The 57524-nt window shown below is 70.6% G+C and carries 48 protein-coding genes and 1 tRNA gene (2 of these 49 cut by a window edge); 26 read left to right on the top strand and 23 right to left on the bottom strand.

Features of this window, described 5'->3' with window-relative positions; genetic code table 11:
- Positions 1-1498, bottom strand: partial view of a methionine synthase gene (metH, locus tag AB0I69_RS16545; protein ID WP_363096347.1) — the start only. It extends 2018 nt beyond the left edge of the window; the window shows 1498 of its 3516 coding nt (coding positions 1-1498); its start codon is at positions 1496-1498; its stop codon lies off the left edge, out of view.
- Between the two features lie 307 nt (positions 1499-1805).
- Between metH and AB0I69_RS16540 the strand changes: the two genes are divergently transcribed.
- From AB0I69_RS16540 to AB0I69_RS16525, 4 genes are all read left to right on the top strand, one after another.
- Positions 1806-2579: an IclR family transcriptional regulator gene (locus AB0I69_RS16540; RefSeq protein WP_019066101.1), complete on the top strand. Its 774-nt coding sequence runs from the start codon at positions 1806-1808 to the stop codon at positions 2577-2579.
- 378 nt (positions 2580-2957) lie between these two features.
- Positions 2958-3737, top strand: a complete 780-nt coding sequence (locus AB0I69_RS16535) for an MIP/aquaporin family protein (protein ID WP_363096346.1) — start codon at positions 2958-2960, stop codon at positions 3735-3737.
- A gap of 83 nt (positions 3738-3820) precedes the next feature.
- The gene (gene glpK / locus AB0I69_RS16530) at positions 3821-5359 is read left to right on the top strand and encodes a glycerol kinase GlpK (RefSeq protein ID WP_363096345.1); all 1539 of its coding nucleotides are present in this window, start codon (positions 3821-3823) and stop codon (positions 5357-5359) included.
- Positions 5360-5368: 9 nt separating this feature from the next.
- Positions 5369-6985, top strand: coding sequence for a glycerol-3-phosphate dehydrogenase/oxidase (locus AB0I69_RS16525; RefSeq protein ID WP_363096344.1), 1617 nt, complete (start codon positions 5369-5371; stop codon positions 6983-6985).
- Positions 6986-7099: 114 nt separating this feature from the next.
- Here the strand turns inward: AB0I69_RS16525 and mtnK are convergent, their stop codons facing one another.
- From mtnK to AB0I69_RS16505, 4 genes are read right to left on the bottom strand one after another with little or no spacing between them, the layout of a single operon-like run.
- The gene (gene mtnK / locus AB0I69_RS16520; RefSeq protein WP_363096343.1) at positions 7100-8269 is read right to left on the bottom strand and encodes an S-methyl-5-thioribose kinase; all 1170 of its coding nucleotides are present in this window, start codon (positions 8267-8269) and stop codon (positions 7100-7102) included.
- 22 nt (positions 8270-8291) lie between these two features.
- Complete coding sequence (locus tag AB0I69_RS16515) at positions 8292-9338, bottom strand: ABC transporter permease (protein ID WP_363096342.1); 1047 nt, start codon at positions 9336-9338, stop codon at positions 8292-8294.
- Between the two features lie 25 nt (positions 9339-9363).
- Positions 9364-10893 carry a sugar ABC transporter ATP-binding protein gene (locus AB0I69_RS16510; RefSeq protein ID WP_363096341.1) on the bottom strand — a complete coding sequence of 510 codons (1530 nt, stop codon included), beginning with the start codon at positions 10891-10893 and terminating at the stop codon, positions 9364-9366.
- The gene (locus AB0I69_RS16505) at positions 10880-11977 is read right to left on the bottom strand and encodes a substrate-binding domain-containing protein (RefSeq protein WP_363096340.1); all 1098 of its coding nucleotides are present in this window, start codon (positions 11975-11977) and stop codon (positions 10880-10882) included. The genes AB0I69_RS16510 and AB0I69_RS16505 overlap by 14 nt, the downstream gene beginning before the upstream one ends.
- 534 nt (positions 11978-12511) lie before the next feature.
- On the opposite strand from AB0I69_RS16505, the gene AB0I69_RS16500 reads away from it, so the two are divergent.
- Genes AB0I69_RS16500 through mtnB form a run of 3 tightly spaced genes read left to right on the top strand, consistent with a single transcriptional unit; the run spans position 12512 to position 14438 of the window.
- Positions 12512-13111: a cupin gene (locus tag AB0I69_RS16500; protein ID WP_363096339.1), complete on the top strand. Its 600-nt coding sequence runs from the start codon at positions 12512-12514 to the stop codon at positions 13109-13111.
- On the top strand, positions 13108-13833 hold the full coding sequence (gene mtnC, locus AB0I69_RS16495) for an acireductone synthase (RefSeq protein ID WP_363096338.1): 726 nt from the start codon (positions 13108-13110) through the stop codon (positions 13831-13833). The genes AB0I69_RS16500 and mtnC overlap by 4 nt, the downstream gene beginning before the upstream one ends.
- Entirely contained in the window at positions 13830-14438 is a 609-nt protein-coding gene (gene mtnB, locus AB0I69_RS16490) for a methylthioribulose 1-phosphate dehydratase (protein ID WP_363096337.1), read from the top strand. Before mtnC ends, mtnB begins: the two co-directional genes overlap by 4 nt.
- Before the next feature lie 43 nt (positions 14439-14481).
- On the opposite strand, the gene mtnA is transcribed toward mtnB, so the two are convergent.
- Positions 14482-15522, bottom strand: a complete 1041-nt coding sequence (mtnA, locus tag AB0I69_RS16485; protein WP_363096336.1) for an S-methyl-5-thioribose-1-phosphate isomerase — start codon at positions 15520-15522, stop codon at positions 14482-14484.
- A gap of 308 nt (positions 15523-15830) precedes the next feature.
- On the opposite strand from mtnA, the gene AB0I69_RS16480 reads away from it, so the two are divergent.
- The 10 genes from AB0I69_RS16480 to AB0I69_RS16435 all read left to right on the top strand — a co-directional run bounded on the left by AB0I69_RS16480 (position 15831) and on the right by AB0I69_RS16435 (position 26953).
- Positions 15831-16883 carry a BMP family ABC transporter substrate-binding protein gene (locus tag AB0I69_RS16480; protein ID WP_363096335.1) on the top strand — a complete coding sequence of 351 codons (1053 nt, stop codon included), beginning with the start codon at positions 15831-15833 and terminating at the stop codon, positions 16881-16883.
- Complete coding sequence (locus AB0I69_RS16475) at positions 16864-18393, top strand: ABC transporter ATP-binding protein (protein ID WP_363096334.1); 1530 nt, start codon at positions 16864-16866, stop codon at positions 18391-18393. Before AB0I69_RS16480 ends, AB0I69_RS16475 begins: the two co-directional genes overlap by 20 nt.
- 1 nt (position 18394) lies before the next feature.
- Positions 18395-19462 (top strand): ABC transporter permease, encoded by a 1068-nt coding sequence (locus tag AB0I69_RS16470; protein WP_363096332.1) that lies wholly within the window; start codon positions 18395-18397, stop codon positions 19460-19462.
- Positions 19462-20334 carry an ABC transporter permease gene (locus AB0I69_RS16465; RefSeq protein ID WP_363096331.1) on the top strand — a complete coding sequence of 291 codons (873 nt, stop codon included), beginning with the start codon at positions 19462-19464 and terminating at the stop codon, positions 20332-20334. Before AB0I69_RS16470 ends, AB0I69_RS16465 begins: the two co-directional genes overlap by 1 nt.
- Positions 20331-21083, top strand: a complete 753-nt coding sequence (locus AB0I69_RS16460) for a purine-nucleoside phosphorylase (RefSeq protein WP_363096330.1) — start codon at positions 20331-20333, stop codon at positions 21081-21083. Before AB0I69_RS16465 ends, AB0I69_RS16460 begins: the two co-directional genes overlap by 4 nt.
- Complete coding sequence (locus AB0I69_RS16455) at positions 21080-22375, top strand: amidohydrolase (protein WP_363096329.1); 1296 nt, start codon at positions 21080-21082, stop codon at positions 22373-22375. Before AB0I69_RS16460 ends, AB0I69_RS16455 begins: the two co-directional genes overlap by 4 nt.
- Before the next feature lie 85 nt (positions 22376-22460).
- Positions 22461-23132 (top strand): FadR/GntR family transcriptional regulator, encoded by a 672-nt coding sequence (locus tag AB0I69_RS16450; protein WP_363096328.1) that lies wholly within the window; start codon positions 22461-22463, stop codon positions 23130-23132.
- Positions 23133-23330: 198 nt separating this feature from the next.
- A complete protein-coding gene (locus tag AB0I69_RS16445) occupies positions 23331-24359 on the top strand; it encodes a PAC2 family protein (RefSeq protein ID WP_363096327.1) in 1029 nt (342 codons plus the stop codon).
- 226 nt (positions 24360-24585) lie between these two features.
- A complete protein-coding gene (locus tag AB0I69_RS16440) occupies positions 24586-26307 on the top strand; it encodes a S8 family peptidase (RefSeq protein ID WP_363096326.1) in 1722 nt (573 codons plus the stop codon).
- A gap of 61 nt (positions 26308-26368) precedes the next feature.
- On the top strand, positions 26369-26953 hold the full coding sequence (locus AB0I69_RS16435; protein ID WP_363096325.1) for a hypothetical protein: 585 nt from the start codon (positions 26369-26371) through the stop codon (positions 26951-26953).
- Between the two features lie 96 nt (positions 26954-27049).
- Here AB0I69_RS16435 and mshC read toward each other — a convergent pair whose 3' ends face one another.
- The 4 genes from mshC to AB0I69_RS16415 all read right to left on the bottom strand — a co-directional run bounded on the left by mshC (position 27050) and on the right by AB0I69_RS16415 (position 30509).
- Positions 27050-28279, bottom strand: coding sequence for a cysteine--1-D-myo-inosityl 2-amino-2-deoxy-alpha-D-glucopyranoside ligase (gene mshC, locus AB0I69_RS16430; protein WP_363096324.1), 1230 nt, complete (start codon positions 28277-28279; stop codon positions 27050-27052).
- Between the two features lie 95 nt (positions 28280-28374).
- Positions 28375-29193: an SCO1664 family protein gene (locus AB0I69_RS16425; protein ID WP_363096323.1), complete on the bottom strand. Its 819-nt coding sequence runs from the start codon at positions 29191-29193 to the stop codon at positions 28375-28377.
- On the bottom strand, positions 29157-29747 hold the full coding sequence (locus AB0I69_RS16420; RefSeq protein ID WP_363096322.1) for a DUF3090 domain-containing protein: 591 nt from the start codon (positions 29745-29747) through the stop codon (positions 29157-29159). The genes AB0I69_RS16425 and AB0I69_RS16420 overlap by 37 nt, the downstream gene beginning before the upstream one ends.
- Positions 29748-29822: 75 nt before the next feature.
- Positions 29823-30509 carry a histidine phosphatase family protein gene (locus AB0I69_RS16415; protein WP_363096321.1) on the bottom strand — a complete coding sequence of 229 codons (687 nt, stop codon included), beginning with the start codon at positions 30507-30509 and terminating at the stop codon, positions 29823-29825.
- Between the two features lie 62 nt (positions 30510-30571).
- Between AB0I69_RS16415 and corA the strand changes: the two genes are divergently transcribed.
- The gene (gene corA / locus AB0I69_RS16410) at positions 30572-31570 is read left to right on the top strand and encodes a magnesium/cobalt transporter CorA (protein ID WP_363096320.1); all 999 of its coding nucleotides are present in this window, start codon (positions 30572-30574) and stop codon (positions 31568-31570) included.
- Positions 31571-31573: 3 nt separating this feature from the next.
- Here the strand turns inward: corA and AB0I69_RS16405 are convergent, their stop codons facing one another.
- Both AB0I69_RS16405 and AB0I69_RS16400 read right to left on the bottom strand, forming a co-directional pair.
- The gene (locus AB0I69_RS16405; protein WP_363096319.1) at positions 31574-32362 is read right to left on the bottom strand and encodes a ferritin-like domain-containing protein; all 789 of its coding nucleotides are present in this window, start codon (positions 32360-32362) and stop codon (positions 31574-31576) included.
- A 236-nt stretch (positions 32363-32598) separates the two neighbouring features.
- Complete coding sequence (locus AB0I69_RS16400) at positions 32599-33654, bottom strand: LLM class F420-dependent oxidoreductase (RefSeq protein WP_363096318.1); 1056 nt, start codon at positions 33652-33654, stop codon at positions 32599-32601.
- A 186-nt stretch (positions 33655-33840) separates the two neighbouring features.
- Between AB0I69_RS16400 and AB0I69_RS16395 the strand changes: the two genes are divergently transcribed.
- Complete coding sequence (locus tag AB0I69_RS16395; RefSeq protein ID WP_363096317.1) at positions 33841-34824, top strand: aldo/keto reductase; 984 nt, start codon at positions 33841-33843, stop codon at positions 34822-34824.
- On the top strand, positions 34821-37040 hold the full coding sequence (locus AB0I69_RS16390) for an ATP-dependent RecD-like DNA helicase (protein WP_363096316.1): 2220 nt from the start codon (positions 34821-34823) through the stop codon (positions 37038-37040). Before AB0I69_RS16395 ends, AB0I69_RS16390 begins: the two co-directional genes overlap by 4 nt.
- Before the next feature lie 127 nt (positions 37041-37167).
- Here the strand turns inward: AB0I69_RS16390 and AB0I69_RS16385 are convergent, their stop codons facing one another.
- Positions 37168-37902 (bottom strand): hypothetical protein, encoded by a 735-nt coding sequence (locus tag AB0I69_RS16385; RefSeq protein ID WP_363096315.1) that lies wholly within the window; start codon positions 37900-37902, stop codon positions 37168-37170.
- 47 nt (positions 37903-37949) lie between these two features.
- On the opposite strand from AB0I69_RS16385, the gene AB0I69_RS16380 reads away from it, so the two are divergent.
- Positions 37950-38138: a DUF5703 family protein gene (locus tag AB0I69_RS16380; protein ID WP_005485166.1), complete on the top strand. Its 189-nt coding sequence runs from the start codon at positions 37950-37952 to the stop codon at positions 38136-38138.
- 75 nt (positions 38139-38213) lie between these two features.
- Here the strand turns inward: AB0I69_RS16380 and AB0I69_RS16375 are convergent, their stop codons facing one another.
- The 3 genes from AB0I69_RS16375 to AB0I69_RS16365 all read right to left on the bottom strand — a co-directional run bounded on the left by AB0I69_RS16375 (position 38214) and on the right by AB0I69_RS16365 (position 41003).
- Positions 38214-39131: a chaplin gene (locus tag AB0I69_RS16375; protein ID WP_363096314.1), complete on the bottom strand. Its 918-nt coding sequence runs from the start codon at positions 39129-39131 to the stop codon at positions 38214-38216.
- Between the two features lie 142 nt (positions 39132-39273).
- Positions 39274-39507 carry a chaplin ChpH gene (gene chpH, locus AB0I69_RS16370; RefSeq protein ID WP_019066065.1) on the bottom strand — a complete coding sequence of 78 codons (234 nt, stop codon included), beginning with the start codon at positions 39505-39507 and terminating at the stop codon, positions 39274-39276.
- A gap of 170 nt (positions 39508-39677) precedes the next feature.
- On the bottom strand, positions 39678-41003 hold the full coding sequence (locus AB0I69_RS16365) for a M20/M25/M40 family metallo-hydrolase (protein ID WP_363096313.1): 1326 nt from the start codon (positions 41001-41003) through the stop codon (positions 39678-39680).
- A gap of 200 nt (positions 41004-41203) precedes the next feature.
- Here AB0I69_RS16365 and AB0I69_RS16360 point away from each other — a divergent pair.
- The 3 genes from AB0I69_RS16360 (at position 41204) to AB0I69_RS16350 (ending at position 46856) form a co-directional block, all read left to right on the top strand.
- Positions 41204-41288, top strand: a tRNA-Leu gene (locus AB0I69_RS16360).
- A gap of 277 nt (positions 41289-41565) precedes the next feature.
- Positions 41566-45432, top strand: coding sequence for a Pls/PosA family non-ribosomal peptide synthetase (locus tag AB0I69_RS16355; RefSeq protein WP_363096312.1), 3867 nt, complete (start codon positions 41566-41568; stop codon positions 45430-45432).
- 80 nt (positions 45433-45512) lie between these two features.
- Positions 45513-46856, top strand: a complete 1344-nt coding sequence (locus AB0I69_RS16350; RefSeq protein ID WP_363096311.1) for a M1 family metallopeptidase — start codon at positions 45513-45515, stop codon at positions 46854-46856.
- Between the two features lie 37 nt (positions 46857-46893).
- On the opposite strand, the gene AB0I69_RS16345 is transcribed toward AB0I69_RS16350, so the two are convergent.
- Genes AB0I69_RS16345 through AB0I69_RS16315 form a run of 7 tightly spaced genes read right to left on the bottom strand, consistent with a single transcriptional unit; the run spans position 46894 to position 56337 of the window.
- Positions 46894-48288 carry a M20/M25/M40 family metallo-hydrolase gene (locus AB0I69_RS16345; RefSeq protein ID WP_363096310.1) on the bottom strand — a complete coding sequence of 465 codons (1395 nt, stop codon included), beginning with the start codon at positions 48286-48288 and terminating at the stop codon, positions 46894-46896.
- Complete coding sequence (locus AB0I69_RS16340; RefSeq protein WP_363096309.1) at positions 48285-49484, bottom strand: hypothetical protein; 1200 nt, start codon at positions 49482-49484, stop codon at positions 48285-48287. The genes AB0I69_RS16345 and AB0I69_RS16340 overlap by 4 nt, the downstream gene beginning before the upstream one ends.
- A gap of 15 nt (positions 49485-49499) precedes the next feature.
- Positions 49500-52463: a carboxypeptidase-like regulatory domain-containing protein gene (locus tag AB0I69_RS16335; RefSeq protein ID WP_363096308.1), complete on the bottom strand. Its 2964-nt coding sequence runs from the start codon at positions 52461-52463 to the stop codon at positions 49500-49502.
- Positions 52464-52485: 22 nt separating this feature from the next.
- Positions 52486-52962 carry a hypothetical protein gene (locus tag AB0I69_RS16330; protein WP_363096307.1) on the bottom strand — a complete coding sequence of 159 codons (477 nt, stop codon included), beginning with the start codon at positions 52960-52962 and terminating at the stop codon, positions 52486-52488.
- A 2-nt stretch (positions 52963-52964) separates the two neighbouring features.
- Positions 52965-54317 carry a hypothetical protein gene (locus AB0I69_RS16325; protein WP_363096306.1) on the bottom strand — a complete coding sequence of 451 codons (1353 nt, stop codon included), beginning with the start codon at positions 54315-54317 and terminating at the stop codon, positions 52965-52967.
- 13 nt (positions 54318-54330) lie between these two features.
- Positions 54331-55332 (bottom strand): hypothetical protein, encoded by a 1002-nt coding sequence (locus AB0I69_RS16320; RefSeq protein ID WP_363096305.1) that lies wholly within the window; start codon positions 55330-55332, stop codon positions 54331-54333.
- Positions 55333-55365: 33 nt separating this feature from the next.
- Positions 55366-56337 (bottom strand): hypothetical protein, encoded by a 972-nt coding sequence (locus AB0I69_RS16315; RefSeq protein ID WP_363096304.1) that lies wholly within the window; start codon positions 56335-56337, stop codon positions 55366-55368.
- Between the two features lie 229 nt (positions 56338-56566).
- On the opposite strand from AB0I69_RS16315, the gene AB0I69_RS16310 reads away from it, so the two are divergent.
- Entirely contained in the window at positions 56567-56935 is a 369-nt protein-coding gene (locus tag AB0I69_RS16310) for a LuxR C-terminal-related transcriptional regulator (RefSeq protein WP_363096303.1), read from the top strand.
- A gap of 8 nt (positions 56936-56943) precedes the next feature.
- Positions 56944-57524, top strand: the 5' portion of a protein-coding gene (locus tag AB0I69_RS16305; RefSeq protein ID WP_363096302.1) for a hypothetical protein. 292 nt of this gene lie beyond the right edge of the window; the window shows 581 of its 873 coding nt (coding positions 1-581); it begins with the start codon at positions 56944-56946; the stop codon falls past the right edge of the window.

The following is a 57524-nucleotide window of genomic DNA, read 5'->3' as shown; positions in this document are numbered from 1 at the left end:
CGATCAGCCGCTCGGCGATGGCGACCTTGTGCTCCGGGGTGCGGGCCTGGCCCTGCTCGTCGATGGTCAGCGCGATGAGCGCGGCGCCGTGCTCCTGCGCCAGCCTGGTGACCTTCGCGAAGCGGGACTCGGGGCCGTCGCCGTCCTCGTAGTTGACGGAGTTGATGACCGCGCGGCCACCGAGCTTCTCCAACCCGGCCCGGATCACCGGGACTTCGGTGGAGTCGAGGACGATCGGCAGCGTGGACGCGGTGGCGAAGCGGCCGGCCAGCTCCTCCATGTCGGCGACGCCGTCGCGGCCCACGTAGTCCACGCAGAGGTCCAGCATGTGGGCGCCCTCGCGGATCTGGTCGCGGGCCATCTCCACACAGTCGTCCCAGCGGGCGTCCAGCATGGCCTCGCGGAACTTCTTCGAGCCGTTGGCGTTGGTGCGCTCGCCGATCGCCATGTAGGCGGTGTCCTGGCGGAACGGGACCGTCTGGTAGAGCGAGGCGGCGCCCGGCTCGGGCTGCGGGTGGCGCTCGGTGGGCGTGGCCTCGCGGACCCGCTCGACGAGCTGGCGCAGGTGCTCGGGGGTCGTACCGCAGCAGCCGCCCACCAGGTTCAGGCCGTAGTCGCGTACGAAGTGCTCCTGCGCGTCGGCCAGGCCCTCGGGGTCGAGCGGGAAGTGGGCGCCGTCCTTGGTGAGGATGGGCAGGCCCGCGTTCGGCATGCACAGCAGCGGGGTGCGGGAGTGGCGGGCCAGATAGCGCAGGTGCTCGCTCATCTCGGCCGGGCCGGTCGAGCAGTTCAGGCCGATCATGTCGATGCCGAGGGGTTCGAGCGCGGTGAGCGCGGCGCCGATCTCGGATCCGAGGAGCATGGTGCCGGTGGTCTCGAAGGCCATCGAGACCAGCAGCGGTACGTCGGCGCCGGTCGCCTCCATCGCGCGGCGGGCGCCCAGGATCGACGACTTGGTCTGGAGCAGGTCCTGCGTCGTCTCCACGATCAGGGCGTCGGCGCCGCCGGCCAGCAGGCCCTCGGCGTTCGCCTGGAAGCCGTCGCGGAGGGTGGCGTAGCCGATGTGGCCGAGGGTGGGCAGCTTGGTGCCGGGGCCGATGGAGCCGAGGACCCAGCGCTGGCGGCCGTCGCGGGCGCCGAAGTCGTCGGCGGTCTCGCGGGCGATACGGGCGCCGGACTCCGACAGTTCGTAGACGCGGTCGGCGATGTCGTACTCGGCCATCGCGGAGTGGTTGGCGCCGAAGGTGTTCGTCTCGACGCAGTCGACACCCGCGCCGAAGTACTCCTCGTGGACCGAGCGGACGATGTCCGGGCGGGTGATGTTCAGGATCTCGTTGCAGCCTTCGAGGTTCTCGAAGTCGTCGAGCGTGGGGTCCTGTGCCTGGAGCATGGTGCCCATGGCTCCGTCGGCGACCACCACGCGGGTGGCGAGCGCCTCTCGGAGCGCGGACACACGGGTCCGGCTGTCGGCAGAAGGGGTCAGTGGCGACGAGGCCATGAAGGGGCTCCCTGGAGTGCGACGGCTGTCGGCTTTGCGGCTTCCCCGGGAACCTCTCACGGAACTCCCCGGGGAGCTTGCACGCCGCCAGGGTAACGGGGTCGGGCGGGAGAATGCTCGATGCGTCCATGAGGCGGACCGGGGTGACGGGCGGATCAACCCCGTCTAGGTTCTCGCGACGGGTGACGTAACAGGTGTCGACCGACCATTGGCGGGAGGTCGACATGGAACGGTAGTGTTCGACATTGCCGAACGGCGGCGGCAGCGTCGCGCATCGGCGGTCGAACGGGACGGAGGCAGTACGGCGATGGCACGGAACATCCAGTCGCTCGAACGGGCGGCCGCGATGCTGCGCCTGCTCGCGGGCGGCGAGCGACGGCTCGGCCTCTCGGACATCGCCTCGTCGCTCGGCCTGGCCAAGGGCACGGCCCACGGCATCCTGCGCACCCTCCAGCAGGAGGGCTTCGTCGAGCAGGACGACGCCTCCGGGCGGTACCAGCTCGGGGCCGAGCTGCTGCGCCTGGGCACCACCTATCTCGACGTGCACGAACTGCGGGCACGCGCCCTGGTGTGGACGGACGACCTGGCCCGCTCCAGCGGGGAGAGCGTGCACCTGGGGGTCCTGCACCAGCAGGGCGTGCTCATCGTGCACCACGTCTTCCGGCCCGACGACAGCCGGCAGGTCCTGGAGATCGGGGCCATGCAGCCGCTGCACTCGACGGCCCTGGGCAAGGTGCTGTCGGCCTACGACCCGGTCGCGCACAGCGAGGTCCTGGAGGCCGACCGCAAGCCCTTCACCGAGCGCACGGTGTCCGAGCTGGCCGACTTCGAGCACGTCCTGGACGTCACGCGCGCGCGTGGGTACGCGGCCGACGTCGAGGAGACCTGGGAGGGCGTCGCGTCCATCGCCGCGCCCATCCACGACCGGCGGCGCATGCCGGTCGGCGCGGTCGGCATCACCGGCGCGGTGGAGCGGCTGTGCCGGCCCGACGAGGACGGCGCGCTGCGCCCCGAGCTGATCGCCGCGGTACGGGACTGCGCCCGCGCGGTGTCGCGGGATCTCGGCGCCGGGCGGTTCTGACCGCACCGGATTCACAGCAAAAAGACCGGAACGCCCTAGGGAACGTTCCGGTCTTAGTCGTACGCTGAACGACAAAGTCGGCCAAAACGCCAAATCACCACACACGGTGTCCACCCGATAGCCGTGCGCATCGCCCGCAAGATCGATAGCCCACAGCAATCAATAACGATCGTGTTTTCAATAACAGCACTCTTGACGCGCCTGTAACCCCGGAGCAAGACTCCCGTCCATCGGTCGGCATTGTCGAACACCTACCGGCAATACGCGCTAGAGTGTGGCAACGCCAAAGGCCGGCATCGCTCTCACCCCCGAGGGCGCACGAACCCCCGGTGGGACCCGGGGTTCGGCTTCCCTGGACGAAGGACAAAGGAGTCGCGGGTGTCCAGCTCCGACATCTTCATCGGCGAGACCATAGGTACCGCCGTACTCATCCTGCTGGGCGGTGGCGTCTGCGCCGCCGTCACGCTGAAGGCCTCCAAGGCCCGTAACGCCGGCTGGCTCGCCATCGCCTTCGGGTGGGGTTTCGCCGTCATGACGGCTGTGTACATCTCGGCACCGCTCTCCGGTGCCCACCTCAACCCGGCCGTGACACTCGCACTCGCGATCAAGGACGGTGGCTGGGACAACGTCCCGATCTACTGGGCCGGGCAGCTGCTCGGCGCCATGATCGGCGCGACGCTCGTCTGGGTGGCCTACTACGGCCAGTTCCAGGCCCACCTCACGGACAAGGAGATCGTCGGCGAGCCGACGGCCAAGTCCGTGGAGGCCGAGGAGAAGGGCGCCGGACCTGTCCTGGGCATCTTCTCCACCGGTCCCGAGGTCCGGAACGTGGTGCAGAACCTCGCCACGGAGATCATCGGCACCGTCGTCCTGATCCTCGCCATCCTGACGCAGGGTCTGAACGACAAGGGCAACGGCCTCGGCACCCTGGGCGCCCTGATCACCGCGTTCGTGGTCGTCTCCATCGGTCTGTCGCTCGGCGGCCCAACCGGTTACGCCATCAACCCGGCCCGTGACCTGGGCCCGCGCATCGTGCACGCGCTCCTGCCCCTGCCCAACAAGGGCGGCTCCGACTGGAGCTACGCGTGGATCCCGGTGGTCGGTCCGCTGATCGGCGGCGCGATCGCTGCGGGACTCTACAACGTCGCCTTTGCTTAGAACCGGATGAGAACCGGAACTCCGAGCACTGAAGCAGCAGTAGAACCAGTCCTCATGACCACGGAACCCCTCAGGAGCACACAGTGACCGACGCGCACACCGCCGGACCGTTCATCGCGGCCATCGACCAGGGCACGACCTCCAGCCGTTGCATCGTCTTCGACCGGGACGGCCGTATCGTCTCCGTCGACCAGAAGGAGCACGAGCAGATCTTCCCGAAGCCGGGCTGGGTCGAGCACAACGCCACCGAGATCTGGACCAACGTCCAGGAGGTCGTCGCCTCCGCCATCGAGAAGGCCGGCATCACCCGCGACGACATCAAGGCCATCGGCATCACCAACCAGCGCGAGACGACTCTCCTCTGGGACAAGAACACCGGTGAGCCCGTCCACAACGCCATCGTCTGGCAGGACACCCGCACCGACGCGCTCTGCAAGGAGCTCGGCCGCAACGTCGGCCAGGACCGCTTCCGCCGCGAGACCGGCCTGCCGCTGGCGAGCTACTTCGCCGGACCCAAGGCCCGCTGGCTGCTCGACAACGTCGAGGGTCTGCGGGAGCGCGCCGAGGCGGGCGACATCCTCTTCGGCACCATGGACAGCTGGGTCATCTGGAACCTGACGGGCGGTGTGAACGGCGGCAAGCACTACACCGACGTCACCAACGCCTCCCGCACCATGCTGATGAACCTGCACACCCTGGAGTGGGACGAGAAGATCGCCGAGTCCATCGGCGTCCCGCTGAACATGCTGCCCGAGATCCGCTCCTCCGCCGAGGTCTACGGCGAGGTCACCGGCGGACGCCTCGGCGACCTGCTCGGCGGCATCCCGGTCGCCTCCGCGCTCGGCGACCAGCAGGCGGCCCTGTTCGGCCAGACCTGTTTCGCCGAGGGCGAGGCCAAGTCCACGTACGGCACCGGCACGTTCATGCTGATGAACACCGGCGAGAAGATCATCAACTCCTACTCGGGCCTGCTGACCACCGTCGGCTACCGGATCGGCAACGACGCGCCGGTCTACGCCCTGGAGGGCTCGATCGCCGTCACCGGTTCGCTGGTGCAGTGGATGCGCGACCAGATGGGCCTGATCTCCACCGCCGCCGAGATCGAGACGCTCGCGCTCTCGGTCGAGGACAACGGCGGCGCCTACTTCGTGCCGGCCTTCTCCGGTCTGTTCGCCCCGTACTGGCGCTCCGACGCCCGCGGTGTGATCGCCGGTCTCACCCGGTACGTCACCAAGGCGCACCTCGCGCGCGCCGTCCTGGAGGCCACCGCCTGGCAGACCCGTGAGATCACGGACGCCATGACGAAGGACTCCGGCGTCGAGCTCACCGCGCTCAAGGTCGACGGCGGCATGACCTCCAACAACCTGCTGATGCAGACGCTCTCGGACTTCGTGGACGCCCCCGTGGTGCGCCCGATGGTCGCCGAGACCACCTGCCTCGGCGCCGCCTATGCCGCCGGTCTCGCCGTCGGCTTCTGGACCAGCACCGACGACCTGCGTGCCAACTGGCGCCGGGCCGCCGAGTGGACCCCCAACATGGACGCGGAGAAGCGCGACCGTGAGTACAAGAGCTGGCTCAAGGCCGTGGAGCGGACCATGGGCTGGCTCGACGACGAGGAGTAAGAACCCCACATGACCAGTCAGTCCACCCTGCAGTCCGTGCCTGCCCTCGGTACGCACCCGGCCTCCGGCTCGAACCCGAGCCGGGCCGAGACCCGGGAGCAGCTCTCCAAGGCGACGTACGACCTCCTCGTCATCGGCGGCGGCATCCTGGGCATCTCCACCGCCTGGCACGCCGCGCAGTCCGGGCTGCGGGTGGCCCTGGTCGACGCCGGCGACTTCGCCGGCGCCACCTCTTCCGCCTCCTCCAAGCTTCTCCACGGCGGTCTGCGCTATCTGCAGACCGGCGCGGTGAAGCTGGTGGCGGAGAACCACTTCGAGCGCCGTGCGGTGTCTCGCCAGGTGGCTCCTCACCTGGCGAACCCGCTGACGTTCTACCTCCCCGTGTACAAGGGCGGTCCGCACGGTGCGGCGAAGCTCGGGGCGGGCGTCTTCGCCTACTCCGCGCTCTCCGCGTTCGGCGACGGCGTCGGCCACCTCCTGTCCCCCGCCAAGGCGGCGCAGGACGTGCCGGAGCTGCGTACCCAGAACCTCAAGGCCGTTGCCGTGTACGGCGACGACCAGATGAACGACGCCCGCATGGCGCTGATGACGGTCCGCGCGGCCGTCGAGGCGGGCGCGGTCGTCCTCAACCACGCCGAGGTCACCGGCCTGCGCTTCACCCAGGGCCGGGTGACCGGCGCGGAGCTGCGCGACACCACCTCCGGCGACGAGTTCGGCGTGAGCGCCCGCCTGGTGCTCAACGCGACCGGCCCGTGGGTCGACCACCTGCGCAAGATGGAGGACCCGAACGCGGCCCCCTCCATCCGCCTGTCCAAGGGCGCGCACCTGGTCCTGAAGCGCACGTCCCCGTGGAAGGCCGCTCTCGCCACCCCCATCGACAAGTACCGCATCACCTTCGCCCTCCCCTGGGAGGACATGCTCCTGCTCGGCACGACCGACGAGGAGTTCGAGGGCGACCCGGCGGACGTCTCGGTCACCGAGAAGGACATATCCCAGATCCTGGACGAGGCCGCGTTCTCGGTCCGCGACCAGCAGCTCTCGCGTGACCTGATCACGTACTCCTTCGCCGGTCTGCGCGTCCTGCCCGGCGGCCCGGGCAGCACCGCGAAGGCCAAGCGCGAGACGGTGGTGACCGAGGGCAAGGGCGGCATGCTGTCCGTCGCGGGCGGCAAGTGGACGACCTTCCGGCACATCGGCCGTACGGTCATGCAGAAGCTGGAGGCGCTGCCGGGCCGTCCGCTCGGCGAGGACTTCGAGCCGATCTCCTCCCTCCCGAAGAAGCTCCCGCTGCCGGGCGTCGCCAACCCGCGTGCGGTCGCCCACCGCCTCCTGGTCGACAACCCGGCACCGGGCCCGCGTATGGCGGCGGACACGGCGAAGCACCTGGCCACGCACTACGGCTCGTTGGCCTTCGACATCGCCCGACTCGCCAACGAGAACCCGGAGTTGGGCCAGCGTGTCCACCCCGACGCCCCCGAGATCTGGGCGCAGGTCGTCTACGCCCGCGACCACGAGTGGGCCGAGACCCAGGACGACGTGCTGCGGCGGCGGACGACGCTGACGATCCGGGGGCTTGCCACGGACGAGGTGCGGGCGAAGGTGCAGGACCTGCTCGACAAGAAGTAGGCGGTACGACGTTGAAGGGGCGGTTCCTTGGTGGAGGAGCCGCCCCTTTCGCTTGCCGAGAGGTTGTATGTCGTCTGCAGGTCGTGGGGGCTGGTCGCGCAGTTCCCCGCGCCCCTAGGTGAGTGAGCTGAGCGCCCTTACATCGTTCGGGTTGCTCACCTCGCCCCTACGCACGATCAGTTCACGTCCCAGCAGCAGTGCCCTGCGCGACGCCGGTACCGGATCCGGCAGTGTCGTCAGGTCGGTCAGGTGGGCGAAGCCGATGATGCGGCGGACGATCTCCGTGCCGGCGTAGCCGACCGAGTCGGTCCAGACGCGGGACAGGAAGCGGTCGAGGAAGGCGTCGTCGAAGAAGGTGTCGACGCGGGTCGGCCAGAGGCGGCGGAACTCGGTCTCGAACGCCGCCCAGGAGAGGCGGAGTTGGTCGCCGTGGTCGGACAACGTGCCCAGCGCTCGCGCCCGTTCCTCCGACACCAGCACGTTGGCCCAGTACAGGCCGAGGTCGTAGCCGACCGGGCCGACGAAGGAGAACTCCGGGTCGAAGACCCGTACCACCGGGGCACCTTCGCGCTCACCGACCATGACGCTGCCGGTGTGCAGGTCGCCGTGGAGGAGGGCCTGCGCGCTGGTCATGAAGGTGTACCGGAGATCGGCGACCTCTGTGCGGAGGCGGGTGTCGGCCCGGAAGGAGACCGCGAGGTCGGTCAACTCCGGGAGCCAGTGGTTGTGTTCGTGCTCGATGTACGGCTCGGAAAGGACCACGTCCTCGGTGATCTTGCACAACTCGGGGCTCACCGAGGTCGCGATGAGCGCCTTTCGGTCGGCGGAGTCCATGCCGAAGTCGCTGGTCGCGAAGGCGAGTTGGGCGACGAACTCGCCGATCCGGGCCGAGGTGTCCGGGCCGTACGACGCCCCCTCGTTGAGGACCGTGCGCAGGACCTCCAGGTCGGACATGTCCTCCATGACGAGGGCGTAGTTGTCGGCGTCGTAGCCGTGGATCGCCGGGACCTTGTCGGGGGCGACGCGTGCGACCTGCTTGTAGGCTCGGGCCTCGGCATCCGCGCGCTCCGGGCTCATCGGCCAGGAGGGGCCCGCGACCCGCACCCAGGGCAGCGCCTGTTTGACGGCGAGGCTGTGGCTGCCGTCGGCGTTCGAGGCGAGGAACACCCGGTTCATGTTGCCGTCCGACACCTCGCGGACGTGGATGTCGGTCACGTCCTCCCAGTGGCCGCGCTCGTGCAGGTAGGCCGGGATGTCGTCGGTCTCCAGGATGCGGTAGCCCATCGTACGAACTCCTCGAACTTCCTTATGCGGTGCGGCGCTTGGACAGGGTGAAGCTGAAGACCAGGGCGAGGATGAGGACCGCGCCCTCGACGACGTCCTGCGTGTAGTACGGCAGACCCTTGATGGTCAGACCGGTGGTGATGATGCCGATCAACACCGCGCCAAGGGCTGTGCCCCAGACGTTCGGGCGGCCCCGGCCGAGGACCGAGGTGCCGACCAGCGCGACCGCCACCGCCTCCAGCAGCTGTGACGTACCGGCGGACACGTCTCCCTGGCCGATACGGGACGCCAGGATCAGGCCGCCGATCGAGGCGAGCATGCCGGACAGGACGTACGCCAGAGCCCGGTAGGCGCCCACGCGGATACCCGCCAGCCGCGACGCCTCGGGGTTGGCGCCGATGGCGTACAGGACGCGGCCCCAGCGGGTGCGGGCGAGGAACACCCAGGCGATGACCGTCAGCGCGCCGAAGATCAGTACCGAGATCGGGATGCCGAGCATGGTGCCGCGGTCGATGCGCAGGAAGCCGGCGGTGAACTTGCCGGGGGCGGTGGTGCCGTCGGACTGGGTCATGCCGGCGGAGATGGACTGGCCGTCGACCAGGATGAGTTTGGTGCCCTGGATGACGAACATGGTGCCGAGGGTGGCCAGCATGTCCGGGATCTTCATGACCACGATCAGCAGGGCGTTCAGCAGCCCGGCCAGCGCACCCGCCGCGATCACGGCGAGGATCGCGACCGTGCCGACCTGGTTGTACGTCACCATCGTCTTCGCGGCGACGGTGACACCGAGCCCGGCGACCGCGCCGACGGACATGTCCATTCCGCCGACGGCCATGGTGAGGGTGACGCCGAGGCCGAGGATCGCGGCGACGGAGACGTACCGGAGGGTGTCGAGCATGGTCGCCGACTCGCGGAAGGAGCCCTCGGTCAGCGCGAAGTACAGGAAGAGCGCGACCGTGACGAAGATGAAGCCGTACTTGATGACGGCGTTCTGGACGAGCACGGCTGTGGAGACGGCGGGCGGGGCCAGTGCCTTCGGCGCGGCCTCGGAGCTCAGGGTGGTGGTCATCGGGTGCTTCCTGAAGGGGCCGGCATCACACGGACGCCGAGATGGTCTGGATCACGCGGTCGCGTTCCGCGTCTTCGCCGTACGCGTCGAGATGCACCTCGCCGGCCGCCAGGACAACGACCCGGTCGGCGATCTCCAGGACCTCGTCCACGTCGGCGGAGAGGACGAGTACGGCAGCGCCTTCGGCAGCGAGGGCGCGGGCGCGGCGGCCGATGTCCCGGCGCGCGCCGATGTCCACGCCTCGGAACGGCTCGTCCAGGATGAGGACGCGGGGGGTCTCGGCGAGCCAGCGGCCGACGACGACCTTCTGCTGGTTGCCGCCGGAGAGTTCCTCGACGGTGCTGTGTTCGTCGCGGGCGACGACCCCGAGCGCGTCGATGGTGTCGCGGCCGAGGGCGTCCTCCTTCGCCGTGTTCACGAGTCCGCCCCGGGACAGGGACTTGAGGAACGGCAGCGAGATGTTCTGCGCCACGGTCCAGCCGGGGACGAGCGCGTCGGCGTGCCGGTCCTCGGGGACGAGGTGGACGCCGGCGCGGATCGCGTCGGCCGGGCGGCGGGGCGCGTACCGCTTGCCGTCGAGCTCGACCGTGCCGGTGGAGAAGGGCTCGGCGCCGAACAGGCCACGGGCGAGTTCTGTCTTACCTGCACCCAACAGGCCTACGACACCGGTGACTTCACCGGCGCGGAGGTCGAGGTCCAGGGGCGCGCGGCCTTCGAAGAGGTGGACGCCGTGCAGGGCGAGGATGACGTCCCCGTGCTCGCCCGTGTGCTGCGGGCGGGCGCTCGTCGCCTCGTGGGCCTGGGCGAGCATCGCGCGCAGGGCGCTGTCCCAGTCGAAGGGCTTGACCTGGTCGTCGGTGAGACCGCCGTCCCGCAGGACGACCAAACGGTCGGCGAGCGCGTCGATCTCGCCGAGGCGGTGGGAGACGTAGAGGACCGCGATGCCGTCGTCGCGCATCTTCTCGACGAGGGCGAACAGCCGCTCCGCCTCGGCGGCGGAGAGTGCCGAGGTCGGTTCGTCGAGGATGAGCAGGCGGGGGCGGGTGGCGAGGGCGCGGGCCAGGATGAGCAACTGGCGGTCGGAGATGCCGAGTTCGGTGACGTCGCGGCGCAACACGGCGTCGCTCCAGTCGAGTTCGAGCGCGGCCTGGATCTCGCGGGCGCGGGCCAGGACGCGGCGGCCGTTCAGGAACGGGTTGCCGCGGCGCTGGGCCAGCTCCTCGAAGACCAGGTTCTCGGCGACGGTGAGACCGGGCACGATGCCCTCGCCGATCCGCTGGTGGACCGTCTGGATGCCCAACTGCCGGGCGGTGAGCGGCGACTGGAGAGCTGCGGGCTCCCCTGCGACCCGCACCTCCCCGCCGTGGTCCGTGTGCACGCCCGACAGGATCTTGATCAGCGTGGACTTGCCCGCGCCGTTGGCGCCGAGCAGCGCGACCACGCTGCCCGGTGCGATGTCGAGCGAGACGGACTCCAGCACCGTCTTGGCGGCGAAGGCCATGCTGACGTCGCGGAGGCTGACCGCGACGTCAACTGCCGTGTCAGTGGGCGACATTGGGGATCCAGTCCGCGGTGCTCACCTTGGAGAGGTTCAGCGCGGGCAGGGCCGTGCGCAGCTGGTCCATGTTCTCGATCTTGTTCTTGCGCAGGAAGTCCTGGGTGATGGCGACGGCCGGGAAGTCGACCGAGGTCTTGTTCAACTGGCCTGCCAGCTCAAGGGCTGCCGTACGGACGACGGCCGCACCGACGGCCGACGGGTCGGTGCCTGCGGTAGCGACCCACGGGCTGTTCGCGGCGGTCATGTTCTGGATGTCGGCGTTGGAGACGTCCGCGCCGAAGACCTTCACCTTGCTCTGGAGCTTCTTGTTCTGCACGGCGAGGACGGTGCCCTTGGCCAACTCGTCGTAGGGGGCGAACACGCCTGCCACGTCGGAGTGTTGGGTCAGGGCGGCGGAGACCAGGGGCACGTTGTCGGTGGCCGTGGAGTCGGTGACCTTGCCGACCTTGAACTGCTGCTTCCAGCCGTTGGTGTCGACCGCGGTCTTCCAGACGGAGTTGCGCTTGTCGAGGGCCGCGTAGCCGGCCACGTTGACGTAGCCGACCTTGGCGTTCTTGCCGACCGTCTTGGCCATCACGTCGAGGACGGCCTTGGCCATGCTGGCGTCGTCCTGCTCGGTGCTGACGACGGCCTTGTTGGTCTGGTCGACGTCGTAGACGACGACCTTGATGCCCTTCTTCACGGCCTGGTCGATCTCGGGCTGGATCGTCGAGGGGAAGCCGTGGTCGACGATGATCGCCTGCGCGCCGGAGTTGATGGCCGAGGACAGGTCGGTGGCCTGCTTGGCGTTGTCGGCCTGGGCGTCGTACACGGTCAGGTCGATGCCGAGGGCCTTGGCCTGCGCCTTCGCGCCGTTGCCCCACTGCTCGAAGTAGTCGCCGGCGCCGCTCTGCCGCACGAGTGCCACCTTGACTGTGCCCTTGCTGAAGGGGGCCGGCTTCTTGCCCGTGGCGGCCGAGGCCGAGGCGGCGGTGTCGGCGGTGTTCTTCGACGCGTCCGTGGACTGGGAGCAGCCCGCCAGGAGGAGGGCTGAGACGGAGGCCAGCGAGAGCGCGGCGAGGGGGACGCGGGTGCGGGACATGTGGAGCTCCAGGTGCAGGGTGGCGCAAAGATGATGGTGGAAAGCGCATGACCCGGAGCAAGGGGAAAGAACCGGCCACCGCGGGCAGAGGGTGGCGACCCACGGCGTCAAGGGCGCGTGGGGGCTCCGGGCGAGGTCAGCGACAGCGGGCTGTGGTCGACCGGAACAAGTCCACGTACAGCCGCCGCACGAGCAGCAGCGTCTTCATGACCAGATCATGAGAACGATTTCAGCCACCAGTCAAAGGAATGGGACAAGTTTCTCATTATCTGAGACAACGACTACATCACACCAGGTCGGCGGGGTGTCGGCGCATATTCGCGAGTTAGCATCACAGAACCGGCACCCGCCCCGGCACAGTGAGGCCCTGATGACGACACGACGCGCGACGGCACTGAGCATGCTCTGCATGCGGTGCTGTCCCGGCGCGCTCTGTCGCGGCTGACCAGCCCTTCGCCCCAGCTGCTCTTCTCCGCCCGTCCGGCTGTCGTCTCGCTATCCGGACATCCCTCCCACTTTCCCGGAGTTGCTCCCATGACCCTGCTCACCACCTGGTCCGAGTCCGGCCCCGAGACCCTCGTGCGCCGCACCGCCGACCCCGTCGAGATCGCCGCCGCGCTCGCCCCCATCGGCGTCCGCTACGAGCAGTGGCCGATCCGCGAGGACGTCCCGGCCGACGCCGACAGCGACACCGTCTTCGCCACCTACGGCCCGGAGATCGACAAGCTGAACGCCGAAGAGGGCTTCACCACCGTCGACGTCCTCGGCCTGCACCCCAGCGACGACCCGGAGTACCCGGCCAAGGCGGCGGGCGCCCGCGCGAAGTTCCTCCAGGAGCACACGCACGACGACGATGACGAGGTCCGCTTCTTCGTCTCCGGCTCCGGCATCTTCTACCTGCACGTCAACGGCGAAGTACACGCCGTCTACTGCGAGAAGGGCGACCTGCTGGGCGTCCCGCGCGGCACCACGCACTGGTTCGACATGGGCACCGAGCCCGCCTTCACCGCGATCCGCTTCTTCCACGAGGAGGACGGCTGGGTCGGCAACTTCACCGGCTCGACCATCGCCTCGCGCTTCCCCGACTACGACACGATCGACGCGGGCTACCAGCAGGACAAGGCCGCCGCGTGACCTTGCGGTTCGCCGTGGACGCCGTGGTGCTCGACATCGAGGGCACCACGAGCGCCACGGGTTTCGTCGTCGACGTGCTGTACCCGTACTCGCGCTCGCGTTTCGCGACACTGCTGTCCGAGCGCGCCGACGAACCGGCGGTGGCCCGCGCGATCGCACAGGTCCGCGAGCTGACCGGCGCCCCGGACGCCGACGCCGCACAGATCGAGAAGACCCTCAACACCTGGCTCGACGAGGACCGCAAGGCCACACCCCTCAAGACCCTCCAGGGCATCATCTGGTCGGAGGGTTTCGCCCGCGGCGACCTCGTCTCGCACTTCTACGACGACGTCGTACCGGCCCTGCGCGCCTGGCACACGGCGGGCCTGCGGCTGTATGTCTACTCGTCCGGCTCGGTGGCCGCACAGCGGGCGTGGTTCACCTCCAGCCCGGAGGGCGACCTCCTGCCGCTCGTCTCCGGGCTCTACGACACGGAGAACGCGGGACCGAAGCAGGAGCCGGAGTCGTACCGCCGTATCGCCGCGGCGACCGGCGTCGAGCCGTCCCGGCTGCTGTTCCTCTCCGACCGGCCGGGCGAGTTGGACGCGGCCGTGGCCGCGGGCTGGCATGCCGTGGGCGTACGGCGGCCGGGAGAACCGTATTTCGAGCAGGGCGTCGGCGACCACGCGCAGGCGGGGGCGTTCGACGAGATCGGCATCACCAGTTCAAGGAGCACCACGTGACCATCGACATCAGCGACCTCGACCTGAGGGAGGCGGGGGCCCGACTCGCCGCCGAGTCCGCCCGTTTCGCCTCTTCCGGCTGGATGCGGGGCACGTCCGGGAACCTGTCCATGGTGCTCTCCCGTGACCCGCTGCTGCTGGCCGTCACGGCGAGCGGACACGACAAGGGTGAACTGACGCCCGCGGACGCGGTGTTGATCGACGCGAACGGCACAGCCGTCGGCGCCGGCAAGCCGTCCGCCGAAGCCGAACTGCACGCGCGCGTCGCCGCGCTGACGGGTGCCGGTGCGGTGGTGCACGTGCACACCGTGGCGTCCGTCGCGATGGGTCGGCGCGAGCCGCGCGGGATCGTCTTCAAGGACATCGAGATGCTCAAGGGCATCGGCCAGCCCGCGCACGACGTCGAGGTGACCCTGCCGGTCATCGCCAACAGCCAGGACATGACGGTCCTCGGGGACCGGCTGGAGGCGGCGCGTGATCCTCGGATGCCGGCGGTGGTCGTGGCCGGACACGGACTGTACGTGTGGGGCGCGAATCCGCGTCAGGCGCGGCATCACACCGAAGTGGTGGAGTGGTTGCTGGAGTTGGAACTCACGGGACGCTGATCCGCGTGAAAAGGGACCCCTGGTTTCCGGGGTCCCCTTTCCGCTACTTCAGCCGGTCACCGGGGAGTTCGCCCGCCGACACCTCCAACACGCCCCGCTCCGTGACCAGTCCGGTCACCAGGCGGCCCGGGGTCACGTCGAAGGCGGGGTTGTGGCCGCGCGACTCTGCCGGAGCCGTCCGCACTCCCGACCACTCCAACACCTCGGCCTCGCCCCGGAGTTCGATGTGGATCTCGTCGCCTGTCTTGGTGGAGAGGTCCACCGTCGCCGTCGGGGCCGCCACCAGGAACGGGATACCGGCGTCGGCGCAGGCGAGGGCGACGCCCACCGTGCCTACCTTGTTCGCGGTGTCTCCGTTGGCCGCGATGCGGTCCGCGCCGACGATGGCCGCGTCGACCTCGCCGCGCAGGATCGTGCCGGCGGCGGCACCGTCGGCCTGGACGTAGTGCGGGATGCCTTCCTGGACCAACTCCCAGGCGGTGAGGCGCGATCCCTGGAGCAGGGGGCGTGTCTCGTCGGCGTAGACGATCTCCACCAGCCCGCGCGCGTGCAGTTCGCGGATGACGCCGAGTGCGGTGCCCCAGCCGGCGGTGGCCAGCGCGCCGGTGTTGCAGTGCGTCAGGATGCGCAACGGCCTTTCCACACCGGCCTGTTGAAGCTTTTCGAGGAGCCAGTCCGCGCCGAACGCACCCATCGCACGGTTGGCCGCGACGTCCTCGCGCTGGACGGCGGCGGCCTCTTCGAGGACCGCGTCGAGGCCCTCGTCGAAACGGGTCATGACCCGGTCCACGCACACCATGAGGTTGACCGCGGTGGGCCGGGCCTCGCGGACGCGGGCGACGGCCGCGCGTACCTGGGCCTCGGTCCAGCCCTCCCGCTCGCCCTCGATGATCGCGAGCGCGACGCCGTACGCGCCCGCCGCTCCGATCGCGGGCGCGCCACGCACCACGAGGCGCTGGATCGCGTCGACCAGAGCGTCCACATCGTGGACATCCATCGTCTCGTTGCGGTGCGGAAGCAGGGTCTGGTCGATGAGCGCGAGGCTGCTCCCGGTCCAGTGGACCGCACGCAATTCCTGAGACATAACGGGACACTCCTGCCGTTCCAATGGTGTCGGACACCGTACATGACCTTGGAGAACCACAGTTCGAGACAGTCGAGCAGGTGTCTCAAAACGAATGTTAAAGTCCACCACCCGCAGCCCGAAGGCCGAGACGAAGGAGGACGTGTGCTGCTCACCATGCGCCGTTTCCTCGATCACGGCCGCTGCGCGAGCGACTGCTGTCGACGCTGACCTGTCCCTCTCGCGTCCACCCCTCGCCCATCCCGTCTCACCATCTGGTCGCACGCGCTCCCGCCGGAGCGCCCCTTGCCGTACCCCGGAAGGTCCCCATGCTCCGCAGATCACGTCGTACCCTGCAGTTCGTCGCCGCCACCACGCTCATGGTCACCGCCGCCACCGCCTGCAACGCCGCCGCGAAGACCGACGCCTCGGACAGCGCGAGCGGCAGCAGCGGTAAGTCGTTCACGCTGGTCACGCCGGACGCGGTCGGGCAGAACGAGTTCCTGAAGCTCGCTGTCACCGGTGTGAAGGCCGCGGCGAAGACGCACAACGGGACCGAGAAGGTCTACGAGTCCACGGACACCGCGTCCCAGCAGCAGAACGTGCAGGCCGCCGTGGACGCGGGCCCGAGCGTGATCGTGCTGGTCGGCTTCGAGTTCGCGGACCTCGTGGCGCAGCAGGCCAAGGCGCACCCGAAGCAGCAGTTCCTGATGATCGACGCGTGCACGACGAAGACGTATCCGAACGTCACCTGCGCGGTCTTCCGTGAGCACGAGGGTGTCTATCTCGCGGGCGCCGAGGCCGGGTTGCTGAGCAAGAGTGGCAAGGTCGGCGCGGTGGACGTGCTCGACACGCCCCAATTCCGGCGCTACAGCGACCCGTTCGCGGCCGGTGCCAAGAAGGTCGCCGCCAAGACGTCCGCGTCGACGCGCTTCGTCGGCGGCCAGTCCCCGTTCGACGACTCGGCGCGCGCCAAGGAGCAGGCCAACTCCCTTCTCTCCAAGGGCACCGACCAGATCATGGCGGCTGCCGCGGCCGGCAACTACGGCGTCTTCGAGGCCGCGAAGGCCAAGGGCGTGTTCGCGTACGGCGTCGACGTCAACCAGTGCGTCTCCTCCCCCGGCACGGTCGTCGACAACGTGATCAAGAAGACGGACGTCGCCGTGGAGAAGGGCGTCGAGCAGGTCCTCGCGGGCAAGACGGGCACCTCGGTGTCGTACGGCCTGAAGGAGGGCGGCATCAGCCTCACCGGCCTCGAAGCCGGCGTCGACTCGTCGAAGTGCGTGATCGCCCAGCACAAGGACGTCCTCGTGAAGGTGAAGGCGCTGCGCGACCAGATCGTCTCCGGAAAGCTCAAGGTCGATGACCCCGCAGCCAGTTGATGTCGAAGTCGCGGTCGAGCTCCGGGGAATCACCAAGCGGTTCCCCGGCACCCTCGCCAACGACGCCGTCGACCTGACCGTCCACCGCGGCGAGATCCACGCCCTCATGGGCGAGAACGGCGCCGGCAAGTCCACCCTCATGTCGATCCTCTACGGCATGGAGCGCGCCGACGCCGGGTCCATCCGGATCGACGGGCGCGAGGTCACCTTCGGCGACCCGAGCGCGGCGATGGCCGCCGGACTCGGCATGGTCCACCAGAGCTTCAAGCTGTTCGACTCGCTCACGGTCGCGGAGAACGTCGTCTACGCCGCCGAGCCACGCCGCTTCGGCCTGGTGGACCGGGCCGCGGCCCGCCGCCGGGTGCGCGAGCTGGCCGCGGAGCACGGGCTCGCCGTCGATCCGGACGCCCGGGTCGGCGAACTGCCGGTCGGGCTGCGGCAGCGCGTGGAGATCCTCAAGCTGCTGCATCGCGGCGCCCGCACGCTGATCCTCGACGAGCCGACCGCCGTGCTCACACCCTCCGAGGCGGACGCCCTGTTCGCGGTCCTCAAGTCGCTGGCCGCGCAGGGTCGTACGGTGATCCTTGTCACCCACAAGCTGCGCGAGGTCCTCGAAGGCAGCGACAACGTGACCGTCCTGCGGGACGGCCGGGTGGTCGCCCGCCTGGTCACCGCGGACACCTCGGCGGATGAGATCGCCGCCGCGATGACCGGCCGTGCGGTCGACCTGGACCGCGTGCACACGCCCGGCACCCCCGCTGACGTAGTGCTGGACGTGACCGACCTCACCACCGACGCCGTCCACGGAGTGGGACTCACCGTCCACGCCGGGGAGATCGTCGGGATCGCAGGTGTGGCGGGCAACGGCCAGAGCGAGCTGATCGAGGCCCTGGCCGGGCTACGACGGGTCGCCTCCGGTCGGGTCACGCTCAAGGGCCAGGACATCACCCACGTCTCGGCCACCGAGCGCCGCGCGCGAGGTCTCGCCTACGTCCCCGAGGACCGGCACGCGGTCGGTACGGCACCGGCGGCCTCCGTCGCGGACAACCTCGCGATGGGCCACCACCGAACGTCCCTCTCCACAAAGGGACTTCTGCCACCCGCGTCCGTACGCGCCCACGCCGGGCGGCTCATCGAGCGCTTCGGCATCAAGGCAGCCACCCCCGAGGTACCCGCCTCGGCGCTGTCCGGCGGCAATCTGCAGAAGCTGCTGATCGGCCGCGAACTCGCCCACGAGGCACCGCTGTTGCTCGTCGAACAGCCCACGCGCGGGGTCGACATCGGCGCCATCCAGAACATCCACGACCAGATCGTCGCCTACCGCGATGCCGGTCACGCCGTCCTCCTCGTCTCTGCCGAACTGAGCGAGATCCGGGGCCTCGCGGACCGGGTCCTGGTCATGTACGAGGGCCGGGTCACGGCGACGTACACGAAGGACGAGGCGGACGAACGGCCACTGGGACTCGCCATGGCGGGCGGGGCCGTAACGCCGACGGAGGCCGTCGACTGACATGGCGCACACTCAGATACCGCGCATATCAGGGGTGTTGCGCTCCCCCATCACGTTCTCCGTCCTCGCGGGCCTGGTCATCGGCGCCCTGTTCCTCGTCGGCACGGGCGCGGACCCGTTCACGGCGTACGGCGCCGTCCTCACCGGCTCGCTCGGCGCGGACGGCATCGGCTCCACGCTGAGCACCGGCACCAGCGTGCTCGGCATGGCACTCGCGCTGGCGATCCCGCTGCGGGCCGGGCTGATCAACCTCGGCGGCGACGGACAGATGGTGCTCGGCGGCATCACAGCGGCCGTGACCGGCCTGTACTCCCCGCTGTCGGCACCGCTCACCGTCGTACTGGCGCTACTCGCGGGCATGGCGGCGGGCGCCGCGTACGCCGCGCTGGCCGCCCTGTGCGAGAACCGCCTCGGCGTTCCGCTCCTGGTCAGCAGCCTCCTGCTGAGCTACCCGGCGGTCTCCCTCGCCTCCTACCTGGCGCGCTACCCGCTGAAGGAACCCGGCTCAAGCCTCCCCCAGACCCGGGCCATGCCGGACGGCGTGGCGCTGCCCGCGTTCGGCGACTCGACGGTCACCATCGGGCTCCTCCTCGTCGTCCTCGCGGCAGCCGCGTACTGGTTCACCGACAAGCGCACGGCGTTCGGCTACGAGATCCGTATGACCGGCCTCAACTCCCGCTTCGCCGCCTACGCGGGCGTCGAACGCCGGGGCCTGACCCTCAAGTTGATGTCCGTCTCGGGCGCGCTGGCCGGACTCGTGGGCGCCATCGGGGTGTTGAGCTTCCCGTACCGCTTCGTGGACGGCTCGCTCACCGCACCCGGCTACACCTGGACGGGACTTACGGCGGCCCTGCTCGCAGCCGCAGCCCCGCTCGGCACACTCATCGCTTCCTTCTTCTTCGCCGTCCTCGCGGTCGGCGGCCTGGCGATGGAGCGGACGACCGAGGTGCCGCGCGAGCTGACACAGGTGTTGCAGGCCATCGTGATCGTGTTCCTGGCGGCCCGACTCCGCTTCCCGACCAAGTGGTTCAGATTCAGCAGGCGTACTCAGGAAAACGGGGCCGTGTGATGTTCTTCGACTCCGATCTGCTGATGTCGGCGCTGCGCGCGCTGACCCCGATCCTGCTGGCCGCGCTCGGCGGTGCCCTGTGCGAGCGTGCGGGAGTCTTCAACGTCGGCCTCGAAGGCATGATGTTGATGGGCTGCTTCACGTCGGTGGCCACGAGTTGGTTCACCGGAAGCGCCTGGCTCGGCGTGCTCGCCGCCGCCCTCGCGGCTGCGGCCTACTCCCTCATCCTGGCCGTCGGCGCGGTAACTCTGCGCGGGGACGCGGTCGTTCTCGGAATCGCCATGAATCTCCTGGCAGTTGGCCTGACCAGCTTCCTGCTGCGTACGGTCTTCGGTGTGCAGGACACCTTCGACGATCCGTCACTCGCCGGGCTGCCGTTGATCGGTGGCTTCACCCCGCTCGCGTATCTGGCCTTCGTGGCGGTCGCGGTGGCCACGGTGATGCTGTCCCGGCATGTGTGGGGGCTGCGGTTGCGCGGGGTCGGCGAGGCGCCGGACGCGGCGGCCACGCTCGGGGTGAGCCCGGTGAAGTACAAGTACGCGGCGGTGCTGATCTCCGGTGTCCTGTGCGGGCTCGCGGGGGCCCAACTCGCGCTCGGCAACGTCACGTTGTTCTCCGAGAACATGACGGCGGGCCGAGGCTGGATCGCGGTCGTCGCGGTGATGCTCGGCCGCGCGGCACCCGTCGGCGTGCTGCTCGCCGCGCTGCTCTTCGGTCTCGCCGAGGCCGCCGGCTTCCGCCTCCAGGGCGTCGGCCTGCCCCAACAGGCCACGGATGCCGCGCCGTACGTCGTGACCCTCGTCGCCCTCTTCCTCTCGACGGCCCGCCGCCGTCGCCGTACCGCCAACTCCCCTTCCGGAGCCGCCACATGACGCAGGACCTGTTGCCCATCACCCGCATACCGCGCACCGGACTTCCCGCGCACGCGGTCGTCGTCGGCGACCCGGCGCGCGCCGCCGCCGTCGCCGCGCTGCTCGACGGTGCCGAGGAGGTGTCGTACCACCGCGAATACCGTGTGTTCAGCGGGAGTTGGAAGGGCCTGCCGGTCACCGTCGCCTCGCACGGGGTGGGCGGACCGGGCGCGATCCTGCTGTTCCAGGAGCTGGCGGACGCGGGGGTCCGCACCTTCCTGCGCTTCGGCACGGCGGGTGCGATGAAGCCCGGCATCCGTGACGGCGACCTCGTCATCGCGGAGGCGGCCGTACGAGACGACGGCGTCACCCAGCAACTGCTGCCGCCCGAGTACCCGGCGGTCGCCGCCCCCGAGGCGGTCCTCGCCCTCCAGCGCGCGGCCCGCGCGGCCGACGCCCCGCACCACCGCGGCATCGTCTGGACCCGGGCGGCCTTCCAGCCCGGCCTCCTCCCCCTCTTCTCCTACGACGGCGCCGGGCTCGCGGCGATCGAGATGGAGCTGTCGGCACTGCTGGTGACGGCCTCGCTGCGAGGTCTTGTCGCGGGCGGGGTGCTGGTCATCGATGGCGCCAACGCCGATGAACTCGTCGACGCGGAGACCACCGGCGGGTACGACCCGCACCGGGAGGTCGTCGCGGCCGGTGTCGAGCGCGGCGCCGTGGTCTCGCTGGAGGCACTGCGGCTGCTGGCGGAAGGGAACGAGGCGTGAGCATCGACCTGTTGGTGCACGGCGGTGACGTCCTCACCGTCGACGAGGCCGGAACTGTCGTACGGGACGGGGCAGTTGCCGTCCACGAGGGTGAGATCGTCGCCGTAGGGCCGAGCGAGGAGCTGACAACTCGGTTCACGGCAACGGAGTCCATTGACGCGTCGGGCTGTCTCGTCCTGCCCGGACTCATCAACACGCACACCCACCTCGCGATGACGCTGCTGCGCGGCCGTGCCGACGACGTCACTCTCCAGGGCTTCCTGGAGCGGGTGTTGAAGTGGGAGGCCGAGCTGCTCGCGCCGAAGAACGTGGCGGCGGCGGTGCGGCTCGCGGTGGCCGAGAGCGTACGGGCCGGGGTGACCTCGGCGCTCGACATGTACTGGTTCCACGAGGCGGCCGAGCAGGCGGCCCGTGAGGCGGGCTGGCGGCTGCACACCGGCCCCACCTTCATGGACGTACCGGAACCGCCGGACGGCATCGCGTACGAGGACCGATTGGACTGGGCGCGACGGGACTTGGCGGCCCGGGGTGGAGCACGCCCCGGTATGCGCCCGATCCTGTTCGCGCACTCGACGTACACCCTCGCTCCCGACCAGCTCGTCGAAATCGCCGCCCTGGCACGGGAGTTCGGCGCCCTGCTGCACATCCACGCGGCGGAGAACCCGACCGAGGTCGCCACCGTCGAGGTCAAGTACGGCAAGCGTCCTGTGGAGTTGCTCGACTCGCTGGGGCTGCTCGGCCCCGATCTGCTGCTCGCGCACGCCGTGGACCTGACCGGCCCGGAGATCGCGGCGCTGGCCCGCACGGGCACGTCGGTCGCGCACTGTCCGGTGTCGAACCTGAAGCTGGGCTGCGGGATCGCACCGGTGCCCCGGCTGCTCAGCGCGGGTGTCACCGTCGGCCTGGGCACGGACGGGGCCGTCAGCAGCAACACGCTCGACGTGCTGGGCGCCGTACGGCAGGCCGCGCTCGTCCACAAGGCCGGCGGCGACCCGACCGCGGTCGGCGCCGAGCAGGCCGTACGGATGGCGACGATCGAGGGAGCGCGGGCGCTGGGCCTGGGTGATCACCTCGGCTCCCTTGAGGCCGGGAAACGGGCCGACCTGATCGTGCTCGACCTGGGCGCACCGCATCTGCGGCCCCTGCACGACCCGTGGTCGACGCTCGCGTACGCCGCGCACTCGGCGGACGTACGGGACACGGTCGTGGACGGCCGGGTGCTGATGCGGGACCGGACGCTCGGCACGCTGGACGAGAAAGCCGTGATCGCGGATCTCGAAGCACTTGCCTGAGCTGTGGATTTCCCTCCCGTTCAGCCCACTGAACCCGCATAATGTGCCTGATACATCGGATGTCTGAGCAACAAGGAGGCCGGCCATGGCAGTCACCGATGAGGCGATCGAGAAAATCAAGGGAATGATCGTCTCCGGCGCGCTGCGTCCCGGGGACCGGCTGCCCAAGGAGAGCGAACTCGCGGCCGAGCTTGGGCTGTCCCGCAACTCCCTTCGGGAGGCCGTGCGCGCCCTGTCGTTGATCCGCATCCTGGATGTGCGGCAGGGCGACGGCACGTACGTGACGAGTCTCGATCCTCAACTCCTGCTGGAGGCGCTGAGTTTCGTGGTGGACTTCCACCGCGACGACACGGTGCTGGAGTTCCTGGCCGTGCGGCGGATTCTGGAGCCCGCGGCCACGGCGATGGCGGCCCTGCGGATCAGCGAGCAGCAACTGGACGCGCTCAGCGCACAGTTGGACGCGCTGGGCAGGGCTCCCTCGGTGGAGGAGCTGGTCGCCTGCGACCTGGAGTTCCACCGGGGCATCGTGCAGAGTTCCGGCAACTCGGTGCTGTGCTCGCTTCTCGACGGTCTGTCAGGGCCCACCACGCGGGCCCGGATCTGGCGCGGTCTGACCCAGGAGGACGCGGTCAGCCGGACCCTGCACGAGCACCGGGCGATCCTGGGCGCGCTGCGCGACCGGGACGCGGAGGCGGCGCGGTCGTGGGCGACGGTGCACATCGCGAGTGTGGAGCAGTGGCTGCGTTCGACCCTGTGATCGAGTGGGCGGGCCCGCTGATCCATCGGAGGAGTGACCGGCCGGGACGGGTGCGCACAGGATGGCGATCTTGTGTGTTCGAGTGTCTCGGACGGGGCAGGCATGGGGTCACTCCCCCGTGCAAGGGGGCTGCGGGCGCCCCCGTCGGACGCCGTAAGGTTGGGGCGTACGCGAGGGCAGATCGGAAGGAGGCGCTGGGTGATCGAGCTGGAGGGGGTTCCCGAGCTGATCGACCCAGTGATGGTGGCCGCGTTCGAGGGCTGGAACGACGCCGGCGACGCCGCCTCCACCGCGGTCGCGCATCTGGACAGGGAGTGGAAGGGCGAGGTGTTCGCGGCGCTCGACGCCGAGGACTACTACGACTTCCAGGTGAACCGGCCCACGGTGTGGATGGACGCCGGGGTGCGGAAGATCACCTGGCCCACGACCCGCCTCTCGGTGGTCCGGGTCGGCGGCGACAAGCCGCGTGATCTCGTACTCGTCCGAGGTATCGAACCGTCGATGCGCTGGCGCTCGTTCTGCAACGAGCTGCTGGGCTTCGCGCACGAGCTGGGTGTGGAGCTGGTGGTGATCCTGGGCGCGCTGCTCGGCGACACCCCGCACACGCGCCCGGTGCCGATCAGCGGGACCACGTCCGACTCGGACCTGGCGCAGCGGATGGACCTGGAGGAGACCAAGTACGAGGGTCCCACCGGGATCGTCGGCATCCTCCAGGAGGCGTGCACGCACGCGGGTGTACCGGCCGTGTCGCTGTGGGCGGCGGTGCCGCACTACGTGTCGCAGCCGCCCAACCCGAAGGCCACCCTGGCGCTGCTGAACCGCCTGGAGGACCTGATCGACGTGCGCATCCCGCTGGGCGAGCTGCCCGAGGACGCGCGCGCCTGGCAGGTCGGCGTGGACCAGCTGGCCGCCGAGGACAGCGAGGTCGCCGAGTACGTGCAGACGCTGGAGGAGGCCCGCGACACCGCGGAGCTGCCGGAGGCGTCGGGCGAGGCCATCGCCCGCGAGTTCGAGCGCTATCTGCGACGCAGGGACGGTGGCGGCAGCCCGCCGCCCGGTGGGCACGCCACGGCGGACGGCAGCGACAGCGCGTCGTATCTGCGCGACAACCCGGGCGGCGGCCGTACGAAGCCGCAGAGACCCCCGAAACCCGAGACCGATGCGGAGCCCGATCTCGGCCCCGAGGCCGGACCCGACTCCGACGACGAGGACTCCTCCGAGGAGTGAGTGAGGCGCGGAAGAAGGCGGTGCGCATGATGCGTACCGCCTTCTTTGTGTTTGGCTTCTTCATCTTTGGCCTGATTGGGGCGTGACATCTGTTTCCGGCCGGATTGCACACGTTGCCCAATTCAACTTGTTTCAAACCGAGTTGTCGGTGATGGGGGTTTACGGCTCCCCCTATGAGTGCTTGGTTGGGGCCGAGGCACCCAGGCACCGAAGGGAGCGAGATCCGATGACGGACCAGGCACAGCCGGCGCAGGGCCCGGGAACGTCCGGGCCGGGGCCCGACGGAGCGGGATTCACCTATCGAGGGGCCGAGCAGGAACTGATCGTCGTCGCACGCCCCGAGGCCAGGCTGCGCGCCCGGGCCGAGGGCGTCCGCTCGGCGTCGGGCGCCGACGTCACGGCGCTCAACATGTTCCTCGGTGACGAACAGCTCGCGCTGCAACCGCTGTTCGGCAGTGAGGAACGGCTCCAGCAGTCCACCCTCGCGAGCACGGAGAACGTGCCCGACCTGGCGCTCTTCTACCGGGTGAGCGGCGGCGGAAGCCGGGCCCAGGAGCTGCGCTCACGCATCGCGGCGCTGCCGGGCATCGACACGGCGTACGTGAAACCGGGCGCCGTACCCGCGACGCTGGCGGACGACGACCGCCGGGTGAAGGAAGGGGCGCCGGTCACGCCCGACTTCAGCAGCCGCCAGGGCTATCTGCGGCCCGCGCCCGAGGGCATCGACGCCCACTGGGCCTGGCAGCGGCCCGGCGGTTCGGGTCAGGGGGTGACCGTGATCGACGTGGAGGGCGCCTGGCAGTTGGGGCACGAGGACCTGGCCGGCAAGCTCGCCGGTGTGGTCGTGGGCACCCCGCTGACCGATGTCGCCTGGCGCAACCACGGCACCGCCGTAATCGGTGTGATCGGCGGCGACCGGGGCGAGCACGGCGTCACCGGCATCGTGCCGGAGGCCGTGACGGCGGCGGCGTCCTTCCAGGGCATCGGCACGGCGGCGGCGATCCACGCGGCAGCCGACCGACTGGGACCCGGCGACGTCCTGCTGGTCGAACTGCACCGCCCCGGACCGCAGTTCGACTTCGAGCAGCGCGACGACCAGCAGGGCTACGTCGCCGTCGAGTGGTGGCCGGACGACTTCGCGGCCGTCCGGTACGCGACCGCCCGGGGCGTCCTGGTGGTCGAGGCGGCGGGCAACGGCGCCGAGTCGCTGGACGACGCGGTCTACGAGCGGCGCCCGGACGAGTTCCCGGAGTGGTGGCGCAACCCGTTCAACGCCTCCAACCAGTCGTCCGGCGCCGTCCTCGTCGGCGCGGGCGCCCCGCCGCCCGGCACCCACGGCCGCGACCACGGCCCGGACCGGTCCCGGCTCGCGTTCTCCAACTACGGCGCCCGCGTGGACGCCCAGGGCTGGGGACGCGAGGTCACCACCACCGGCGGCTTCTGGGACCGGCCCGGTGATCTGCAGGCCGGGCCCGAGGAGATCGCCTGGTACACGGACACGTTCTCCGGCACCTCCTCCGCCTCGCCGGTGGTGGTCGGCGCGCTGGCCGCGCTCCAGGGCATGCTGAGGGCGGCCGAACAACAGCCCATGTCCCCGGAACGGGCCCGCGAGGTACTGCGCGCCACGGGTTCCGCACAACAGGACGCGCCGGACCGGCCCGCCTCGCAGCGGATCGGCAACCGGCCCGACATCAGGGCGGCGGTCAACCAACTGCTCCCGCACGCGGTCGGCTCCGGCCAGGCCGAGCGGTACTGGGACGAGTTGCTGCCGTATCCGCGTGAACTCCCGCCCAGGCTACGGCTGTTCGTGGCCGGTTCCTGGCGCAACCTCAACCACCCGTCCCCCGAGATCCGCCAGGCGGTCCACTCCGCCTTCGCGGGGGGACGGCCCGACGTCCGAGTGTGGTTCTCGGACGACGAGATCGTCGGCCTGGTCGTCACGGGCTGACGTCCCAAAAACCAACTCCGACCCAACCCTCGCTCAACGATCGACGGAAGGTGGCACCCGCATGAGCACCACCCCGCAGATGAGCCAACTGGGACAACCGCAAGGACAACAGCAGGGCCAGCAGTTCCCGAGCACGTCACCGCAGCAACAGCAGTCGTACCAACAGCCGTACCAGCAGCAGCCGTTCGGCCAGCAGCAGCAACAGCCGTTCCAGCAGCAGGGGTTCGGCCAGCAGACCGCCGGATGGCCCGGCGTCGGCCTGATGCCTCAGCTCCAACAGCTCGGCCAGCAACAGCCGTTCCAGCAGCTGCTCCAGCAACTCGGCCAGCCGCAGCAACAGCAGCAGGGCGACCAGCAGGTGCAGCAGCAGCTCCAGCAGGTGACGGAAGCGGCGATCCAGCAGGTCTCGGCGCAGCCCCTCCACGCCGGCGTGGCCAACGGCTACATCGACATCGTGCAGCCGCTGCCGGGCCAGCCGCAGCAGATCTTCCTGCGCTTCCAGGACGGGTTCCGGGTGCTCAACAACCCGGCCCCGCAGGCGCATCAGGAGATCGAGCAGGCCTTCGCGTTCGGCCACCAGGTGATCGGTGTCTGGGACAGCCAGACACCGGCGATCCTGCGCAGCGTCCGCGTGCAGAAGCTCTGACGCACAACGGCGCATGAGACAGGGGCGGTTCCTCCCGCGGGGAGGAACCGCCCCCTTCCGATGACTACAGGGCGGACTAGCGGACTACAGGACCGACTACAGGGCCACGCCCAACAGGGCGTCCACGGCACGGGACACGACGCCGGGGGCGCCCTCGTCGCTGCCGCCCCGGTCCCGCTGGAGAGCCGCCCAGCGGTCGACCGCGGCGAGCGCGGCCGGGGCGTCCAGGTCGTTCGCGAGGGCTTCGCGCATCTCCTCGACGAGCTTCAGGGCGGACGGGCCGTCGGGGCGGGAGACGGCGGCGCGCCAGCGCCCGAGCCGGGCGACGGCGTCCGCCAGCACCCCGTCGGTCCACTCCCAGTCGGCGCGGTAGTGGTGGGCGAGCAGGGCGAGCCGGATGGCGGCCGGGTCGACGCCCTCGCGGCGCAGCGCGGAGACGAAGACCAGGTTGCCCTTGGACTTGGACATCTTCTCGCCGTCCAGAGCGACCATGCCGGCGTGGACGTACGCCTTGGCCATGGGGAACTCGCCGGTCAGGACCTGGGCGTGCGAGGCGCCCATCTCGTGGTGCGGGAAGGCGAGGTCGGAGCCGCCGCCCTGCACGTCGAAGCCCATGCCGAGGTGGTCCAGGGCGATGGCCACGCACTCGATGTGCCAGCCGGGCCGGCCGCGGCCGAGCGAGCCGCCGTCCCAGCTCGGTTCGCCGTCGCGGGCGGCGAGCCACAGCATCGGGTCGAGCGGGTTCTTCTTGCCCGGGCGGTCCGGGTCGCCGCCGCGCTCGGCGGACAGCAGCCGCATCGCGGCGGCGTCGAGGCCCGAGACCTTGCCGAAGTGGGGGTCGGACCCGACGGAGAAGTAGATGTCGCCTTCGAGTTCGTAGGCGGCACCGGCGTCCCTGAGGCGCTCGACGAGCGGCACGATGCCGGGTATCGCCTCGACAGCGCCGATGTAGTGCTTCGGGGGCAGCATGCGCAGGGCGGTCATGTCCTCGCGGAAGAGCGCGGTCTCCTTCTCGGCGAGGGCCACCCAGTCGATGCCGTCGCGCTCGGCGCGCTCCAGGAGCGGGTCGTCGACGTCGGTCACGTTCTGGACGTAGTGAACCTGCCGCTTGGTGTCGAGCCACACGCGCTGCACGAGGTCGAACGCGTTGTAGGTCGCCGCGTGCCCCATGTGGGTGGCGTCGTACGGCGTGATGCCGCATACGTAGATACGGGCGACGGGACCGGTGTCAGGGGTGACCAGACCGCCGGTCGCGGTGTCGTGGATCCGGAGGTCGCGGCCCTTGCCGGGCAGGGCGGGGACCTCAGAAGCGGGCCAGGCATACATGTCATGAGCGTAACCGGACGGATAATCCGTTTACGAACCGGACCAGGCCGTATGGCCGGTGAGGCGCTCTTGCGCGCCGCCCCGTTCCCGTGCTGCTAGACCGGCGGCCACGGAATGGCCGGCCACTCCCCGCTCGGCTCGGGATGCTTACCGGCCACCAGCAACGCGTCGACACGCACGCGCGTGGCATCGAGTTCTACGACGGTGATCAGCTCGCCGAGTTTCTCCGCGAGCCCTCCACCGGCCTCCAGCGCCTCTCTGAGCGCCTGGAGGACCTCGATAGCCTCCGGAGTGAGCGGCTCGCCCGCCCAGCCCCACAGGAGGGTGCGCAGCTTGTTCTCGGCGTTGAAGGTGACACCGTGGTCGATGCCGTAAAGGCGCCCCTCGTCGGCGGGCAGCAGGTGGCCGCCCTTACGGTCGGCGTTGTTGATGACCGCGTCGAGGACGGCGAGCCGCCGCAGCCGCTCGTCGTCGGCGTGCACCAGGAGGGCGGTCTTGCCCTCACCGACCTCGGCGAACCCGATGGCCTTCCAGCCCGGCTCGGGCTCCTCCGCGTCCACCAGGGCGAGCAGTTCGGATTCGGCCGCCGCCTCGATCCACAGCTGGCACATGCCCTCGCCGTACGGCCCGTCGCGCAGCACGGTGGTCGGCACCAGGCCCCAGCCGGTCGCCTCGGAGACCTCGTACGCGGCGACCTCGCGCTGGGCGAGGTTGCCGTCCGGGAAGTCCCACAGGGGGCGCTCCCCGGCGACGGGTTTGTATACGCAGGACGCCTCACGGCCCTCGTACGTCACGGAGCAGAACAGCACCGCGTTCGAGGCCTCGCGGATGCGTCCGCGTACCTTCAGCTCGCCCTTGGCGAGCAGCTCGGCCGTGGTCACGCTCCGCGGCGGTATCCGTTCTGGCGCGGACATACGTGTCCTTCCGGGTCGAGCGGGAGGCTGCACAGCGGGCACGGCGGCCGGCCGGCGTTGACGACGTCGAGGGCCCGCTTGGCGAAGGCGCGGGCCTGGGCTCCGGTGAGCCGGACCCGCAGCATCGGGGGCCCGTTCTCCTCGTCCTGGAGGAGCCGCTCCTCGGCCTCGGCGAGGTCCTCGTCGGTGTCGGCGTCGAGCTCGACGAGGGCCTGCGCCTCGACGATCATGCGCTGCTCCTCACCGTCCCAGGCGAGCGCCATGGTGCCGACGCGGAACTCCTCCTCGACGGGGGACTCCAGCGGGCGGGTGTCGGAGATCTCGGTGGGGGTGACGGCGGGGACGGCCGCGCTGCCGCCACTGCGGCGTACGACCTCGTCCAGAAGCTCGTCCATGCGCTCGGCGAGCGCGGCTACCTGCGTCTTCTCCAGGGCCACGCTGGTCACCCGAGGACCGGAGGCGGCCTGGAGGAAGAACGTACGGCGCCCGGGCAGACCGACCGTACCGGCTACGAAGCGGTCCGGCGGATCGTAGAGGAACACCTGACGGGACACGTCCTGTCTCCATTGGAATCGACTGCTGACAAGTGCGGCGCTACTGCGACCGCTTCACCCTACTGCGGCCGACGATCACGGTGCGCCCGCGCCGCCCCCGACGGTGGCCTCGTCGCCCGGGTGCTCCTCGCGCGGCGCCAGGGACGCGAAATCGCCGGTGTCCCCGAGCCGTACGAGAAATGGCCTGAGACGGGTGTAACGGATCGCGGTGATGGAACACGGTTCTACGGAGATCCGCTGGAAGAGGTCCAGATGAAGTCCGAGTGCGTCCGCGACAAGGGACTTGATGATGTCGCCGTGCGAGCACATGAGGTAGACGGCGTCGGCGCCGTGATCGCGCTCCACGCGCGCGTTCCACTCGCGTACGGCCTCGGCCGCGCGGGTCTGCATCGACCGCAGAGACTCGCCGCCGGGGAACGCGGCGGCCGAGGGATGCGCCTGGACGACCTCCATCAGGGGCTCGTCCATGAGCTCGGCGAGCTTGCGGCCCGACCAGTCGCCGTAGTGGCACTCCCCGATCCGCTCGTCGGTGTGCGCCCGCAGGTCGGGGCGGGCGTCGAGGAGGGGCTGGAGGGTCTCCTGGCAGCGTTGCAGCGGGCTGGTGACGACCTCGGCGATCGGCAGCGCGGCGAGCCGTCCGGGGAGCGCTGCGGCCTGGGCGTTGCCGCGCTCGTCGAGGGCGACTCCGGGCGTCCAGCCGGCGAGCACTCCCCCGGTGTTGGCGGTCGAACGTCCGTGCCGGACAAGGATCAACGTGGGCATGCCGCCAAGGGTAGGCGTATGTCCGGGTGCGGCTTCGGCCGGACGGCGGGAGAATACGCACCGTGATCGTCGACTACGCCATTTACCGTGACGGACGCCGGACGGAGGGGCCCGGCGACTTCTCCGACGGCCTGGACCACTGTCGTCGTGTGGGTGACGCCTTCGTCTGGATCGGCCTCTACGAGCCCACGGAGAAGGAGTTCGACCGCGTCACCCAGGAGTTCGCCCTGCACCCCCTGGCCGTCGAGGACGCCCTGACCGCGCATCAGCGGCCCAAGCTGGAGGTCTACGACGACTCGCTGTTCGTGGTCCTCAAGCCGGTGGGCTACGAGGCGGACGACGACGTGGTCAGCTCCGGTGAGGTCATGGTCTTCGTCGGCGACTCCTTCGTGGTGACGGTCCGGCACGGCGAGGAGGCCCCTCTGGCGGCCGTACGGCACCGTCTTGAGGAGGAGCCGGAGATGCTGCGGCACGGGCCCACGGCGGTGCTGTACTCGATCGCCGACGCCGTGGTCGACCACTACGTGGACGTGGCGGGCGAGTTGCAGACCGACCTGGAGGAGCTGGAGGCGGCGGTGTTCTCGCCGAGCGGAGGTGGCTCGCGGACCACGGCGTCGCGGATCTACACCTTCAAGCGGCAGATCCTGGAGTTCCGCAGAGCCACCGGGCCGCTGGCGCAGCCGCTGGCCCGGCTCGCGGGTGTCGGTCTCGCCGGCGACCGGGTGCCGTTCGTGCACGACAAGTCGCGGCCGTTCTTCCGTGACGTGAACGACCACCTGATGAAGGTCAACGAGTCCGTGGAGGGCCTGGACCGGCTGGTCTCGGACGTCCTGTCGGCGCATCTCGCGCAGACCAGCGTCCGGCAGAACGACGACATGCGGAAGATCTCCGGGTGGGCCGCCATGGCCGCCGTCCCCACCATGATCGCGGGGATCTACGGCATGAACTTCGACCACATGCCGGAGCTGCACTGGCTGTGGGGGTATCCGGCGGTGATCCTGCTGATGGCCGCCCTTGAGGTGGTGCTGTACCGGACGTTCAAGCGGCGCGGCTGGCTGTAGGGCTTACGCGAACTCGGGTGCCGCGGTGGCCGGTCCGCCGAGCGCGTCGCGTCGTTCCGGCATCCTCAGGGAGACCATCCGCCGCCAGCCGCCGAGCCGTTCGTAGGCGTACACGGCGTGGATGCCCGCCGCCAGAGTCGCCGACTTGGCGCGCGGCCAGTCGAGGAGGCGTCCCATGTGGGCCATCACCGCGAGGCTGACGTCCCGGTAGATCCGGATCTCGGCCAACGCGCACTCGCGCAGCGTCCGTTGGATGGCGCGGCCGTGTCCGGTGGCCGCGAAGCGCAGCAACTCCTCGTGGCAGTAGGCGAGATGGTTGTCCTCGTCGTTGGAGATCATCCGCACCGCGCGGCCGAGGTCGGGGTGGTCGGCGAAGTGCTTGCGCAGTAGGTCCATCTGCTCGGAGGCGCGCTGTTCGGTGACGCGGCTGTGGGCGAGGTAGGTGACGACGTCCTGGACGGTCAGCGCCTGGTCGCCCTTGAGCTTCTCGTGGGCGAGGCCGATGCCGTGCCGCTCCAGGAGCATCGTGTAGTCGGTGTCGGCGGGCACCTGGACGGGTTCGAGGCCACGCTTCTTCAGAAGGGCGTTGAAAATGCGCCCGTGCTTGTCCTCGTCGGCGCCGTGCCGGCTGATCTTGGGGGCGAGGTCGCGTGCGCTCGGCGGGGCGAGCGCGGCGATGCGCCCGTTCTCCCAGCCGCCCTGGGACTCGCCGCTGGCCGCGATGGAACAGAACAGCCGAAAGGACTCGTCGTCATCGAGGATCTCCTGGAACAGGCTCTTGACCGAAAGCATCTGAAGGCACCTCCATGCAGGATTCCGCCGCATTCCGCAAAGAACGAGTCAAATGCGACGTCAGAGGTGCCGCAACAGCACTGTCGGACAACTCCGCCAAAAGGAGGACTACGGATGTCCCGCCGAGGGCGTAACCGCACGGGCTGCCACGCGTTGTTCCCCGTGACGGCCGTGGCGGGGAAGACCCCCCGAGCCCCCACCACGGCCGTAGAAAACTTCCGTACTGTAGAGCCGCGTTACGCGAGTCCCGCGCGCTCCAGTGCCTCGGTTCCGGCGCGGAGTGCGGCGAGCCGCTCCTCCAGGGTCCAGCCCGCCGGGGCGAGCGTCAGGGTGGTGACACCGGCCGCCGCGTACTCCTTCATCCGGTCCGCGATGCGGTCCACGGAACCCAGCAGCGTCGTCTTGTCGATCAGGTCGTGCGGGATGGCCGCCGCGGCGCCGCCCTTGTCGCCGGCCAGGTACTTGTCCTGGATCTCGGCGGCAGCCGCCTCGAAGCCCATGCGCTGGGCCAGCTTGTTGTAGAAGTTCTGCTGCCGGCTGCCCATGCCGCCGACGTACAGCGCGGTGTACGGGCGGAAGGTGTCGGCGAGCTTCTCCACGTCCTTGTCCTCGCCGAAGGCGAGCGGGACCGTCGGGACGATGTCGAAACCCTCAAGGGTCTTCCCCGCCTTCTCGCGCCCGGCCCGCAGGTGCCTGATGGCGGTGTCCTCCAGGTGCTCGGCGGACGGGAAGATGAGCAGCGCGCCGTCGGCGATCTCGCCGGTCTGCTCCAGGTTCTTCGGGCCGATCGCCGCGATGTACAGCGGGATGTGCTCGCGCTCCGGGTGCACCGTCAGCTTGAGGGGCTTGCCCGGGCCGCCGGGCAGCGGCAGCGTCCAGTGCTCGCCGTCGTAGGACAGCCGCTCGCGGGTCATCGCCTTGCGGACGATCTCGACGTACTCACGCGTGCGTGCCAGCGGCTTGTCGAACTTGACGCCGTACCAGCCCTCGGAGACCTGCGGGCCCGAGACGCCGAGGCCGAGGCGGAAGCGGCCACCGGAGAGCGAGTCGAGGGTCGCGGCGGTCATCGCGGTCATCGCGGGCTGGCGGGCCGGGATCTGGAAGATGGCCGAGCCGACGTCGATGCGCTCGGTGTGCGCGGCGACCCAGGTGAGCACCGTGGCCGCGTCGGAGCCGTAGGCCTCGGCAGCCCAGCACACCGAGTAGCCGAGCCGGTCGGCCTCCTGGGCCACGGCCAGATTGTCGCCGTCCATTCCGGCACCCCAGTAGCCGAGGTTGATCCCGAGCTGCATGGCAGACCCCTTACCGATCAGTAACGTCGCTGTTGTGCCGACCCTAGCGCGAGGTGCTCCGGGCGGACAGGACGGGTGCCGGTGAGTGATCACGGAGCGTGCCGTGCGAGGGACTGTGGATCATCGTGGAAATCGGTTATCCACAGGCAACCACAGGGCAGGTTCAGGCCAGTAATCTCGGCGTTCATGGAGCAGAGGCATCTCGGCCGTACCGGCCTTCGTGTGTCCCGGATCGGACTCGGCACCCTCACGTGGGGGCGCGACACCGACGAGCATGACGCCGCGGACCTCTTGAAGGCGTTCTGGGAGGCCGGCGGCACCCTCGTCGACACGGCGGACGTGTACGGCGACGGGGAGGCCGAGTACCTGCTCGGACAGCTCATAGAAGGGCTCGTGCCGCGCCGGGACCTGGTCATCTCGACGAAGGCGGGGAGCGTGCCCGACCCCGACCGCCGCTTCGACGGCTCGCGCGGCCATCTGCTCGCCGCGCTCGACGCCTCGCTGGCCCGCCTCGGTACGGACTACGTCGACCTGTGGCACATCCACGCCTTCGACCCGTTCACCCCGCTGGAGGAGACCCTCCAGGCCCTCGACCTGGCGGTGAGCAGCGGCCGGGCGCGCTATGCGGGCGTCTCCAACTACTGCGGCTGGCAGCTCGCCAAGGCGGCGACCTGGCAGCTGGCGGCGCCGGGCACGCGGACCCGGCTGGCGAGCACGCAGTTGGAGTACTCGCTGCTGCAGCGGGGCGTGGAGCGCGAGGTGCTGCCGGCCGCGCTCGACCTGGGCATCGGGCTGCTGCCCTCCTCGCCGCTCGGGCGCGGGGTCCTCACCGGCAAGTACCGGCACGCGACACCGGCCGACTCGCGCGGCGCCTCGGAGCACATGGCGCCGTTCGTCGCGCCGTACCTCGACGACGCGGCGACGCGCATCGTGGACGCGGTGACCATCGCCGCTGACGGGCTCGCCGTGACGCCCCTCCAGGTCGCCCTCGCCTGGGTCCGCGACCGTCCCGGGGTGGCCGCCCCGATCGTCGGCGCGCGCAACGCGCACCAGCTCACGGCCGCATTGTCAGTGGAGGCCCTTAGTCTTCCTGACGAGATCTGCCGAGCGCTCGACGATGTGTCGGCGCCTCTGCACCGCTATCCCGATCACGACTGGAGCACGCTGTGAGCACGGACCCGGAGACCACGGAGACCTCGCCGTCCGAGGGCACGGGCACGGACGCCGCGGAGGGCGCCGAGGACACTCCTGCGGAGGACACAGCCACGGAGAACGCCGAGGGCACCGGTGAGGCCAAGGCCGAGGCCGCCGCCCCCGAACTGTCCGAGGCCGCCGCCGAGTTGCTGGCGCAGAAGCTGGAGCGGGAGCGGATCGAGCGGCGGAAGGCGGAGAAGGCCGGGCCCATCGTGGCCGGGACCAAGCTCAGCGGGACGGCCGCCGATCTGCTCGCGGCGGTGCGGGCCGTGGAGAGCGGCGAGAAGCCCGCGACCAGCGCGTTCACCGAGCCGGCGCCCGCCCCGCGCCGGCCCGCCGCCCCCGAAGCCGCGCGCCGGCCCCAGCCCGTACCGTCCGAGCCCGGCGCCCCCGCGACCGAGACCGTCGAGTCCGTACGGCGTGTGCTGGCCGAGGGCGGCGCGCCCGAGACGCTCGCGGCACAGGTCGCGGCAGCGCTCGGTGAGAGTGCGGACGCCGAACTCCGCGAGGATCCTTGGCAGTTGCTGCGCGTCCCGGGTGTACGGCCCGAGCAGGCCGACGGGTTCGCGCGGGCGCTGCTCGGCGCCGAGTGCGCGCCGGACGACGAGCGGCGGGGCCGGGCGGTCACCGGCTGGCTGCTGGAGCAGGCGGCCCTGGCCGGGCACACGGCCCTGGAGGCGTCGGCGTTGATGGCCGCACTGGTCAAGCAAGGCGTGCCCGACCCGGACGCGGCGACGCAGAGCGCCATCGCGGAGGGTGAAGTGCTGGTGTTCCAGGACGCGTTGGACGAGCCCGCGGTCCCGGTGCAGCGCACGGACGACGAGACTGATGAGACTGAAGAGGTCGAGGAGCGTCCGGTCCGGGTGCTGATCGGCCTGGAGCGGTACGCGCTCGCCGAGGAGAGCCTCGCCGACGGACTGGCCAAGCTGATCAACTCGGTGCCGAAGGAGGACGGTTCGGCGGCGGACTGGGAGCGGGCCGGTGCCGCCAAGGGGTCCACCGGCGAGCTGATCCGCGCGGTCGCGGGGCACGGCCTGGTGCTCCACACCGGCGGCGAGGCGTCCCTCGAAGAACCGGCCGCGCTGCTGCACGCGGCGGCGGGCTTCGGGCTGCGTGCCTGGGCCGCCGCCCACAGCCCGGTCGGCCGGGACCGGTTCGCCGCCCTGCTGACGCGGTCCACGAAATCCGACAGCCCGTCGTCCGCCGAGCCGGAAGGTGTCGCCCCGGGTGACGGCCCCCGTGCCGCCACCGTCGCCGGGCTGCTGTCCGGTGCCGAGGGCCCCGGGCGGGACACGGACGGTGCCCTGGACCTGGATCTCCTCGTCGTCCTCGACGCGCCCCAACTGGACGTCGAGACCGCGGCCCTGCTCACCGAGTCGCTGCCGGACGGCGCCCGGCTGGTGCTGGCCGGGGACCCGGCGGTGTTGTGGTCGGCAGGGCCCGGACGGGTCTTCGCCGATCTGCTCGCGTCGAAGGCCTGCCCCCAGGTCGTCTCGCGCCGACCGGATCTCGGCCCCGTGGGCGAGCTGGTCTCGGGCATCGGCATCGGTGAGCTGAACCAGGTGGAGGCCCCCGGCAAGGAGGTCGTGATCGTGCCGGTGCGGGACGCCGGCGAGGCCGTGCACCGGACCGTGCAGCTCGTCGCCGACTCGGTGCCGCGCGTGATCGGCGTCCCGGCCGAGCAGACGGTGGTGATCACGCCGGGTCACGGTGGCGCGGCGGGCACCCGTGCCCTCAACGTGGCGCTGAAGGAGCGGCTCAACCCCGGCCCCGGCCGCTTCGGCGGCTTCGACCCCGGCGACCGGATCGCGTACTCCCCCGCTCCGGGCCGTACGGTCCCCGGCCACGTGGTGAACGCCGACGCCGAGGGGCTGCACCTGACGTGCCCCGGCGGCCCCGTCGTCGTACCGAAGGAGCGGGTCGAGCAGTCCGTGCGGCACGGGTGGGCGCTGACCGCGCACCAGGCGGTCGGGACCAGGTGGTCCGCGGTGGTCGTGGTGCTGCCCGGGGACGCGGCGCAGGCCCTCAGCCGGCCCTGGGTCTACACGGCGTTCAGCCGGGCGGACCGTCATCTGTCCGTGGTCCACGGTGTGGATCAGGCACTGCCTCGGGCTGTCGCCGAGGTCCCGGCCAAGCCGCGTACGACCCGGTTGCCGGTTCTGCTGCGACCGCAGGTCCCGGCGGAGGTCTGAGCAGCACGACGGGCAGCTGCGGTCACGTCACGGAGGTCTGAGCCGGACGGCAGACGGCGGTGGTCGCGGAGGGGCTGCCTCCGTGACCACCGCCGTCTGCCGTCGCAACAGCCGGGCGCGGCGCGTCTCAGCGATCCGCTTCCAGCGACTCCAGGTCCTCGTCCTCGTCGAGATCGGCGTCGAGGTCGGGATCGAGTTCGTCCTCGATCTCCTCCTCGGCCTCGTCCACCTCGTCGATGTCGTCCAGTTCGTCGGTGATCTCGTCGTCGAAGACCGCGCTGACGTCGAAGCGGCACACCACCCGCTGCGGATCGACCCCCTCGAAGGGAGCCTCCAGCCAGGCCCCGGGTTCGGCGGCTTCATCGGCGGCGGTCACCCACAGCGTGGAGTCGCCCTCTTCGAGGCCGAACTCCTTGGGCCGGGAGGCGATCTCGTCGGCCTCGAACTCGTCGAAGAGGATGCCGAGCGCGCCGTGGATCGTGGCAGAAGCCTCCGTGCCGGTGCCGTCGCCGACCGCCGCCTCGACCCGCTGTGCCTGCGCCAGCAGCCGCTGCGGCTCCGCCACGGCGTAGTCACGGCGGATCAGCACGCTCACCGCGTTCGGCTCCTCGGGGCCGGTGTACGGCGGCAGGGAGTCGTCGGTACCGGGGATCTCGAAAGGCGTGACCTCGTCATAACGGTCGTAGAGCAGCTCGTCGTAGACCTCGGCGGCCGCGGCGAGCTGGTTGAACGCCTCGTAGACGGCCGGGTCGTCCTCCCCCGACCGGCCTTCGACCGCGGCCAGGTGGCGGTCGAGCGCGGTCTTGACCGCCTCGGCGGCGGCGCGTACCTCGGCAGCGGTGGGCTGCGCAGCATCAGACATAGTGCAGACGCTATCCGTACCGGGGCTCTGCCCGCACAATAGATGCGATGCCGGAATACGAATTTGTCGACGTGTACGTACCGCGCGGGGTCTCCCGCAAGGACGCCACACGTCTGCTGACGGACCACGCCGAGTACGGACACTGGGAATTGGACCGACTGAGCCTGTTGCGCGACGGCAGCCGTAGGGTGCGGCTGCGCCGGCGGATCATCCGCCAGGTGCGTGCCACGTGGTGAGCTGAGTCGGGCGAAACGGAGCGGGCCCCGACAGCGCGGGGCCCCTCCGTTGCGCAGATCACATGTTCCCAGGCGCTACGCCATGGCCTTCGCCTTGCGGTAGAGCACCGCGCCCGCGAGCAGCGCGCCCGCTCCGACCGGCAGGGCGAGGCCCAGCGGCAGGTCGCTGCCGGTGTGCGCGAGCTGGGCGACGCCCTGGGACTGGACGGCGGACTGCGCGCCGGGCTGGTTCACGTGCGAGGAACCGGTCGGCGTCTGACCGCCCTTCACGGGCGAGGTGCTCGGCGAGGCGGGATGCCCGGGAGTGCCCGGGTACCCCGGAGTCCCGGGGTGGCCCGGCGTTCCCGGCGGGGTCGTCCCGTGACCGCCGCCCGGGGGCGTGCCATGGTGACCACCGCCCCCATGGTGACCACCTCCGTGATGACCCCCGCCCTGGTGACCGCCCCCCTCGTGACCGCCGCCGTTCCAACTCCCCCCGTTGGCACAGTCGTTGCCGGTGGCGGCGTTGCCGATGCCGATGACGTCGACGCTGTTGCCGCACACGTTCACCGGCGCGTCGATCGGTACCTGGACGTGGTTGCCGGAGCCGACACCGGGCGAGCCGGAGGCGTGTCCGCCGGCGTGCGCGCCCCCTGAGCCGCCGTGCGCTCCATGCCCACCGGAACCCCCGTGCCCACCGGAGCCACCGTGTCCGCCCGACCCCCCGGAGTCCCCGTAGCCCCCCGAGTCGCCGTAACCGCCGGAGTCCCCGCCCTTGTTGGCGCACCTGTTGCCGACCGCCGGATTGAGGACCCCGACGACGTTCACGGTGTTGCCACAGACGTTGACCGGTGCATGCACCGGTGCCTGCACGGTGTTGCCGGACAGTACGCCGGGCGAGTCCGAACTTGAGCCGATGGCGCCCGAGTCGGCGTGGGCGACACCGCCCGCGGCGGCGATCACCCCGGTCGCGGCCGCCATGGTCATCAAACTCTTGCGGGTAACCTGTCGCATTACTGAATTCCCCCCTGCCTTCAATCCTGACTGAATTCCTCGCGCCATTCCTCGCGAAAAGGCACGAGAAGACCCGTCGGCCCCGGAGCGCATGGCGCGCACTCCGGGGCCGAGGATGTGGTCACCCCTCAGAGGGGCGACGTCACTTGTTGATGCAGGTGTTGCCGAAGGCGGGGTTCAGCAGACCGATCACCGAGATCGTGTTGCCGCACACGTTCACCGGGACGTGCACGGGAACCTGGATGACGTTGCCGGAAACGACGCCCGGGGAGTGCACAGCGGCACCCTGAGCGCCCGAGTCGGCGACGGCCAGGCCCGCTCCCGCGAGAACCAGGCCACCGGTGGCAGCCGCAGCGGCGACGACCTTCTTGATCATTATTCCTCCTTGTTGGCAAAAGCGATCTCGTGTTGCCGATCGCATCACCTGTAACGAGGAGGGAGTAATGGAGCTACGAGCTTATGAGCACATTCACCCGTCCCAGTGGCTTCCGTACGCGCGGTCGAATTCCGGCGTCAACCGGCATCAAAGGGCGCCGACCGGCGTTTTCACGACGCGTCGATGAACCGGTCCAGCACCCGCACCCCGAACTTCAGCCCTTCCACCGGCACCCGCTCGTCGACCCCGTGGAACATGCCCGCGAAGTCCAGCTCCGGCGGCAGCTTGAGCGGTGCGAAGCCGAAGCCCCGGATGCCCAGGTCGTCGAAGGACTTGGCGTCAGTGCCGCCGGAGAGCATGTACGGGATCGCCTTCGCGGTCGGGTCCTCAGCAAGCAGCGAGGACTGCATCGCCTCGACCAGTGGCCCGTCGAAGGAGGTCTCCAAGGCCTTGTCGGAGTGCGTGCCCTCACGCTTCACGTTCGGGCCGAGAATCCGGTCGAGGTCGGCGAAGAACTCCTCCTTGTACCCGGGCAGGAACCGCCCGTCGACGTGCGCGGTGGCCTCGCCGGGGATGACGTTGACCTTGTAACCGGCGTTCAGCTGCGTCGGGTTGGCAGTGTTGCTCAGCGTCGCGCCGATGAGCTTGGCGATGCCGCCGAGCCGCTTGAGCGTGGCCTCCATGTCCTCGGGGTCGAGCTGGGTGCCGAGCGCGTCGCCCAGTTCGTCGAGGAAGGCGCGCGTCGTCTTGGTGACCCGTACCGGGAACCTGTGCCGGCCGATACGGGCGACCGCCTCCGACAACTCGGTGATCGCGTTGTCCCGGTGGATCATCGACCCGTGCCCGGCGATACCGGCCACGGTCAGCTTCATCCAGTGCATGCCCTTCTCGGCCGTCTGGATCAGATAGAGCCGCCGCTCCTCGCTCACCGTGAACGAGAACCCGCCGACCTCGCTGATGCCCTCGGTGACGCCGTCGAACAGCTCGCGGTGGTTGTCGACGAGGTGCCGCGCACCGTACGTACCACCCGCCTCCTCGTCCGCGAGGAAGGCGACCACGATGTCGCGCGGAGGCCGGCGCCCGCTGCGCAGCCGGTCGCGGACGACCGCCAGGGTCATCGCGTCCATGTCCTTCATGTCGACCGCGCCGCGCCCCCACACGCACCCGTCCGCGACCTCGCCGGAGAAGGGGTGGTGGGTCCAGTCGACGGCGTTCGCCGGTACGACGTCCAGGTGCCCGTGGATGAGCAGCGCGGGCCGGGAGGGGTCCGTGCCCTCGATCCGGGCCACCGTGGACGCGCGTCCCGGGTGCGACTCGAAGATCTTGGGTTCGAGACCCACCTCGGCGAGCTGCTCGGCGACGTACTCGGCCGCCTTGCGCTCACCGGGGCCCGAGTGGTCGCCGTAGTTGCTGGTGTCGATCCGGATCAGCTCGCGGCAGAGGTCCACGACCTCGTCCTCGCCGGTGACGCCCTTGGCCGTGTCCGTGTCGCTCACGCTGCTTCCTCCCACTGTCACTGCTGGTGGTCCTCCCCCTCATCCTCCCTCTCCCCGGCCCCCGCCCCAAGGGCGGTCCGCGCCCGTCACACGCCGTTCACGCGGGACGGGGGTGGGAACAGGGGGTGATCGGCCACCCCTGGAAGCCTGGTAATGTCTCCTTCGTCGCCGCGGGGGAAACCACGCGCGACAGACACCTTGTCCGGGTGGCGGAATGGCAGACGCGCTAGCTTGAGGTGCTAGTGCCCTTTATCGGGCGTGGGGGTTCAAGTCCCCCCTCGGACACATCGCAGGCGAGGGCCGCGACCGCCAAGGTCGCGGCCCTCGCCGCATTTGTGGGGGATGTCTCCTTCCGCCTGAAGATCACCAGGTCAGAGCGTTGCCGGACGCTCACGGAGCGCCCCCGTTCGGCTCCCCCGAGTGGCCGTCGGCAGGCCCGGAGCCTAGCGTCGTACTAAAATTTCCGGCTTGTTACGGAACGGAGCTGGAGCTGGACAACCCCAGGCATACCTGCGGGCCCGCCAGCGCCCCGGAAGTTACCGGGCTTGAGACGCGAGGACCGATGGCAGCCATACACGAGAGCAGTGCTCTCGGCTCGCTCGACGATGAGATCCGCACACAGTTCGGCGATACGGCACGTTTCTCCGCGGCACCCGCCGCCTCGGCCCGCACCCTTGTCGACATCCTCGACGCGTCGGTGCGGTCGTATCCCGACGAACTCGCCCTGGACGACGGCACCGTCCGCCTCACCTACCGTGCGCTGGCCGTCGAGGTGGAGACCCTGCGCCGCACCCTGGCCGCGGCCGGTGTCGGCCTCGGCGACCAGGTCGGCGTGCGCGTCCCCTCCGGGACCAACGACCTCTACATCGCGATCCTCGCCGTACTCGCCGCCGGTGCCGCCTACGTCCCCGTGGACGCCGAGGACCCGGACGAGCGGGCCGAGCTGGTGTTCGGCGAGGCCGACGTGCGAGCCGTCATCGGCGCCGAGCACGCGCTGACCGTCCTCGGACGCAGCGAGGCCCCGGCCGCCCGGCCCGGTGTCGAGCAGGACGCCTGGATCATCTTCACCTCCGGCTCCACCGGCAAGCCCAAGGGCGTCGCCGTCACGCACCGCAGCGCGGCGGCCTTCGTCGACGCCGAGGCGGCCCTCTTCCTCACCGACGACCCCATCGGTCCGGGTGACAGGGTCATGGCGGGGCTGTCCGTGGCCTTCGACGCGTCCTGCGAGGAGATGTGGCTGGCCTGGCGCTACGGCGCCTGCCTGGTGCCCGTGCCGCGCTCCCAGGTCCGCAGCGGCGCCGACCTCGGCCCCTGGCTGGTCGAGCAGGACATCAGCGTCGTCTCGACGGTGCCGACGCTGGCCTCCCTCTGGGAGCCCGAGGCGCTGAACGACGTACGCCTGCTGATCTTCGGCGGCGAGGCCTGCCCGCCCGAGCTGGTGCAGCGGCTGGTCACGGAGGGGCGTGAGGTCTGGAACACGTACGGGCCGACCGAGGCGACCGTCGTGGCCTGTGCCTCCCTGATGACCGGCGACGAGCCGATCCGTATCGGACTCCCCCTGAACGGCTGGGAGTTGGCCGTCGTCGACGAGGCCGGGGTGCCCGTACCGATGGGTGGCAGCGGCCAGTTGGTGATCGGTGGCGTCGGGCTCGCCCGCTACCTCGACCCCGAGAAGGACGCCGAGAAGTACGCGCCTCTTGAGTCCCTCGGCTGGGAACGGGCTTACCGCAGCGGTGACTTGGTCAAGGCCGAGCCCGAGGGGCTGATCTTCCTCGGGCGCGCCGACGAGCAGATCAAGCTCGGCGGACGCCGGATCGAACTCGGCGAGGTCGACGCGGCGCTTCAGGCCCTGCCCGGAGTCGCGGGTGCGGCTGCCGCCGTGCGGACCGCGCGCAGTGGCAATCAGCTGCTGGTCGGTTATGTCGTCACCCAGGAAGGCTGGGACCAGGCTGCCGCCGTCGAGAAGCTGCGCGCCGAACTGCCCGCCGCCCTCGTGCCGTTGATCGCCCCGGTCGAGGATCTCCCCACCCGCACCTCCGGCAAAGTCGACCGCAACGCGCTGCCCTGGCCGCTCGAAGGCCTGGAGACCGCTGGCGCGAAGGAGCAGCTCTACGGCACGGAGGCCTGGCTCGCCGAGCAGTGGGGCGAGGTGCTCGGTATCCCCGTGAGCAGTGCGGTCGACGACTTCTTCGCGATCGGCGGAGGCAGTCTGGCTGCCGCCCAGTTGACCACGCGGCTGCGCACTCGTTACCCGAGCGCGGCCGTCCTCGACATCTACCAGCAGCCGACCCTGCGCAAGTTGGCCCGGCACCTCGAAGACTCGGCGCAGGGCGACGGCACCGCGCGGGTGATCTCCCCGGTGCCGACCCGCGCCAAGGTGATCCAACTCCTCGCGCTGGTCCCCCTGTTCACGCTGGTCGGCCTGCGCTGGACGGTGGCGCTGGCCGCGCTCGGCAATGTACTCAGTGGTTATGCGTGGCTGCCGACCGCCTCGTGGTGGCTGGTCGGCGCGGGTGCGCTGCTGCTGTTCAGCCCGCCCGGTCGGCTCGCGATCGCCGCGGGCGGTGCGCGGCTGCTGCTGCGCGGGGTGAAGCCGGGTCGCTACGACCGTGGTGGCAGCGTGCATCTGCGGCTGTGGGCGGCGGAGCGGCTGGCCGAGTTCAGCGGGGCGACCGCGCTGACGGGCTCGTGGCTGGAGCGGTACGCACGCGCCCTCGGCGCCAAGGTCGGCCCGGACGTCGACCTGCACTCCCTCCCGCCGGTCACCGGCATGCTCAAGCTGGGCCGCGGTGCCGCGGTCGAGTCCGAGGTGGACCTCTCCGGCTACTGGCTGGACGGCGACCGTCTTGAGATCGGCCCGGTAAAGGTCGGCGCGCACGCCGTCGTCGGCACGCGCAGCATGCTGTTCCCCGGTGCCCGGGTGGGCAAGCGGGCCGAGGTGGCGCCGGGTTCGGCCGTCACCGGTACGGTCCCGACCGGCCAGCGCTGGGCGGGCGCGCCTGCGGTGAAGCTCGGCAAGGCCAAGCGCAACTGGCCCAAGCAGCGCCCGCAGCGGGGCACGTACTGGCGGGTGATGTACGGCGTGACGGGCTTCGCGCTCACCATGCTGCCGGTGGTCGCGGGCGCCGTCGCGCTCCTGGCGACCAGCTTGTTCGTGGCACCGGGCGACGGTCTCGGCGAGGCCCTGCGGGGTGCGGCGATCGCCTTGGTCCCGGCCACGCTGGCCTTCGGGCTGGCGTACGCGCTGCTGATTCTGATCGGTGTACGGCTGCTCAGCGTGCGGCTGCGCGAGGGTACGCACCCGACGCACAGCCGGATCGGCTGGCAGGCGTGGACCGTGACGCAGTTGATGGACCTCTCCCGCGAGACCTTGTTCCCGCTGTACGCCGGGCTCGTCACGCCGGTGTGGCTGCGGCTGCTCGGGATGCGGATCGGGCGGGGCGCCGAGGTGTCGACCGTCCTCGCGCTGCCGAGCCTGACCACTGTCGGTGAGGGGGCGTTCCTGGCCGACGACACGTTGACCGCGCCGTACGAACTCGGTGGTGGCTGGGTGCACATCGGGCGGGCCGAGATCGGGCGGCGGGCGTTCCTCGGGAACTCCGGGATGACCGCGCCCGGGCGGAGCGTGCCGGACGGCGGGCTTGTCGGGGTGTTGTCGGCGACGCCGAAGAAGGCGAAGAAGGGCACGTCGTATCTGGGGCTGCCGCCGGTGAAGCTGCCGCGCAGCACGAGCGGCGGCGACCAGAGCCGGACGTACGACCCGCCGGCCAAGCTGCTGTGGGCGCGCGGTCTTGTCGAGCTGTGCCGGATCGTGCCGGTGTTCTGCTCGGCCGGGCTGGCCGTGCTGACGGTGGCGGCGCTGTGCGCGCTGGGGGTGTGGGCGCCGCTGTTGTCGGGGCTCGTGCTGCTGGCCGTGGGTGCGCTGGCCGGGCTCGTCTCGATCGTGGCCAAGTGGGCCCTCGTGGGGCGGCACCGCGGTGCCGAGCACCCGCTGTGGAGCGGTTACGTGTGGCGCAACGAGCTGGCGGACACCTTCGTCGAGGTCGTGGCGGTGCCGTGGCTGGCCGGTTCCGTGCCGGGTACTCCGGTGCTGACGGCCTGGCTGCGCGGGCTCGGCGCGCACATCGGCAAGGGTGTGTGGGTGGAGAGCTACTGGCTGCCCGAGACCGACCTGGTGACCCTCGGAGACGCCTCGACGGTGAACCGCGGCTGTGTGCTCCAGACCCACCTCTTCCACGACCGGATCTTGCGGACGGATACTGTGGTCCTCCGTGAGGGCGCGACGCTGGGTCCTGGCGGAATCGTCCTGCCCGGCAGCGTGGTCGGGGCCCGTACCACTCTGGGTCCCGCATCGCTCGTGATGGCGGCGGAGTCCGTCCCGGACGACACCCGCTGGCTGGGCAATCCGATCGAGTCATGGCGACCCTGAACACAGGTCACGCGATGTCGGCTTCGGAGGGCGGTGCCCGGGTACGAGATACGAGCACAGCGCAGGGAGCAGACGCAGCAGTGACCGTTCAGCAGGCGGCGGGTCCGGACCCGTATTTCCCGGCAAACGGCGATGCCCGCTACCGGGTGCACCGCTATGAACTCGCGCTGGACTACCGCCCCGGCCCCAATCGTCTGGCCGGCACGGCGCGTATCAACGCCATAGCGGGCCGTGCTCCGCTGCCCGAATTCCAGCTGAACCTGGGCGACTTCAAGATCGGCCGGATCCGGGTGGACGGCCGCCAGCCGCACTACACGCACCGCGGCGGCCGACTGCGTATCCGGCCCGCGAAGCCGCTGCGGGCCGGTGCCGCGTTCACCGTGGAGGTCCACTGGTCGGGCAACCCCAAGCCGGTCGCCAGCCCCTGGGGCGGCCTCGGCTGGGAGGAGCTGACCGACGGGGCGCTGGTGGCGAGCCAGCCGATCGGGGCGCCGTCCTGGTACCCGTGCAACGACCGGCCCGCCGACAAGGCCTCGTACCAGATCTCGATCACCACGCCGTCGGCGTACGCGGTGGTGGCGGGTGGTCGACTTCTCACGCGAACCACCAAGGCCTCCACGACGACTTGGGTGTACGAGCAGTCGGCGCCGACGTCCAGTTATCTGGTCGGGCTGTCGATCGGGAAGTACCAGACGGTGCTGCTGGGTGACCCGGGTCTGGGTGGGGTCCCGCAGCATGGGCACATCCCCTCCGACCTACTCCCGGAGTTCTCAAGGGACTTCGCGCGGCAGCCCGCGATGATGGAGCTGTTCCAGGAGCTGTTCGGGCCGTACCCCTTCGACGAGTACGCGGTCGTGGTGACGGAAGAGGAACTCGATGTGCCCGTCGAGGCACAGGGGTTGTCGCTGTTCGGCGCCAACCACGTTGACGGGGCCCGGGGTTCGGAACGGCTCGTCGCGCACGAGCTGGCCCACCAGTGGTTCGGCAACAGTGTGTCCATCGCCGACTGGCGCCACATCTGGCTGAACGAGGGGCTCGCCAAGTACGCCGAGTGGCTGTGGTCCGAGCGCTCGGGCGGCCGTACGGCCCACCAACACGCCGCCGCCGCGCACCGGTTGCTCTCCACGCTCCCCCAGGACCTACGGCTCGCCGACCCCGGCCGCAAGTCGATGTTCGACGACCGGCTCTACGAGCGTGGCGGGGTCACCGTCCACGCGGTGCGCTGCGCGCTGGGCGACATCGCGTTCTTCCGGATGCTGCGGGGGTGGGCCGGCCAGCACCGCAACGGGACGGTGACGACAGCGACGTTCACGTCTCACGCGTCCCGGTTCACGTCCGAGCCGTTGGATCAGCTTTTCGATGCGTGGGTGTACGGGACGAGGCTGCCGCCGATGCCTTCGGCCGAGACGGGGATCGCGGTCTGAGAGCAGGACGGCGCTCGGGTGTTCGTGGACGGCGACTTCAACCGGACCGGCCCAGCTCGGCGTACAGCTCGATGCACGTGTCCGTGCCCCGGTGGAGGTTCGGCAGGAACAGGCGCTCGTTGGGTGCGTGCATCCCGTCGTCCGGGAGGCCGAAGCCCAGAAGCAGGACCTCGGTGCCGCAGGTGGCGGCGAGCGTGCTGACGAACGGGATCGAGCCGCCCGAAGGCAGCAGGACCGGTGCGCGCCCGAAGGCCCGGGTGCAGGCGCGGCCGACCGCCTCGACGCCCGTGCTGCCGGGAGCGAGCGCGTAGGGCAGGCAACTCGCGACGACGACCAGCCGGCTGCTCACGGTCCGCGGGGTGTGCTCCGCGAGACGGGTGCGCAGAGCGCGGGCCACAGTGGCCGGGTCCTGCGCGGGGACCAGTCGGACGCTCAGGTCGGCGGCGGCCCGTGCGGGGATCGCCGAGCGGCCCGGACCCGAGGTCGTCAGGCCCGTGACGACGATCGCCGGGCGGATCGTGGTCCGTTCGAAGGCGGAGTAACCGGGCTCACCGTGGCCGGTGGCGACGCCGGTGGGCGCCAGCAGCTCCGGGGCCGAGGGGCCGTCGCGGGCCAGTTGCCGCCGTTCGGTCGCGGTCGGCGATCGTACGGCGTCGTAGAAGCCCGGGACCGCCACCCGGCCGTCGGAATCGTGCAGGCTCGCCACCAACTCGCACAGCACGCGGGCGGGTTCGGGGACCGCGCCGCCGAAGGCGCCGGCGTGCAGCTCGGCCGCCGCTCCGGTCACCTCAAGGCGGGCGGCGAGCGATCCACGCAGGGCGCTCACCAGTACCGGGGTCCGCTCGTCCCGCATCCGGTTGTCCGAGACGACCGCCAGATCGGCACGCAGATACTCCGGCACCCGTCGCCGGTCGCTCAGTTCGTGCAGCAGGGTCGGACTGCCGATCTCCTCCTCGCCGTCCAGCACGAGGCGCAGGTTCACCGGCAGGGTGCCGGTGGACGTCAACCACGCCTCCACGGCGGCCAGATGGGCGGTGAACTGGCCCTTGTCGTCGCTGGTTCCGCGTCCGTACAGGAACGGACCGTCCAGCACCGGGCGGAAGGGATCCGTCGCCCAGCTCTCGCGCGGCCCGGCGGGCTGCACGTCGTAGTGGCCGTAGACCAGGAGCAGCGGCGCCCCCGGGCGGTGCAGCCACTCGGCGGTGACGACAGGCGCGACCCGGCCCGGCCGGACGGTCACGGCGTCGAGGCCCATGGCGCGCAGCCGCCCGGCGAGCCGCTCGGCGCACCGGCGCAGGTCCGCGCGGTGGACGGCCTCCGCGCTCACCGTGGGGTGGCGCAGCAGCGCGCGGAGCAGACCGAGCGTGGCGGGGCGGCGGGCGCGGGCCCGGCTCAGCGCGGCTGCCGTCCTCACCGGGGAGCGCAGCGTCACATGCGGGTCCCGTTGACCTGGGCGGGCACCCGACCGCGCGTGCCGGCGCCGCGGGTCATGGGCGGGGCGGGCGGCCGACGGGCGATCCGCTGAGCGCCGGCGACGGGGGCGGCCGGACGGTCGTACGGCAGACCGCGCGGCCCGTCCTGCCGGTTGGCGAGCCCGAGTGACTGGGCGCTGGTGAGCCATTCCTCCGCGGACTCGGCGATCTCCAGCAACAGCGTCTCGAACTGCGCCCGTTGGGTCTTCAGCAGGTGCGGCTGGGCGAGCCAGCGCAGCACCTCGCGGCCTGCGATGGCCATCCGCTGGCGTGGCGAGGTGACCAGCCGCTCGCCGTAGTACTGGGCCAGCACGATCTCGACGACGTCCCACGCGGTGTCCGCGCCGTACAGCCGCCGGATGTCGTCCGAGCCGAGGATCCGGTACGCCTCGTCGAGCAGTTGCATGACCTCGACGCGCAGCACGTTGACGTGGCCGTAGGAAGTGAACTTGAGGTTGTTGCGAAGGTCGAGCCCGGCCCGGCGGACCACCGCGATGCTGCCGAAACTCGGGTCGTAGGCCCGCTCGCGCACCACGTCCGCGATGCGCTTGTCCCGGTGGAACAGGGCGACTTGGTTGACGAAGTGCTCGAACTGGCCGTGGAAGTCGCTGTTCGCCCGCGAGCCGGTGGGCACCGGTGCTCGGCCGTAGCCGAACGCCCTGCGGTACGCGGCCAGTCGGTCCCGCCGGGTGTAGCGCAGCACCTCGCGCCGGTCGAACTGGTAGAGCGCGTATGCGCCCGCGCCGCTGGAGAGGTAGACGGCGCCCGCGCGGAACAGTTCCTGGAGCTTCTGCACGGCACGGAAGACGCCGATCATCTCGTGCTGGTAGATGTAGTAGAGGTCCCCCATCGCCACCAGGCGTTCGGAGGACACCGACTCGTCGTACGGCGTGATGGCCTGCGGCAGCCGGGTCTGCCCGAGGGCGTCGGCCGCCTGCTCGCCGATGCCGACGAGTTGGGCCAGGCCCTTGTCGGGCGGGGGCTTCTGGGCCAGGTCGGTCTGCACCGCGGACTGCAGCAGGTCGTCGATCTGTTTCGTGAGGACGTCCGCGAGTTGAGGATCGGCCACCAGTTGTGAGGACAGCCGGTCGGTGACGGTCTCCCGGAGGGCCGCGATGCGGTCGAGGAAGGCCTGGTAGTCCTGTTCGTTCGCCATCGTGGGTCTCCTCCGTCAGGTCCGCAGTGCCTCGACCGTGTTGCTGCGTGTGCCGTCGGGGTTGATGAGGGTCACCTGCCAGGTGAGGCCCGCGAGGGTGGTCGGCAGGGTGGGGAAGGTGGTGTCCGCACGGCCGATCCCGAGCAGGATCACGAGGGTCGCCTGGAATTCGCCGAGTTCGGGACGCTCGATGGCCGACATGACGGCCTTCGCGCCGGTCAGGAAGCCCCGGCCGAAGAGGGTGGCGTCCAGGCCGGGTTGGCGGTCAATCACGTTGTCGACGAAGACGATCACCGGAGCCTCGGTCCGCTGCACGGCCCGGGCCAGGCGGACCGCGTCGGCCAGCTGGGTGCGGAGCTCCCGCAGGGCGCGCAGGACGCGCGGGGTGCGGACGCCGTCGGGCAACGTCGGGTCGCTGACGGCCAGTTGCTCGGTCGCCAGGACGAGGTCGGCCAGCTGCCCGAGAACCGGGGTCAGCGCGATCACGCCGTCCTTGCCGGCGTCCTGCACCAGCCGCGGCCCCTCGGCGGTGGAGACGCGGACGATCCAGTCGAGCAGGTCGGACAGCAGAATCGGCAGCAGAGCCGGTTTCTGCGGGGACAGGGCCGATTGCTGTGAGGCCAGGCCGCCGAAGCGCAGCTGGATCGTCTGACGCTGGGCTGCGTCCACGAAGACCGAGTCGAGCGCCGAGGCGGTCTCCTCGACGGACTGCGCGACGACGTCGAGGCTGCGGGACAGTTGGATCAGGACGGTACCGAGCGAGGTCTGCCCGGTGGTGCCCAGGAACAGCGTGCGGTCGCTGTTCCAGCCGGCGGCGAGTGACTGCACATGGTCGACGACGATACGGAAGTTGGTGACGATCCGTTCCTCGTCGAGCCTGCCGACCCTGCTGATGGTCAGCCCGAACCGGTCGCGCAGTTGGGCGAGTTGGCCTCCTACCGTGTCGGGGTCGAGCCCGGTGGCGGGGGTGCTCGGGCCCAGCAGCAGGACGAACAGTTCGTCGACACGCTGGACGCGTGGTCCGCCCTCGACCGCCAACTCATCCACGAGCTCGCCGAGTTCGGCCCGCACGATGGTGCGGATCGCCTCGGTGTCCTGGAGGTCGGCGGCGGGGTCGAGCGGCGTCAGAGCGTCGAGCAGCGGGGTGATCTGTTCCAGCGCGTTCTTCGCGCGCTGGTAGATGCTGGCCTGCGCACCGGTCAGCGCACCCAGGTCGGCCTGGACGGCGTAGCCGCGCGGACGCCAGGTGAACTCGGTGTGGCCCTGCACCTCACTCAGCTCGAAGGCTCCGGTCAACGCCGCCTGGAATCCTGAGGTGTTGGAGCCGGGCCGCCAGCCGAGGACGTCACGCAGGGCACCCTCGACCGTCTGTCCGTACGAGGCCGACCGGTCACCACCGGGTGCCGGTGCGCGGCCCGTACTGCCACCGACCTCCTCGGTCAGTACGGGGAAGGCGGAGAAGTCCGTGAATGCCTGGTTGGTGACGGACGGCGGGTTCCCTCCCGCGGGCGCGCCCGGTGCGGGCCCCCGCGGGAACCGGATGTTGCTGACAGTGACGGAGTGCACCACCACCGGGAATCGTTCCACGGCCTTGCCGTCCTGGGTCAGCACACTGACCAGGAAGCTCCCGGCCGTGGGCGAGAACCACTCGTAGAAGCCGTCCTTGTTCGTCTGTGTGCGGCCCAGGAGCACGCTTCCGTCGATGTCGTGGATCTCCACCGTCACGAACGCGACCGGCTGTTCCTCCTCGTCGCGTACGAATCCCCGGATGCCGTGCTTCTCCTCGCTCAGCACGATGTCGGCCACCTGGGCGGAGCCCTGGTCCGTCACGGTCACCATGTGGTCGCCGGGGGGATCAAGGATCAGCCGTCGTCCGCCGACGTACACGGGCGTCACCTTCGGAGAGACCTTCCAGTCACCGGTCGGCAGTCCCCGCATCTTGTAGTTGCCGCCGGCGTCGGTGGTGTCGTACGCCTCGCGGTCGTTCTGGCGGGCCACGACGTCCACGTTCTCCAACGGGGTGTCGCTGTCGTCCACGACCAGGCCGTAGAGGTCTCCGGAATCGGTGGACACGGGCTTGAAGTCGAAGAACGCGGACAGGTCCAGGCTGTCACCGGGATTCAGTTGCGAGCTGATGCGGTTCTTCCCGGGGACCGCGGCGACCCGCAATCGTGCCTTCCCGTACGTCGCCTGGGAGGTGTCCACGACGGCGACGTCGACCAGTCCCGCCGGGACGTCGTCGAAGCAGGCGGGCGTCCGGCCGTCAGTGGTCCGGCGCTGCGCGGGGAGGTCGCGGCCGTCCGCCCGGGTCACTTCGAAGACCGCACCGGAAACCGGCTGGCGGTGCAGCTCGGGCGCGATCTCGATCCGGGCGGTGGCGGCGCGGTAGATCACCTTCACCATGTCCTCGGGCAGTGGGTGCCGGCCCCTGTCGGTCACGAAGCGGCCGTTCTTCGGGGTGGCCCTGGTCCTGGGGCAGCTCTGCGGGCCGACCATGACCAGTTCGTCCTTGCAGGCGGCGTAGACATCGCCGTCGGGCCTGCTGGTGAAGTCGGTGTCCGCCACTTCGACCTTGACGCCGGGGAGCGGTTGGCCGCTCTCGTACTGCGTGTTGAGCAGGAACAGCCGCTTGCCGCCGCCGGACAGCAACACTATCTCCGCGTCCGGGAGTTCATGGCCGGACATGTGGAGTTCCCTCCAGTGCCCGCCGTGGGCGAGCCGCGGGATGTCGAATTCCGGCGGGCCGTCCACGACGCGGACCCGGTAGGTGCCCGCCGGGACCTTGTCGTGCCGGACGAGTCCCTCGTCGTCGGACGGATCCAGTGTGAGCGGCGGATCGTAGTCGCCCTTGCCGGTCCCGTTCTGCTTGCTCAGTTCGAGTACGACACCGGACGGCGTCGGCCAGTCCGTCTGCCACCTTTCGGGATCCTTCACCACGCGTCGGGGGCAGAGGAAGACCCGGATCGTGAGCTTCGGCATCGTGCTCTCCTTCCTCTCCAGGTCAGCGGCGGACGCCGGACGTGGAGCATGGGCTCTTCAGCGCGGCGGTCTCCTGCCCGTGGGCGAAGAGTGCCGGTAGCACATCGCTCCAGAGCGACTGCTGACATGAGTGGACGGACCGGACGACCTCACTCGCCCAGGCACCGGCCTCGCGGCCGTGTTCGGCGCCGAGTGCGTCCAGTTCGGCGAGGCGTTCCGGCGCGGCCAGGCGGCCGACGAGGATCTGGCCCAGGGTCAGGACGTGCTTCTGGCAGAGGGCCACCGTCGACGCGCCGCCGGTGGTGGGGTCGTGGAAGGCGGTGGCGGTTTCCTCCGCCGCGCCCGACACTTCCAGCGCGGCGTTCGCCACCTGGTCGACCAGCGCGACGTCGCCGCCCCGCGGGTGGTCGGAGACCGCGATCAGTTCCAGCTCGTGGGTGATGTCGCGGAGCCGCCGTACCGCCGCCGCCAGTTCGGCGTACGCGGACTGCACCGTCACCGTCATCGCCTCGCCAACTCGGTGTAGAAGTTGCGGGTGATCACGCCCGGGCGGGCCAGCCGGCGGTCCAGGGCGGAGCGGGTGGCCCCGATCAGGAAGCGGGCCGGGATGATGCCGGGGTCGGTGCCGGCCGCGAGGCGCTCGGCGGCTTCCGTCTGCATGGCGTGTTCCTTGGCGCCGAAGGGGATCACCTGGGCGAGGCTGCGCCGGCCGAGTTCCGCGAAGGGCCGGAAGCAGAGGGCGTCGACGACCGCCGGGTATGCGGTGGCGAACGTCGAGAGGAGCTCGCGCGGCAGGTTCCCGGCCCTCGGGTCGGGATAGATGGAACGCCACAACCGGCCGTAGCGGTCGGCCTGTTCGGGGAAACCCATCCGGCGCAGCAGCTCGACGGAGATCCAGGCACGGAACCAGGGGGTGGGGTGCGGCCCGCGCGGGTTGTACGTGAGAACGGCCTCCGGCGAGCGGCCGACCACGTCGAGCAGGGAGCCGACCACCGCCGGGCCGCCGAGCAGCAGGGCGGACAGATCGGCGTACACCTCGCGGTTCCAGCGGACCCAGGTCCGTACGACAGCGGGTGGGCAGCCCTCGTCGAGGAGACGGCGGGCGACGGCGCGCGGCACCGCCTCGTTGAGGCCGAGGTCGCTCTGCAGGTTGTGGGACACCTCGTGCAGGACGGCGCCCAGGGTCCAGGGGTTGACCAGGCGGTGGTACGGGAGTTGGACCAGCGGGAACGGGTTGAGCCGGCGGCCCAGCCGGCGCAGCGGGATGCCGCGCCGGAAGGTCGCCGGGGAGAACCCGGTGCGCATGAACGAGAACGGGGGCGGGGCAGGCAGTGGCTTGGCCTCGCCGATGCCCAGGTACGCGGCCTGGTAGCAGGAGAGGGCGATCCGGTCGCAGGACAGCAGGGCGTCGGCGAACACGGACTGCCGCTGCCCGAAGAGTTCGAAGTAGAAGTCCCAGATGCGCTCGACCTCGCGCACCCAGGTGTGGGCGCGTTCCTTGGAACTGACCAGAGCCTGCAACCGCCGGGTGTCGGGCTGCCGTACGGCCCGCCGTGCCTCCTCGTCGACCCGGCCGCTGAGCCGGAGCAGTTCGCCGCGCAGTTGCCGCATCAGGGCGTTGACCGCTTGCAGATGGCCGGCGGACGGTGCGGCGGCCCCGGTGCCGAACTCGTCGGCGCGGAAGGGCCGCAGGGCGGCGGCGTGCCGGGTGACGTTGAGCCCTTGGGCCCGTATCCAGGGCCCGCGGACCGGGGCGGTGGTGCGCGGTCGGGGCACCGGCCGGCCGGCCCGGGCGGTCGCGGTGCCCGGGTCCGGTGTGACGGTCGGCTCGGCGCGGGCCGTGGGTACGGTCATGGCGGGCCGCCGGTCAGTAGCCGTACGGGCCGTCGGCGGCGCGCCGGCCTGCCGGACGGTAGGCGGGCACCGGCACCCAGGCGACGGACATCGGCGGCAGACCGGCCGGGCGGCCCGGCACACCGCGGGGAACCGCGACGGAGCGGGGCCCGTACGGCCGCCGGTACGCCCGTGCCGGTGCGGACGGCGCTCCCGCCGCCACGGTCCGTACGGCCCGCGTCGAGGCGGGGGCGACGGCCGCGCCCGCCGGAGCGCCGGGGCGCATGGCTCGGTGGTAGCGGCGGTCGAGCGCGCGGGATCGTCGTACGACCGCGGCGCGGCGCCGGGGATCGGACAGTACGGCGGCGGTCTGGCCCGCCAGGGTCCGCACGGTCGACCTCGCGGTGACGGGACGGCCGGCGGCGACCTGCCGGGCAAGGCTGCGAGCGGTGCGGGCGGCGATCGTGGGCAGGGTGCGGACCAGCGGGCGGGTGGCGGGGTTGCGGCGCAGCGTACGGGTCACGTTGGCGAGCCCGCGCACCAGTTGCGGTGCGGTCCGGATGAGCGCGGGTGCGGCGCGCCGGGCCAGGCCGATGGCTATGGGGGCGAGGGCTCCGACGAACGCCTCGGCCTCCGCCTCGCTCTCGGTCTCGGCGGCGGCGTGGCCCAGGTGCTCCATCATGGCGTCCGGAGCGAGCCTCCGGAGCGGGTTGGCCATCCCCTCAAGTTCGTCCTCGTACTCGCCCTCGAACTCGAACTCGCCCTCGCCTTCCTCCTCGTAGAGGGACTCGTCCTCGAACTCGCCCTCCAGTTCGGTCTCGAACTCCGTCTCCCACTCCCACTCCTGGTCCTGGCCGCCGCCGGTGACGCCACCGAGGGCCGACTGGGCCGCCCGGCGCGCCAGACCCGCGAGCGAGCCGAGGAACTCCTCCCCCTCGCCCTCCTCCTCGTGCAGGGACTCCCACTCGCCTTCCAGCTCGGGAAGCGGGGATGCGCCGGACGTCCTGGGGCTCGCGCCGTTCGTGCTCACGCTCATGGCCGCTGTTCCTTTCTGCTGCGGGCGCCGAAGTCAGCGCAGGCCGGCGTATCCGGGGCGCCGCGGTCGCGTCCCCGGGGCGGGGCGTCGGGGCGCGCCGGCGCGCATGGCGGGGCCGGCGGCGCGGCGGACCGCGGTGGTGGCGCGGACGTTGCGCTGCAGGGCGCGGGTGGTCTGCTGCGGGCTGCCCAGGACGCGGCGGGTCTGGCTCGCCATCACACGGGCAGCGGTGCGCCGGTCAGCGGGCCGGCCCGCGGCGGCGCGGCTGCTGAGCACGCGGGCGGTACGCCGGACGATCAACGGCACGGCCCGTACGGCGGGGCGGGTGATCCGCCGACGGCGCAGGATCCTGGTCAGTACGCAGGTCGCGCGGACCAGTTGCGGGAGCAGCCGGCGCAGGGCGGCCCGGTCCTGGGCGGACAGCGCGGTGACCGTCGCCGCACCGATCATGCCCTCGGCCTCGGCCTCGGAGCGGGCCTGCGCCGCGACCGCCGCCATCATCTCGGCCATGGCCTCCTGCTGGTTGAGGGGGCGGGCCGTTTCCTCCTCCGCCTCCGCCTCGAACTCGTCCTCGCCCTCTTCCTCGTAGAGGTACTCCTCCTCGAACTCGCCCTCGCTCAGCGCGCGGGCGGCGAGGTCCCCGGCCATACCGCCGAGGGGGCCGCCGACGATCCTGCCGACGATGGGCGCGGCGGTGCGGGCGACCCTGCGCAGGATGGGGGCGGCCCGCCGGACGAAGGCGCCGATACGGCGGAAGAAGGCCTCGTCTTCGAACTCGCCCTCGAACTCGCCCTCGTACTCGTCCTCCTCCTCGAACTCGCCTTCGCCCTGGCCGAGGAGGCCACCCACCGCACCCATGATGCGGCCGAGGAACTCCTCGCCCTCGCCCTCACCTTCGCCTTCATCCTCGTAGAGGTACTCGCCCTCTTCCTCGCCGACGCCCTCGAACTCGCCTTCCAGGGCAGCTTCGTCCTCGTACTCCAGCTCGGCCTGGCGCATCTGCATGGCCGCCTCCCTCAACGCGCGCTCGGACAACTCACCCTGCGCGGGCTGACGTTGAGGTACCAGTCGCACATCCAGCGGTCGATCGGTCCGGTCGCGTTCGGATGTGTGTCGCTCGGACGTGCTACGCGCGAACCGGGCCCGGAGTGGTCGGCCCCGCTGTTAGAGTGCGCTCCATGCCGTGAGTGTGGAACCGGCGAGCCGCCGGTCCGCTGAGGCAAGGGGGCCGGCGATGACCGACGGGGCAGCAACCGGACTGTTGGCCAGGGAAGGCATCGATTCCGAAGTCGAGGCGCTGGCCCTGAAGTTGATCGGCATTCTGGCCGAGTCCGGAGAACGGGTACTGCTCGACCTCGCGGTCGACGACATTCGCTGTCTGGTCATCCGCAGCGACCGGGCCGGCCCGATGACCCTGTTGAGCCCCCGGGAGCGGGAGATCGCCCGCATGGTCGCCTGCGGTCATCCCAACAAGACCATCGCCTCGGTCCTGGAGATCAGCACCTGGACGGTCGCCTCCCACCTGCGCCGCATCTTCACCAAGTTGGAGGTGTCGTCCCGGGCGGCGATGGTCAACCGACTGGCGCCCGGGGAACCGGAGTGACGGGCCGCGTGACATCCAAGTGGGCCCGCTGGTCCGCCGACAAGGATGAGCACTGGCTGGAGGTCTACGGGGAGACCGAACCTCTGTGCATCCCGCTGGAACGGCTCTTCGCCACGGGACCGGACGCGGCGCACCCCTTCACGGCGTATCTGTACGTCTGGACGCTCGGGTACAAGGGGGATGCGCCGCGCATGGAGGTCTCACTGCTGTTCCCTGCCACAGGCAGTTGGCAGGTGAAGGATCTCCAGGCCGTCGTGTACCACCTGCCGCCGGTACAGAAGGAGCGGAGGTGGCGAGCCGCACTGGCCAAGGACCTGCGGACGGCGGCACCCGTGCTGGAGGTCGCCGGCAAAGTCACGGCCGACTTGACCGGCTTTCCCGAACTCAACGCCGCGGCGGCCGCCACCGCCCATCTGAATGCGCGAAGCGCGCCTCAGGCACGGAAGAACGGGTGGTACGTCAAGAGAGTCCACGGGAGTCCTGATGGGGCCCTGTGCCAGGGAGTCAAGTGGGTCCTCCCGCCGAGCTTCGTCAAGCAGATCGGCATCCGGGTCACCGGTGCCCTTCTTGTGCAGTTCGTCGAGGCCGC

It is taken from the genome of Streptomyces sp. NPDC050508, from assembly GCF_040655155.1.
Lineage (GTDB): Bacteria > Actinomycetota > Actinomycetes > Streptomycetales > Streptomycetaceae > Streptomyces.
The sequence above is the reverse complement of the archived record's forward strand: the minus strand, read 5'-3'. Positions and strand labels throughout refer to the sequence as shown.

Bases quoted from the DNA above. Each gene is read 5' to 3' on its own strand.
- AB0I69_RS16540 (WP_019066101.1), top strand. From the start codon at position 1,806: ATGGCACGGAACATCCAGTCGCTCGAACGGGCGGCCGCGATGCTGCGC.
- AB0I69_RS16525 (WP_363096344.1), top strand. From the start codon at position 5,369: ATGACCAGTCAGTCCACCCTGCAGTCCGTGCCTGCCCTCGGTACGCAC.
- mtnK (WP_363096343.1), bottom strand. From the start codon at position 8,269: ATGGGCTACCGCATCCTGGAGACCGACGACATCCCGGCCTACCTGCAC.
- AB0I69_RS16515 (WP_363096342.1), bottom strand. From the start codon at position 9,338: ATGACCACCACCCTGAGCTCCGAGGCCGCGCCGAAGGCACTGGCCCCG.
- AB0I69_RS16510 (WP_363096341.1), bottom strand. From the start codon at position 10,893: ATGTCGCCCACTGACACGGCAGTTGACGTCGCGGTCAGCCTCCGCGAC.
- AB0I69_RS16505 (WP_363096340.1), bottom strand. From the start codon at position 11,977: ATGTCCCGCACCCGCGTCCCCCTCGCCGCGCTCTCGCTGGCCTCCGTC.
- AB0I69_RS16500 (WP_363096339.1), top strand. From the start codon at position 12,512: ATGACCCTGCTCACCACCTGGTCCGAGTCCGGCCCCGAGACCCTCGTG.
- mtnA (WP_363096336.1), bottom strand. From the start codon at position 15,522: ATGTCTCAGGAATTGCGTGCGGTCCACTGGACCGGGAGCAGCCTCGCG.
- AB0I69_RS16480 (WP_363096335.1), top strand. From the start codon at position 15,831: ATGCTCCGCAGATCACGTCGTACCCTGCAGTTCGTCGCCGCCACCACG.
- AB0I69_RS16475 (WP_363096334.1), top strand. From the start codon at position 16,864: ATGACCCCGCAGCCAGTTGATGTCGAAGTCGCGGTCGAGCTCCGGGGA.
- AB0I69_RS16470 (WP_363096332.1), top strand. From the start codon at position 18,395: ATGGCGCACACTCAGATACCGCGCATATCAGGGGTGTTGCGCTCCCCC.
- AB0I69_RS16465 (WP_363096331.1), top strand. From the start codon at position 19,462: ATGTTCTTCGACTCCGATCTGCTGATGTCGGCGCTGCGCGCGCTGACC.
- AB0I69_RS16460 (WP_363096330.1), top strand. From the start codon at position 20,331: ATGACGCAGGACCTGTTGCCCATCACCCGCATACCGCGCACCGGACTT.
- AB0I69_RS16450 (WP_363096328.1), top strand. From the start codon at position 22,461: ATGGCAGTCACCGATGAGGCGATCGAGAAAATCAAGGGAATGATCGTC.
- AB0I69_RS16440 (WP_363096326.1), top strand. From the start codon at position 24,586: ATGACGGACCAGGCACAGCCGGCGCAGGGCCCGGGAACGTCCGGGCCG.
- AB0I69_RS16435 (WP_363096325.1), top strand. From the start codon at position 26,369: ATGAGCACCACCCCGCAGATGAGCCAACTGGGACAACCGCAAGGACAA.
- mshC (WP_363096324.1), bottom strand. From the start codon at position 28,279: ATGTATGCCTGGCCCGCTTCTGAGGTCCCCGCCCTGCCCGGCAAGGGC.
- AB0I69_RS16425 (WP_363096323.1), bottom strand. From the start codon at position 29,193: ATGTCCGCGCCAGAACGGATACCGCCGCGGAGCGTGACCACGGCCGAG.
- AB0I69_RS16415 (WP_363096321.1), bottom strand. From the start codon at position 30,509: ATGCCCACGTTGATCCTTGTCCGGCACGGACGTTCGACCGCCAACACC.
- AB0I69_RS16405 (WP_363096319.1), bottom strand. From the start codon at position 32,362: ATGCTTTCGGTCAAGAGCCTGTTCCAGGAGATCCTCGATGACGACGAG.
- AB0I69_RS16400 (WP_363096318.1), bottom strand. From the start codon at position 33,654: ATGCAGCTCGGGATCAACCTCGGCTACTGGGGTGCCGGAATGGACGGC.
- AB0I69_RS16395 (WP_363096317.1), top strand. From the start codon at position 33,841: ATGGAGCAGAGGCATCTCGGCCGTACCGGCCTTCGTGTGTCCCGGATC.
- AB0I69_RS16385 (WP_363096315.1), bottom strand. From the start codon at position 37,902: ATGTCTGATGCTGCGCAGCCCACCGCTGCCGAGGTACGCGCCGCCGCC.
- AB0I69_RS16380 (WP_005485166.1), top strand. From the start codon at position 37,950: ATGCCGGAATACGAATTTGTCGACGTGTACGTACCGCGCGGGGTCTCC.
- AB0I69_RS16375 (WP_363096314.1), bottom strand. From the start codon at position 39,131: ATGCGACAGGTTACCCGCAAGAGTTTGATGACCATGGCGGCCGCGACC.
- chpH (WP_019066065.1), bottom strand. From the start codon at position 39,507: ATGATCAAGAAGGTCGTCGCCGCTGCGGCTGCCACCGGTGGCCTGGTT.
- AB0I69_RS16355 (WP_363096312.1), top strand. From the start codon at position 41,566: ATGGCAGCCATACACGAGAGCAGTGCTCTCGGCTCGCTCGACGATGAG.
- AB0I69_RS16340 (WP_363096309.1), bottom strand. From the start codon at position 49,484: ATGGCGAACGAACAGGACTACCAGGCCTTCCTCGACCGCATCGCGGCC.
- AB0I69_RS16335 (WP_363096308.1), bottom strand. From the start codon at position 52,463: ATGCCGAAGCTCACGATCCGGGTCTTCCTCTGCCCCCGACGCGTGGTG.
- AB0I69_RS16325 (WP_363096306.1), bottom strand. From the start codon at position 54,317: ATGACCGTACCCACGGCCCGCGCCGAGCCGACCGTCACACCGGACCCG.
- AB0I69_RS16320 (WP_363096305.1), bottom strand. From the start codon at position 55,332: ATGAGCGTGAGCACGAACGGCGCGAGCCCCAGGACGTCCGGCGCATCC.
- AB0I69_RS16315 (WP_363096304.1), bottom strand. From the start codon at position 56,337: ATGCAGATGCGCCAGGCCGAGCTGGAGTACGAGGACGAAGCTGCCCTG.
- AB0I69_RS16310 (WP_363096303.1), top strand. From the start codon at position 56,567: ATGACCGACGGGGCAGCAACCGGACTGTTGGCCAGGGAAGGCATCGAT.